56 protein-coding genes (2 of these 56 cut by a window edge) are annotated in these 56,922 nt (G+C 75.0%); 46 read left to right on the forward strand and 10 right to left on the reverse strand.

The window, feature by feature from the left end; translation table 11 throughout:
* Positions 1–552 carry the 5' portion of a valine--tRNA ligase gene (gene valS, locus BJP59_RS05760; RefSeq protein WP_194522451.1) on the reverse strand. Its footprint begins 2,256 nt before the window's first position, so 552 of the gene's 2,808 nt are visible here — the first part of the coding sequence; the start codon lies at positions 550–552; its stop codon lies beyond the left edge, outside the window.
* 206 nt (positions 553–758) lie between these two features.
* On the opposite strand from valS, the gene BJP59_RS05765 reads away from it, so the two are divergent.
* The 4 genes from BJP59_RS05765 to BJP59_RS05780 all read left to right on the forward strand — a co-directional run bounded on the left by BJP59_RS05765 (position 759) and on the right by BJP59_RS05780 (position 5,160).
* Positions 759–2,687: a DUF4914 family protein gene (locus tag BJP59_RS05765; RefSeq protein WP_194522452.1), complete on the forward strand. Its 1,929-nt coding sequence runs from the start codon at positions 759–761 to the stop codon at positions 2,685–2,687.
* Positions 2,688–2,788: 101 nt separating this feature from the next.
* Complete coding sequence (locus BJP59_RS05770) at positions 2,789–3,787, forward strand: TIGR03557 family F420-dependent LLM class oxidoreductase (protein ID WP_085388145.1); 999 nt, start codon at positions 2,789–2,791, stop codon at positions 3,785–3,787.
* On the forward strand, positions 3,784–4,704 hold the full coding sequence (gene cofE / locus BJP59_RS05775) for a coenzyme F420-0:L-glutamate ligase (protein WP_194522453.1): 921 nt from the start codon (positions 3,784–3,786) through the stop codon (positions 4,702–4,704). The genes BJP59_RS05770 and cofE overlap by 4 nt, the downstream gene beginning before the upstream one ends.
* 66 nt (positions 4,705–4,770) lie before the next feature.
* Positions 4,771–5,160, forward strand: a complete 390-nt coding sequence (locus BJP59_RS05780) for a hypothetical protein (RefSeq protein ID WP_085388143.1) — start codon at positions 4,771–4,773, stop codon at positions 5,158–5,160.
* 28 nt (positions 5,161–5,188) lie between these two features.
* On the opposite strand, the gene BJP59_RS05785 is transcribed toward BJP59_RS05780, so the two are convergent.
* The 4 genes from BJP59_RS05785 to BJP59_RS05800 all read right to left on the reverse strand — a co-directional run bounded on the left by BJP59_RS05785 (position 5,189) and on the right by BJP59_RS05800 (position 7,953).
* Complete coding sequence (locus tag BJP59_RS05785; protein ID WP_086151368.1) at positions 5,189–5,554, reverse strand: VOC family protein; 366 nt, start codon at positions 5,552–5,554, stop codon at positions 5,189–5,191.
* A gap of 102 nt (positions 5,555–5,656) precedes the next feature.
* A complete protein-coding gene (locus BJP59_RS05790; protein ID WP_194522454.1) occupies positions 5,657–6,868 on the reverse strand; it encodes an AI-2E family transporter in 1,212 nt (403 codons plus the stop codon).
* 60 nt (positions 6,869–6,928) lie between these two features.
* Positions 6,929–7,522 (reverse strand): HhH-GPD-type base excision DNA repair protein, encoded by a 594-nt coding sequence (locus BJP59_RS05795; protein ID WP_137280287.1) that lies wholly within the window; start codon positions 7,520–7,522, stop codon positions 6,929–6,931.
* Positions 7,519–7,953 carry a nitroreductase family deazaflavin-dependent oxidoreductase gene (locus BJP59_RS05800; protein WP_194522455.1) on the reverse strand — a complete coding sequence of 145 codons (435 nt, stop codon included), beginning with the start codon at positions 7,951–7,953 and terminating at the stop codon, positions 7,519–7,521. Before BJP59_RS05800 ends, BJP59_RS05795 begins: the two co-directional genes overlap by 4 nt.
* Positions 7,954–8,003: 50 nt before the next feature.
* On the opposite strand from BJP59_RS05800, the gene BJP59_RS05805 reads away from it, so the two are divergent.
* Positions 8,004–8,507, forward strand: a complete 504-nt coding sequence (locus BJP59_RS05805) for a metallophosphoesterase family protein (protein WP_194522456.1) — start codon at positions 8,004–8,006, stop codon at positions 8,505–8,507.
* A gap of 4 nt (positions 8,508–8,511) precedes the next feature.
* Here the strand turns inward: BJP59_RS05805 and BJP59_RS05810 are convergent, their stop codons facing one another.
* Complete coding sequence (locus BJP59_RS05810) at positions 8,512–9,462, reverse strand: AraC family transcriptional regulator (RefSeq protein ID WP_194522457.1); 951 nt, start codon at positions 9,460–9,462, stop codon at positions 8,512–8,514.
* A 130-nt stretch (positions 9,463–9,592) separates the two neighbouring features.
* Here BJP59_RS05810 and BJP59_RS05815 point away from each other — a divergent pair, with 130 nt between their 5' ends.
* The 4 genes from BJP59_RS05815 to BJP59_RS05830 all read left to right on the forward strand — a co-directional run bounded on the left by BJP59_RS05815 (position 9,593) and on the right by BJP59_RS05830 (position 11,928).
* Positions 9,593–10,525, forward strand: coding sequence for an SDR family oxidoreductase (locus tag BJP59_RS05815; RefSeq protein WP_228485293.1), 933 nt, complete (start codon positions 9,593–9,595; stop codon positions 10,523–10,525).
* Positions 10,522–10,989, forward strand: a complete 468-nt coding sequence (locus tag BJP59_RS05820) for an anthrone oxygenase family protein (RefSeq protein WP_194522458.1) — start codon at positions 10,522–10,524, stop codon at positions 10,987–10,989. The genes BJP59_RS05815 and BJP59_RS05820 overlap by 4 nt, the downstream gene beginning before the upstream one ends.
* A 67-nt stretch (positions 10,990–11,056) precedes the next feature.
* Positions 11,057–11,500: a CoA-binding protein gene (locus BJP59_RS05825; RefSeq protein WP_021483339.1), complete on the forward strand. Its 444-nt coding sequence runs from the start codon at positions 11,057–11,059 to the stop codon at positions 11,498–11,500.
* Between the two features lie 2 nt (positions 11,501–11,502).
* The gene (locus tag BJP59_RS05830) at positions 11,503–11,928 is read left to right on the forward strand and encodes a TIGR03667 family PPOX class F420-dependent oxidoreductase (RefSeq protein WP_076406409.1); all 426 of its coding nucleotides are present in this window, start codon (positions 11,503–11,505) and stop codon (positions 11,926–11,928) included.
* Positions 11,929–11,935: 7 nt separating this feature from the next.
* On the opposite strand, the gene BJP59_RS05835 is transcribed toward BJP59_RS05830, so the two are convergent.
* From BJP59_RS05835 to BJP59_RS05845, 3 genes are read right to left on the reverse strand one after another with little or no spacing between them, the layout of a single operon-like run.
* On the reverse strand, positions 11,936–12,778 hold the full coding sequence (locus BJP59_RS05835; protein WP_442861532.1) for a putative F420-0 ABC transporter ATP-binding protein: 843 nt from the start codon (positions 12,776–12,778) through the stop codon (positions 11,936–11,938).
* Complete coding sequence (locus BJP59_RS05840) at positions 12,754–13,848, reverse strand: putative F420-0 ABC transporter permease subunit (protein WP_194226808.1); 1,095 nt, start codon at positions 13,846–13,848, stop codon at positions 12,754–12,756. The genes BJP59_RS05835 and BJP59_RS05840 overlap by 25 nt, the downstream gene beginning before the upstream one ends.
* Positions 13,845–14,900, reverse strand: a complete 1,056-nt coding sequence (locus tag BJP59_RS05845) for a putative F420-0 ABC transporter substrate-binding protein (RefSeq protein ID WP_194522459.1) — start codon at positions 14,898–14,900, stop codon at positions 13,845–13,847. Before BJP59_RS05845 ends, BJP59_RS05840 begins: the two co-directional genes overlap by 4 nt.
* Before the next feature lie 196 nt (positions 14,901–15,096).
* Between BJP59_RS05845 and BJP59_RS05850 the strand changes: the two genes are divergently transcribed.
* The 32 genes from BJP59_RS05850 to BJP59_RS06005 all read left to right on the forward strand — a co-directional run bounded on the left by BJP59_RS05850 (position 15,097) and on the right by BJP59_RS06005 (position 51,436).
* The gene (locus tag BJP59_RS05850; RefSeq protein ID WP_194522460.1) at positions 15,097–15,936 is read left to right on the forward strand and encodes an SDR family oxidoreductase; all 840 of its coding nucleotides are present in this window, start codon (positions 15,097–15,099) and stop codon (positions 15,934–15,936) included.
* Between the two features lie 88 nt (positions 15,937–16,024).
* A complete protein-coding gene (locus BJP59_RS05855; RefSeq protein WP_194522461.1) occupies positions 16,025–17,593 on the forward strand; it encodes a molybdopterin-dependent oxidoreductase in 1,569 nt (522 codons plus the stop codon).
* Between the two features lie 359 nt (positions 17,594–17,952).
* A complete protein-coding gene (locus BJP59_RS05860) occupies positions 17,953–18,192 on the forward strand; it encodes a hypothetical protein (protein WP_194522462.1) in 240 nt (79 codons plus the stop codon).
* A gap of 245 nt (positions 18,193–18,437) precedes the next feature.
* Entirely contained in the window at positions 18,438–21,887 is a 3,450-nt protein-coding gene (ileS, locus tag BJP59_RS05865) for an isoleucine--tRNA ligase (RefSeq protein WP_194522950.1), read from the forward strand.
* Positions 21,884–23,305 carry a bifunctional folylpolyglutamate synthase/dihydrofolate synthase gene (locus BJP59_RS05870; protein ID WP_194522463.1) on the forward strand — a complete coding sequence of 474 codons (1,422 nt, stop codon included), beginning with the start codon at positions 21,884–21,886 and terminating at the stop codon, positions 23,303–23,305. Before ileS ends, BJP59_RS05870 begins: the two co-directional genes overlap by 4 nt.
* Before the next feature lie 144 nt (positions 23,306–23,449).
* Positions 23,450–24,445 carry a dihydroxyacetone kinase subunit DhaK gene (dhaK, locus tag BJP59_RS05875; protein WP_043658407.1) on the forward strand — a complete coding sequence of 332 codons (996 nt, stop codon included), beginning with the start codon at positions 23,450–23,452 and terminating at the stop codon, positions 24,443–24,445.
* 69 nt (positions 24,446–24,514) lie between these two features.
* Positions 24,515–25,159: a dihydroxyacetone kinase subunit DhaL gene (gene dhaL / locus BJP59_RS05880; protein WP_061269007.1), complete on the forward strand. Its 645-nt coding sequence runs from the start codon at positions 24,515–24,517 to the stop codon at positions 25,157–25,159.
* Complete coding sequence (dhaM, locus tag BJP59_RS05885) at positions 25,156–25,893, forward strand: dihydroxyacetone kinase phosphoryl donor subunit DhaM (RefSeq protein ID WP_194522464.1); 738 nt, start codon at positions 25,156–25,158, stop codon at positions 25,891–25,893. Before dhaL ends, dhaM begins: the two co-directional genes overlap by 4 nt.
* A 75-nt stretch (positions 25,894–25,968) precedes the next feature.
* Positions 25,969–26,658: a TetR/AcrR family transcriptional regulator gene (locus BJP59_RS05890; protein ID WP_228485295.1), complete on the forward strand. Its 690-nt coding sequence runs from the start codon at positions 25,969–25,971 to the stop codon at positions 26,656–26,658.
* Between the two features lie 134 nt (positions 26,659–26,792).
* Positions 26,793–28,514 (forward strand): MDR family MFS transporter, encoded by a 1,722-nt coding sequence (locus BJP59_RS05895; protein ID WP_194522466.1) that lies wholly within the window; start codon positions 26,793–26,795, stop codon positions 28,512–28,514.
* Between the two features lie 4 nt (positions 28,515–28,518).
* Entirely contained in the window at positions 28,519–29,013 is a 495-nt protein-coding gene (locus BJP59_RS05900; protein ID WP_306303334.1) for a DUF4233 domain-containing protein, read from the forward strand.
* 77 nt (positions 29,014–29,090) lie between these two features.
* A complete protein-coding gene (ndk, locus tag BJP59_RS05905) occupies positions 29,091–29,543 on the forward strand; it encodes a nucleoside-diphosphate kinase (RefSeq protein WP_194522467.1) in 453 nt (150 codons plus the stop codon).
* A 135-nt stretch (positions 29,544–29,678) separates the two neighbouring features.
* Positions 29,679–33,233, forward strand: a complete 3,555-nt coding sequence (smc, locus tag BJP59_RS05910) for a chromosome segregation protein SMC (protein WP_194522468.1) — start codon at positions 29,679–29,681, stop codon at positions 33,231–33,233.
* Positions 33,234–33,384: 151 nt separating this feature from the next.
* Positions 33,385–33,768: a hypothetical protein gene (locus BJP59_RS05915; RefSeq protein ID WP_055725692.1), complete on the forward strand. Its 384-nt coding sequence runs from the start codon at positions 33,385–33,387 to the stop codon at positions 33,766–33,768.
* A gap of 29 nt (positions 33,769–33,797) precedes the next feature.
* Positions 33,798–34,979: a signal recognition particle-docking protein FtsY gene (ftsY, locus tag BJP59_RS05920; RefSeq protein ID WP_144722805.1), complete on the forward strand. Its 1,182-nt coding sequence runs from the start codon at positions 33,798–33,800 to the stop codon at positions 34,977–34,979.
* A 282-nt stretch (positions 34,980–35,261) separates the two neighbouring features.
* Complete coding sequence (locus BJP59_RS05925; RefSeq protein ID WP_085388128.1) at positions 35,262–36,575, forward strand: ammonium transporter; 1,314 nt, start codon at positions 35,262–35,264, stop codon at positions 36,573–36,575.
* Positions 36,572–36,910 (forward strand): P-II family nitrogen regulator, encoded by a 339-nt coding sequence (locus BJP59_RS05930; RefSeq protein ID WP_021483028.1) that lies wholly within the window; start codon positions 36,572–36,574, stop codon positions 36,908–36,910. The genes BJP59_RS05925 and BJP59_RS05930 overlap by 4 nt, the downstream gene beginning before the upstream one ends.
* Before the next feature lie 16 nt (positions 36,911–36,926).
* Positions 36,927–38,774, forward strand: coding sequence for a [protein-PII] uridylyltransferase (locus tag BJP59_RS05935; protein ID WP_194522469.1), 1,848 nt, complete (start codon positions 36,927–36,929; stop codon positions 38,772–38,774).
* 111 nt (positions 38,775–38,885) lie between these two features.
* Positions 38,886–40,499: a signal recognition particle protein gene (gene ffh / locus BJP59_RS05940; RefSeq protein ID WP_034652454.1), complete on the forward strand. Its 1,614-nt coding sequence runs from the start codon at positions 38,886–38,888 to the stop codon at positions 40,497–40,499.
* 149 nt (positions 40,500–40,648) lie between these two features.
* On the forward strand, positions 40,649–41,770 hold the full coding sequence (locus BJP59_RS05945; protein ID WP_144683099.1) for an amidohydrolase family protein: 1,122 nt from the start codon (positions 40,649–40,651) through the stop codon (positions 41,768–41,770).
* A 179-nt stretch (positions 41,771–41,949) separates the two neighbouring features.
* Entirely contained in the window at positions 41,950–42,387 is a 438-nt protein-coding gene (gene rpsP / locus BJP59_RS05950; RefSeq protein ID WP_021482888.1) for a 30S ribosomal protein S16, read from the forward strand.
* Entirely contained in the window at positions 42,387–42,626 is a 240-nt protein-coding gene (locus tag BJP59_RS05955) for an RNA-binding protein (protein WP_021482889.1), read from the forward strand. The genes rpsP and BJP59_RS05955 overlap by 1 nt, the downstream gene beginning before the upstream one ends.
* 136 nt (positions 42,627–42,762) lie before the next feature.
* The gene (gene rimM, locus BJP59_RS05960; RefSeq protein ID WP_085388125.1) at positions 42,763–43,353 is read left to right on the forward strand and encodes a ribosome maturation factor RimM; all 591 of its coding nucleotides are present in this window, start codon (positions 42,763–42,765) and stop codon (positions 43,351–43,353) included.
* A 1-nt stretch (position 43,354) separates the two neighbouring features.
* A complete protein-coding gene (trmD, locus tag BJP59_RS05965) occupies positions 43,355–44,173 on the forward strand; it encodes a tRNA (guanosine(37)-N1)-methyltransferase TrmD (protein ID WP_021483308.1) in 819 nt (272 codons plus the stop codon).
* Between the two features lie 273 nt (positions 44,174–44,446).
* Entirely contained in the window at positions 44,447–44,806 is a 360-nt protein-coding gene (rplS, locus tag BJP59_RS05970) for a 50S ribosomal protein L19 (RefSeq protein ID WP_021483307.1), read from the forward strand.
* Positions 44,807–44,949: 143 nt separating this feature from the next.
* Complete coding sequence (gene lepB / locus BJP59_RS05975) at positions 44,950–45,765, forward strand: signal peptidase I (protein ID WP_114553592.1); 816 nt, start codon at positions 44,950–44,952, stop codon at positions 45,763–45,765.
* Positions 45,762–46,592 (forward strand): ribonuclease HII, encoded by an 831-nt coding sequence (locus BJP59_RS05980; RefSeq protein ID WP_369824901.1) that lies wholly within the window; start codon positions 45,762–45,764, stop codon positions 46,590–46,592. Before lepB ends, BJP59_RS05980 begins: the two co-directional genes overlap by 4 nt.
* Before the next feature lie 50 nt (positions 46,593–46,642).
* Positions 46,643–46,942 carry a DUF2469 domain-containing protein gene (locus tag BJP59_RS05985; RefSeq protein WP_024840525.1) on the forward strand — a complete coding sequence of 100 codons (300 nt, stop codon included), beginning with the start codon at positions 46,643–46,645 and terminating at the stop codon, positions 46,940–46,942.
* Between the two features lie 113 nt (positions 46,943–47,055).
* Complete coding sequence (locus tag BJP59_RS05990) at positions 47,056–47,415, forward strand: YraN family protein (RefSeq protein ID WP_021483325.1); 360 nt, start codon at positions 47,056–47,058, stop codon at positions 47,413–47,415.
* Positions 47,415–48,953 carry a YifB family Mg chelatase-like AAA ATPase gene (locus BJP59_RS05995; protein ID WP_194522470.1) on the forward strand — a complete coding sequence of 513 codons (1,539 nt, stop codon included), beginning with the start codon at positions 47,415–47,417 and terminating at the stop codon, positions 48,951–48,953. Before BJP59_RS05990 ends, BJP59_RS05995 begins: the two co-directional genes overlap by 1 nt.
* Positions 48,954–48,978: 25 nt before the next feature.
* Positions 48,979–50,358 carry a DNA-processing protein DprA gene (gene dprA, locus BJP59_RS06000; protein ID WP_194522471.1) on the forward strand — a complete coding sequence of 460 codons (1,380 nt, stop codon included), beginning with the start codon at positions 48,979–48,981 and terminating at the stop codon, positions 50,356–50,358.
* A 181-nt stretch (positions 50,359–50,539) separates the two neighbouring features.
* Positions 50,540–51,436: a tyrosine recombinase XerC gene (locus BJP59_RS06005; protein ID WP_061268943.1), complete on the forward strand. Its 897-nt coding sequence runs from the start codon at positions 50,540–50,542 to the stop codon at positions 51,434–51,436.
* Positions 51,437–51,497: 61 nt separating this feature from the next.
* Here the strand turns inward: BJP59_RS06005 and BJP59_RS06010 are convergent, their stop codons facing one another.
* Positions 51,498–52,154 (reverse strand): murein hydrolase activator EnvC family protein, encoded by a 657-nt coding sequence (locus BJP59_RS06010; protein ID WP_228485296.1) that lies wholly within the window; start codon positions 52,152–52,154, stop codon positions 51,498–51,500.
* A gap of 431 nt (positions 52,155–52,585) precedes the next feature.
* On the opposite strand from BJP59_RS06010, the gene rpsB reads away from it, so the two are divergent.
* From rpsB to BJP59_RS06035, 5 genes are all read left to right on the forward strand, one after another.
* Entirely contained in the window at positions 52,586–53,569 is a 984-nt protein-coding gene (gene rpsB, locus BJP59_RS06015) for a 30S ribosomal protein S2 (protein ID WP_034652460.1), read from the forward strand.
* A 133-nt stretch (positions 53,570–53,702) separates the two neighbouring features.
* Complete coding sequence (tsf, locus tag BJP59_RS06020; protein WP_034652463.1) at positions 53,703–54,542, forward strand: translation elongation factor Ts; 840 nt, start codon at positions 53,703–53,705, stop codon at positions 54,540–54,542.
* A 163-nt stretch (positions 54,543–54,705) separates the two neighbouring features.
* Positions 54,706–55,461, forward strand: coding sequence for a UMP kinase (gene pyrH, locus BJP59_RS06025; RefSeq protein WP_228485297.1), 756 nt, complete (start codon positions 54,706–54,708; stop codon positions 55,459–55,461).
* A 75-nt stretch (positions 55,462–55,536) separates the two neighbouring features.
* Entirely contained in the window at positions 55,537–56,094 is a 558-nt protein-coding gene (frr, locus tag BJP59_RS06030; protein WP_021482015.1) for a ribosome recycling factor, read from the forward strand.
* Positions 56,095–56,126: 32 nt separating this feature from the next.
* Positions 56,127–56,922 carry the 5' portion of a phosphatidate cytidylyltransferase gene (locus tag BJP59_RS06035; protein ID WP_194522472.1) on the forward strand. The gene runs 62 nt beyond the window's last position, so only the first 796 of its 858 coding nucleotides appear in the window; it begins with the start codon at positions 56,127–56,129; its stop codon lies beyond the right edge, outside the window.

Below are 56,922 nucleotides of genomic sequence, written 5' to 3' on the forward strand. Positions count from 1 at the left end.
CTTCTCGTCCTCGGCCGTGAGCCGCTCGCACAGCTCGATGAAGTTGCGGCGGCTCACCGGTACCTGGTCGGCGGCCTTGACGGACTTGCCCTCGCCGCCCTCGTGCGGGGGCTCGAAGCCCTCGACGTAGGGGAGCGTGGGGTCGCAGCGGACGCCGTAGTAGTTCTGGACGCGCCGCTCGGTGGGCAGGCCGTTGTCGTCCCAGCCCATCGGGTAGAACACCTCGAGGCCGCGCATGCGCTGGAACCGCGCGACGACGTCGGTGTGCGTGTAGGAGAACACGTGGCCCACGTGCAGCGAGCCCGAGACGGTCGGCGGCGGGGTGTCGATGGAGAAGACCTGCTCGCGGGTCTTCGAGCGGTCGAACGCGTACGTCCCCTGCTCGGCCCAGCGCGCGTCGTAGGTGTCCTCGAGCCCGTCGAGGCTCACCCGGTCGGGTACTCCCGCGACCACCGCGCGGACGACGTCACCGGCTACGTGCCCGGCGGAGGAGGTCGTTGCTGCAGCGGGTTCGGCCGCGCCCGTCGGCGCGTTCGTCGGGAAGTCGCTCATGGTCGCCCATTCTCCCAGATCCCGGGGCCGTGCCGGACGCCGTCTCGGGGTTCGGCGGCGTCGGCGAGGGCCGTCCGCGGCGTGCGGACCGAGACGGGCCGAAGGTCCCTGGGTCGAATGGTCATCGAGTCGTAATCTGCACGCAAAGCGACAGGTGCTCGTGGGCGCACCTCGACCCGATCCCCGCGCCGACCCCTGGAGCACCCATGACCGCCACGACCACCGACCGCACGCGCGCCGACGGGGCGATCCCGCCCGGCGTCGTCCTGCCGCCCGCCCTCGCCGCCGCGCTCGCGGCGTGCCCGCGCCTCGTCGTCCCCGCCTCGCGCGAGGAGCTGTACCGCCTCGCGCTCGGGCCCGACGGCGGCCCGCGGTTCGCCGTCGAGTACGACGCCGGGGGCGAGCGCGTCGTCGAGGCGGAGGTCGTGCGGTGCCGCAACGGGATCGCGGTGAACTACCCCGAGGACTACATGCGCCGCCGGGACCCGGACTGCATGCGGATCGCCGACGACCTGCCGACCGACAAGCCGCGCTACCGGGACGTCTTCGGTGCGGAGTTCGGCCCGGTCAAGGACGAGACGCTCGCGTGGCTCGCGGCGCAGGAGCTCGTCGTCGTGCCGTTCCGCGCCGGCGGGCGCACGCACGGCTACCCGTCGCTCGCCGTCTGCCCCGTCAACGCGGCGTTCTTCGCGCTCGCCCTCGTCGACCTCCAGGGCTGGGCCACGTTCGACGAGCTCGGCCCGTTCGCGCCGCGCTCGATCCTCTACGTCGCGCCGCCGCTGCGCCACACCCGGTTCGGCGGGCGCCAGGTCGTCGTGCACGACCGCTCCGAGACGCTCCACGAGGTGTTCGCCTACAACCTCTACCCCGGGCCGAGCGCCAAGAAGGGCGTGTTCTCGGTCCTGCTCGACGTCGGCGAGCAGGAGGGCTGGGTCACGGCGCACGCGTCGTCGGTCCGGGTCACCACGCCGTACGAGAACGAGACCGTGATCATGCACGAGGGCGCCTCGGGCGGCGGCAAGTCGGAGATGTGCCAGGACCTGCGCCGCCAGGAGGACGGCAGGATCCTGCTCGGCACGAACGTCGTCACGCGCGAGCCGTACGTCATCACGCTGGGGGAGACGAGCGCGCTCGCCCCGGTCACCGACGACATGACCCTGTGCCACGCCGCGCTCCAGACCGGCGACGGCCGCCTCGTGGTGACCGACGCCGAGGAGGGCTGGTTCGTGCGCGTCGACAACCTCACCGGGTACGGGCAGGACGCGCACCTCGAGCGCGCGTGCATCCACCCCGACGTGCCGCTCGTGTTCTTCAACATCGACGGCGTCCCCGACGCGACCGTGCTGCCCTGGGAGCACTCGCTCGACGCCGACGGCCGGCGGTGCCCCAACCCGCGCGTCGTGGTGCCGCGGCACCTGCTCACCGACGTCGCCGGGCCGGCCGAGGTCGACGTGCGCACGTTCGGCGCCCGGATGCCCGCCTGCACGCGCGACCACCCCACCTACGGGATCATGGGCATGACCCACGTGGTGCCCGCGGCGCTCGCCTGGATCTGGCGGCTCGTCGCGCCGCGCGGCGACAAGAACCCGTCGATCGGCGAGTCCCGCACGGCGACGGAGGCGCTCGCCCACGGCGGCATGGTCGCCGAGGGCGTCGGGTCGTACTGGCCGTTCGCGACGGGGACGAAGGTCGCGGCGGCGAACCTCCTGCTGCGCCAGCTCGTGGAGACGGACCGGACGCGCTACGTGCTCACCCCCAACCAGCACATCGGCGCCTACCGCGTGGACTTCGCGGCCGAGTGGCTCACGCGCGAGTACCTCGCGCGCCGCGGCGGGGGCCGGCTGCGGCCGGACGAGCTCACGCCCGCCCGCTGCCCCCTGTTCGGCTACACGCTCACGGAGATGAAGATCGACGGCCAGCTCGTGCGCCCGACCTTCCTGCGGCCCGAGCTGCAGTCCCAGGTGGGGGTCGAGGCCTACGACGCCGGGGCGCGGATCATCACCGACTTCTTCGCGAGCGAGCTCCGGCAGTTCCTCAGCGACGACCTCGACCCGCTGGGTCGCCGGATCATCGAGGTCTGCCTGCGCGGCGGCTCGGTCGAGGAGTACGCGGACCTGACGCCGCTGTACGTCTGACGCGCCCGGTCCGGTCCTCGCCCGGCGAGGACCGGACCGGTGCGGGACGGGCGCCGGCGTCCGCTCGCCCAGGACGGTCCGCGGAGGGTTAAGGTCGGCCCATGGGTCTGACGATCGGCTACGCCGCCATGCTCGAGCAGTTCCACCCGACCGAGGCCGTCGCGCTCTCGGCCTACGCGGAGGAGCACGGCTTCTCCGGGACCATGGCGGCCGACCACTTCCAGCCGTGGGTCCCGGCGCAGGGCGAGTCGTCGTTCGTGTGGAACGTGCTCACGGCGCTCGGCGAGCGGACCCGGGGCGACCTGGGCCCCGGGGTCACCGCGCCGACGTTCCGCTGGCACCCCGCGATGGTCGCCCAGGCGTCGGCGACGCTCGCCGCGATGTACCCCGGCCGGCACTGGCTCGGGCTCGGCTCGGGCGAGGCGCTCAACGAGCACGTCGTCGCGGGCTACTGGCCAGAGGCGCCCGAGCGCATCAACCGCATGTTCGAGGCGATCGACGTCATCAAGAAGCTGTTCCAGTCCGGGCTCGACAACAAGGACGTCAAGCACTCCGGGCAGTTCTACAAGATGGAGTCCACGCGGCTGTGGACCATGCCCGAGGTCGCGCCCGAGATCCTCGTCGCGACCGCCGGCCCCGTGACCGCGAAGCGCGCGGGCCGCCACGCCGACGGACTCATCACCGTGGGGGCGCCGCTCGAGAAGATCTCCATGCTGTTCGGCAAGTTCGACGACGGCGTGCGCGAGTCCGGCCGCGACCCCGAGGCGATGCCCAAGGTGCTCCAGCTCCACCTCTCCTGGGCCGCGACCGACGAGGAGGCGCTCGCGAACGCGATGACCGAGTGGCCCAACGGCGGCATGAAGTTCCCCAAGGCGGACATCCGCTCTCCGCACGACTTCGAGCAGATGGCCAAGCTCGTGCGCCCGGAGGACTTCGAGGGTCGCATGGTGATCTCCGCCGACCCGGACGAGCACCGCGCGTACATCCAGAAGTTCGTCGACCTCGGGTTCGACCGCATCTACCTGCACAACGTCGGCCGCAACCAGCGCGAGTGGATCGAGGTCTTCGGTCGCGAGGTGCTCCCGAAGCTCGCGCGATGAGCGAGCATGCCGCACCCGGCGGGCCCGACGGCGGCGCGGGCCCCGGCCGGTCCGCGCGCCTCACGGTGTGGGCGCCCGAGGGCCTCGGCGAGGTCCGGCCGGGCGACGACCTCGCCGCGCTCGTGGGCGACCTGCTGGCGGGGGAGGCGCTCGCGGACGGCGACGTCGTCGTAGTGACGAGCAAGATCGTCTCGAAGGCCGAGGGACGCGTCGTGGCCGCGGCGGACCGCGAGCAGGCGATCACGGACGAGACGGTGCGCGTCGTCGCGACGCGCGAGCGTCCCGGCCAGCCGCCGCTGCGCATCGTCGAGAACCGGCTCGGCCTCGTCATGGCCGCGGCGGGTGTCGACGCCTCGAACACCCCGGAGGGCACGGTCCTGCTGCTCCCGCTCGACCCCGACGCCTCCGCGCGGGCGCTGCGGGGCGCGCTCCGCGAGCGGTTCGGCCTCGACCGGCTGGGCGTCGTCGTGACGGACACCTCCGGCCGGGCGTGGCGCGACGGCCTCGTCGACATCGGCATCGGGGCAGCGGGGGTCGTCGTCGCGGAGGACCTGCGCGGCGGCGTGGACTCCCACGGGCGGCCGCTGTCGGTGACCGTGACCGCCGTCGTCGACGAGGTGGCGGCCGCGAGCGAGCTCGTGCGCGGCAAGGCGGCGGGGCGGCCCGTCGCCGTGGTGCGCGGGCTCGGCCGGTACGTCGGGAGCGAGGACGGTCCGGGCGCCCGCGTGCTCGTGCGCGGCTCGGGCGACGACCTGTTCCGCGAGGGCAGCGCCGAGGCGTACGCCCGCGGGCAGGCCGACGCGCGCCGCGAGCAGGGGGACGACGCCGCGCGGGAGGCCGCGTACGCCGACGGCTACCGCGCCGGGTTCGCCGAGGGGTACCGCGAGGGCTCCGGGAACGAGCCGGTCGAGGACTGAGGCGGGGCGCGCCCGCGGCGGCGAAACCCCTGGCGTGCGCCCCGTCGTCGCCGCTAGCCTGCCCGGATGCTCCCCTCCGACTGGATCGCGCACCGCCGCCCCGACGACCGCGAGCACGTGGGCTGGATCCGCCCCGAGGGCGACGCCTGGGTGGCCGTGTCGCTGCTCGGGCACGAGCTCACCGGCCCGGTCGACTGGCTCGAGGCGGAGGAGGCGCTCGACGCGAGCAGCCTCGCGTGGCTCGCCGACGTCTGGGTGCTCGAGCAGGACGACGCGCCGCCGCTGCGGGTCCGGCTCGTCGAGGTCACGCCGGACGGCGTCGTCGTGCAGACGGACGACTTCGGGGCGATCGACGTCCCCGTCGAGCGCTACGACCTCCCGTGGCCGCCCCCGCCCACGCTGCGGCCGCGCCGGCCCGACGACCCGGACGGCCGCGTGCTGTCGCCCCGACCCTGACGGCCGTGCGGCTGCGCGCCGCGCGCGGTCAGCCCGCGTCCGTCGTGCCCTCGTAGAGACCGATCTGGTTCCCGTCGGCGTCCTCGAACGCGGCCCACCACGAGGTGGGGCTGATCTGCGACTTCTCCAGCACGACGCGCCCGCCGAGCTCACGGACCTTGGCGAGCGTCTCCTCGATCGAGTCGACCTCGACGTAGCTGCGCGGGCTCGTGAACCCCTCGGACCGCGGGGCGAGGCCGCCGCCGCTGATCTTGTTCGGGGCCTGCCACATGGGGTAGCCCTCGAAGCCGGGCACCTCCGCGATCTCCCAGCCGAAGAGCTCGCCGTAGAACTGCGTGGCCCTGCCGTTGTCGCTCACCGGGATGTCGATGTGCGTGATGTCTCCGTGCGCCATGGTTCCTCCCCGTGCCGGTGACGGGCGGACACCCGCCGAGCACCAGCCTAGGGACGGCGGTGCCGCGCGCACCAGGGCCCTGGGCGGACCGTGCGACGGGGGTCAGCGCTCGTCCGGCGCGGGGGAGCGCTCGGCGGCGGAACCCTCAGGCTCCACCTGAGGGTCGGGTCCGGGGTCCGCGCGCTCCGCCGGGGCGGCGTCGTCCTTGTCCGGCACGGCGTCGGCGGCGGGAGGGGAGCCCGCGCCGCGCGGGTCCTCGGCGGGCCGCGGCGCGTCGTCGCCGGAGAGCCACCGCAGCCAGCCCGAGCCCGGGTCGGGCTCCAGCACGAGCGCCCGGACGAGCAGCGTGAGCGGGATCGCGAGGATCGCCCCGAGCGGCCCGATGACGAACGTCCAGAAGACGACGGAGACGAAGCTCAACGTGAGGCTGAGGTTCACCGCGTCGGCGACGAACTTCGGCTGGACGAGGACCTGGAGCACGACGTTCACCACGCAGTAGACCGCGACGACGGCGAGCGCGAGCTGCCAGCCCCCGACCACGAACGCCATGACGACGGGCGGCACGAGCCCCAGGACGAAGCCGATGTTCGGGATGAAGTTCGTGACGAACGCGAGGATCGCCCACACGGTCGGGGCCGGGACCGACAGGAGCCACAGGGCGACGCCGTCGATCACGGCGACGACGGCGCCGAACGACGCGTTGACCACGAAGTAGCGGCGCACCCCGCCGCTGAACCGGGTCGCCCGGTCGACCGTCGCGGCGCGCTCGGCGCCGAACACCGAGCCGGCGGTGGAGTACCGCGCGGCGTCGGCGGCCATGAAGATCGCGTAGGCGAGCACGAAGAAGAACGCGGTCGCGATGCCCAGGGCCATGCCGGACACGTTGCCCGCGAGGCTGACGACGCGTCCCGGGTCGAGCCACGACGTGGCCGCCTCGGCGATGTCCGTGTCGATGCCGACCGCGGCGAGCTGGTCCACGACGTCGTCGACCGCGCGCACGAGGGCCGGGAGGTACTCGCGGACGAGGTCCACGAACCGGACGCCCGCGAACGCGAGCATCGCGACGAGCGCCGCGAGGATGAGGTACGCGACCGTGACGACGGCGGACGTCGCGGCCCACCGCGGCCAGCCCCGGCGCTCCAGGGGGAAGCGCACGGGGTGGCAGATGATGACGATGACCGCCGCGAGGAACATCGGGGCGAGGACCTCGCGGGCGGCGTGGACACCGGCGAGAACCACGACGCCGGCGGCGAGGGCCAGGAGTGTGCGCGTGGCGGGAGGGAGCCCCGGGGCGGGAGGCGTCGTCGTGGTCACGCGCCGACGATAGCCGCCGGGGTGCGTCGCGCACCCGGGCGTCCGCGCGCGGCGCGGCGGTCAGCCCTTCGCGGCCTTGGCGGCGGCCTTCTGGGCCTTCTTGAACGTGCGGACCTCAGCGAGCGACTCGGGGCTCGTGACGTCGGCGATGGACCGGCGCGAGCCCTCGTCCCCGTAGTGGCCGGCGGCCTCGCGCCACCCCGCGGGCCGCACGCCCCGCTGCTTGCCCAGGAGCGCGAGGAAGATGCGCGCCTTCTGGTCGCCGAACCCGGGCAGCGCCCGCAGGCGCGCAAGCACCTCCGCGCCCGTCGGCTCGCCGTCCGCGCCCGGCGCGGTCCAGATCCGGGTCGCATCGCCGTCGTACTCGTCGACGACGACGCGCGCGAGCTCCTGCACCCGGCCCGCCATCGACCGCCCGTAGCGGTGGATCGCGGGCGGCGTCGTGGCGAGCGTGACGAACGCGTCGGGGTCGGTGTCCGCCACGGTGCGCGGGTCGATCGAGCCGAGGCGGTCGCGGATCTTGCGGGGCCCGGCGAACGCGTGCTCCATCGGGTACTGCTGGTCGAGCAGCATCCCCACGAGGAGCGCGAACGCGTCGTCGCTGAGCAGCGCGTCCGCGTCGGGGTCGCCGGTGATCCAGAGCTGGTCGGTCATGCCCCCATCATGGCAGCCGGCTGCCCGGGTGCCCGGCGCAGCCGTCCGGTCCGGAACTCGTCGACGCCCGCGCGCCGGAGGATCGCGCTCGTCCAGCCGGGCAGGAGCCGCAGGCCGTCCGCGCCGGTCACGCGACGCACGTCGTCGACGACGTACCCCACGCCGCGCCGCTCGAGGACGAACTCCCCGGCCGCCTCGACGTTGCGGACCCAGTCCACGTCGGGGCCGTACGTGAGGGCGAACGCGACGCGGACCGGACCGGTCGGGTCGTCGCGGTAGGCGAACGCGAAGACCGGGGTGCGGTACTCCCGCCCGCTGCGCCGCCCGACGTGGCGGACGACGGCCATCGGCCCGACGCCCGTCGCGACGCGGAGCATGACGGGGTTGAGGAAGCGCCTGTTGCTGCGGGTCACCCAGCGCGGGATCGGCATGGGCCCATCGTCACCCGGCGTGCCCCCGGACCGCGACCTATCGTGGCGGCGTGCCCACCCGACTCCTCCTGCTCAGCGACACGCACGTCCCGGTCCGCGCCCGGGCGCTCCCGGACCAGGTGTGGCGCGCGGTCGACGACGCGGACGTCGTCGTGCACGCGGGCGACTGGGTGAGCGCCGACCTGCTCGACGCGCTCGAGGCCCGCGCGGCACGCCTCGTCGGGGTCGCGGGGAACAACGACGGCCCCGACCTGCACGCACGCCTGCCCGAGGTGGCGCGCACCACGGTCGAGGGGCTGCGGCTCGCCGTCGTGCACGAGACGGGCGGGAAGGACGGGCGTGAGCGTCGCGCCGACGCCGCGTTCCCCGACGTGGACGTGCTCGTGTTCGGGCACAGCCACATCCCCTGGGACACGACGTCGCCGGGCGGCCTGCGCCTGCTCAACCCCGGATCGCCGACGGACCGCCGTCGGCAGCCGGTCGGGACGTTCCTCACGGCTGTCGTCGACGACGGCGCGCTGCGGGACGTCGAGCTCGTGCCCGTCCCGCGCTGAGTGCTCACGCCGCGCCGGCGCGCGCCCGGTGCTCCGCCGGGCTCACGCCGCGCACGCGCTTGAACGCGGCGCTCAGCGCGAACGGCGTCGCGTACCCGACGGCGCGCGCGACCGCGGAGAGCGTCGCGTCCGGCTCGAGGAGGAGGTCGGCGGCCAGGTCGAGCCGCCAGCCGGTGAGGTAGCCCATCGGCGGCTCGCCGACGAGCGCCGTGAAGCGGCGCGAGAACGCCGCGCGCGACAGCCCCACCTCCCGCGCGAGCGCGTCGAGGGTCCAGGCACGCGCCGGGTCGTGGTGGATGAGCCGCAGCGCGGCCCCTACGACGGGGTCGGCATCGGCGCGGTACCAGCCGGGCGCGTCGTCGCGCGAGAGCCACGTGCGCAGGCACGAGATGAGGAGGAGGTCGAGGAGGCGGTCGAGCACCGCCTCCTGGCCGGGGAGGTCCTGCACGACCTCCCGGGCGAGCATCTCGACGAGCGTCCCGTCCACGTCCCCGCGGCGCAGGATCACGCGCTGGGGCAGCACGCGCAGCACCCGGCGCCCGACCTCGCCGTCGAGCGGGTACGTGCCCGTGACGATGACGGTCTCGCCGTCCGGGTCGTTGCCCCACGACCGCACACCGAGCACGGTCATGGGGGAGGGGCCGCCGTCGACCGCCCGGCACATGTCGGACGCCGGGCCGACGACGACCTGGGGTGCCGTGGACGGCGCGTCGGCGACGACGTAGTGGTCCGGGCCGCGCAGGAGCACGACGTCGCCCGCGGCGACGTGCTCGCCCGGGTCGGACGACGTGCCGCCGGCCCCGGGGCCGACCCACCCGGACCCCCGCAGGACGGGCACGATCGTCAGCGGTGCCTCGTCCTCGATGCGCATGCCCCACGGCGCACGCAGGTGGCTCCGCAGGAGGAAGGCGCCGCGGGCGCGCGGCCCGTCGAGCAGCCCGGCGACGACGTCCATCGCGCCAGCGTACGCCGCGCGCGGCGAGACGATCGCGTATGCGCGCGAGCCGGTCGGCCATGGAACGTCTCGCGGCGCGGGGGTTGGGTGGGACCCGTACCGCTCCACCCGCCGCACCTCGGGAGACACCATGCCTGCCTCGACCCCGCCCACCGCCGCCGCCCCGTCGGCGGCACCCGCCCGCACGTCGGCACCCACGGCGGTACCGGCACCTGCGCCCGGCACCGTGCTGGTGCTCGGCGCGACCGGCAAGACCGGCCGCCGCGTCGCCGACCGGCTCGACGCGGCCGGCGTCCCCGTGCGCCGGGCGTCGCGCTCCGGCGACGTGCGCTTCGACTGGGACGACGACGCCACCTGGGGGCCCGCGCTCGCGGGCGCCACGGCCGTGTACGTCGCGTACGCGCCCGACCTCGCGGTCCCCGGCGCCCCGGAGACCGTGGCCCGGCTCGCGGCCCGCGCGCACGACGCCGGTGCGCGCCGCCTCGTGCTGCTCTCGGGGCGCGGCGAGGACGAGGCGCAGCGCGCGGAGGAGCTCGTCGGCGCGGCGTTCCCGGCGCGCACGGTCGTGCGGTGCGCGTTCTTCGACCAGAACTTCAGCGAGAGCTTCCTCCTCGAGCCCGTGCTCGACGGCGTCCTCGCGCTCCCGGTCGACGACGTCGCGGAGCCGTTCGTCGACCTCGAGGACGTGGCCGACGTCGCGGTCGCGGCCCTCACGGACGATGCCCTCGCGGGACGCGTCCTCGAGCTCACCGGGCCGCGCGCGCTGACGTTCCACGAAGCGGTCGCGGAGATCGCCGCCGCGAGCGGGCGCGACGTCCGCTACGAGCCCGTCGCCATGGAGGCGTTCGTCGCGGGCCTCGCCGCGGCCGGGCTGACCGACGACGTCGTCGACCTCATGCGGTACCTCTTCACCGAGGTGCTCGACGGGCGGGGGACCCCCGTGGCCGACGGCGTCCGCGTCGCGCTCGGCCGCGAGCCGCGGGACTTCCGCGAGTACGCGGCGCGCGAGGCGGGCGCGTGGGCCGCCGGTGCCGGCACCCGCACGGTGGAGACCACGCCATGACCGCGTTCGCGACCCTCGTCGTGGCGGCCACCGTCGCGACGGGGCTCGCGGGCGGCGTGCTCTTCGCGTTCTCGACGTTCGTGATGGGCGGGCTGCGCCGCCTCCCGCCGGGCGAGGGCGGAGCCGCGATGGTCGCGATCAACCGCGACGCGCTCCGGCCGCCGCTGATGCTCCTGCTCGCCGCGAGCGTCCTGCTCCCCGCGGCGGCGGCCGTCGTCGGGCTCGTCGCCGGCGCGGCCGGGGCGGGGTGGGCGCTCGCGGGCGCGGTGGTGGCGGTCGTCGGGGTGCTCGGCGTGACGGCCGTGGGCAACGTCCCGCTCAACGAGCGGCTCGACGCCGCGGCGCGCGAGGGCGACCTGGCGGCGGCGTGGACGGCGTTCCTGCCGCGCTGGCTCGCGTGGAACCACGTGCGGACGGTGGCCGGCGCGGCGTCGAGCGTGCTGCTCGCCCTCGCGCTGGTCTGAGGTGCGCGGGTGCCCGCGCCGGGTCCCGCCGCGGAATAGCCGCGGCCGGGACCCGGTTGCGCACGACATGAGCGACGTCACAGCGGCCGTGCCGGCCGACGAGCAGGACACCGTCCGTCGGGTCCTGGAGGGCACCGAGACCTGGGCCGTCGTCGGCCTGTCGAACAACACCGCGCGCGCCGCGTACGGGGTCGCGCGCGTGCTGCAGCAGCACGGCAAGCGGGTCGTGCCCGTGCACCCGTCGGCGGAGACCGTCCACGGCGAGCAGGGGTACGCGAGCCTCGCGGACGTCCCGTTCCCCGTCGACGTCGTCGACGTGTTCGTGCGGTCCGAGCTCGCGGGCGACGTGGCCGACCAGGCGATCGCGATCGGCGCGAAGGCGGTGTGGTTCCAGCTCGACGTGATCGACGAGGACGCCGCGCGGCGCGTGCGCGACGCGGGCCTCGACATGGTCATGGACCGCTGCCCCGCGATCGAGCTGCCGCGCCTCGCCGCGGCCGAGGAGGCCTGACCGTGCCCGCGGTCGACACCACGACGCGCCTCGGCTCACGCGCTGCGGCGCGGCTCGCCGACGAGCAGGTCGTGTGGCTCGTCACCGTGGACCCGCACGGCACGCCGCAGCCGACGCCGGTCTGGTTCCGCTGGGACGGTGCCGACGAGATCGTCGTGAAGTCCCAGCCGCGCACGGCCAAGCTGCGCAACGTCCGCGCGAACCCGCGTGTCGCGGTGCACCTCAACAGCACCCCGTCGGGCGGCGACGTCGTCGTGCTCACCGGCACGGCGTCGGTCGACGACGACGGTCTCTCGGCCGCGGAGCGCGCGGCGTACGACGCGAAGTACGACGACGGCATCCGCGGCCTCGGCACGACGCCCGACGGCTTCCACGACGACTACGCCGTGACGTTGCGCGTGCGCCTCGAACGGCTGCGCGGCTTTTGAGCGTTCCTCAGGCCGGGGGCTCGAACGTCAGCACCGGCCTGCCGGTGCGCGGGTGCCTGAGGACCTCGCACCGCACGCCGTAGACGGGGTCCAGCACGTCGGGCACGAGCACGTCGTGGACGTCGCCCGCCGCCACGACGCGGCCGTCCGCCAGCACGACGACGTGGTCGCACGTCTGGGCCGCGAGGTTGAGGTCGTGGAGCGCGGCGAGCACGGTGACGCCGTCGTCCGCGAGGTCGCGCAGGACGCGCATCGTGTCGAGCTGCGCGGCGATGTCGAGGTGGTTGGTCGGCTCGTCGAGCAGCAGGAGCGCGGGCTCCTGCGCGAGGGCGCGCGCGAGGTGCACGCGCTGGCGCTCGCCGCCGGAGAGCGTCGCGACCTCACGGTCCGCGAACCCCGCCATCCCGACGCGGGCGAGCGCTGCGCGGGCGAGGTCGCGGTCGGTCGCGGAGTCACACGCGAGGAGCGAGCGGTGCGGGATGCGGCCGAGCAGCACGGCGTCGAGCACGGAGAGCGGGAGGTCGGTCGTCGCGTCCTGCTCGACGAGCGCGAGCACCCGCGCCCGCTGCCGGCGCGGCAGCGCGAGCAGGTCGGCGCCGTCGAACCGCACGCGGGCGCCGTCCCGGCCCGGGTCCGCCGACGGCGCCCGGACGCCCGCGAGCACGCGCAGGAGCGTGGACTTCCCGGAGCCGTTCGGGCCGAGCAGCCCGCTCACCGCCCCCGCGGGCGCGGTGCAGTCGACGCCGTCGAGGACGAGGCGACCGTCGACCGACCACGACACGCGCTCCGCGTCGAGCCCGGTCGTGCCCACGACGGCGGGGGCGCTCACGCGGTCCTCCGTCCGCGCCACAGCAGCAGGGCGAACACCGGAGCGCCGATCGCGGCGGTGACGATGCCGACGGGCAGCTCGCGCGGCGCGAAGACCGTGCGCGCGAGCGTGTCGGCCCAGACGAGGAACGTCGCGCCGAACAGCGCGGAGAGCGGGAGGAGCAGCCGGTGGCGCGCGCCGGTGAGGAGCCGGACCGCGTGCGGCAGGATCAGGCCGACGAACCCGATGGACCCCGACTGGGACACGAGCGCGCCGGTGAGCAGCGCGACGCCCACGAGGAGCGTCCAGCGCACGCGCGCGACGTCGACCCCGAGCGCGGAGGCCGCCGTGTCGCCGAAGGTGAAGGCGTCGAGCACCGAGCCGGTCGACGCGAGCAACGTCCCGAGCACGAGCGTCGCGCCGCCCGCGACCGCGACGGAGGTCCACGTCGCGCCCGCGACGGACCCCATGAGCCACGACAGGATCTCGCGGTACGAGTCGCCGGTCGCGGACCAGAAGATGACGAAGCTCGTCGCGGCCGCCGCGAGCTGGCTCACCGCGAGCCCGGCGAGCACCGTCCGCGTGGGCGTGAGCGCCCCGAGCGCGCCCGCGAGCCCGAGCGCGGCGACGAGTGCGAGCACCGCGCCGCCGAAGGCCGCGACGGGGAGCAGGACCGTCCAGCCCGCGACCAGCACGAGCACGGCGCCGAGCGACGCGCCGGACGACAGCCCGAGCAGGTACGGGTCGGCGAGCGGGTTGCGCGTGAGCGACTGCATGACGACGCCGCACACGGCGAGACCGGCCCCCACGGCCGCGGCGGTGAGCACGCGGGGGAGCCGCAGCTGCCACACCATGCCGTCCTGCAGGGCGCCGAGCGGCTCCAGGCCCAGCAGCCCGCCGAGCCCGAGGTGCGTCGCGACCGAGCGCCAGACCTCGCCGACGGCGAGGTCGGCCGGCCCGATCGTCACCGTGACGAGCACCGTCGCGACGAGCGCGACGACGCCGGCCGGCACCCACCAGGCCGCGCCGCGCCGCGCGCGACCGGCCGGGCCGGTGCCGTCCGGGCGACGGTCGGCCGCGGCGGGCGCGGGCCGGGTGCGCAGGGTCGTCACAGGTCGAGCGCCTCCAGCTGCGCGGCGAGGTCGACGACGGCGTCGACGTTGCGCACGCCCGCCTCGGTCGCCGGGAACGGGATCGTCAGGTAGCGGCCCTCGCGGACGGCCGTCATCTCGGCCGTGGCCGGGTTGGACTCGAGCCGCTCGATCTTCGCCTCGGCGGTGTTCCAGGCGGCGTCGACGAGGACGAGCACGTCCGGGTCGGCGGCGACCGCCTCCTCCCACGCGTACGACGTCCAGGTGTCGTGCACGTCGCCCGCGACGTTCTCGAGCCCGACGGCGTCCATGATCATCTGCGGCGCGCCGATGCCCGCCCCGACGTACGGGATGTCGTCGCCCGACGAGTACCACAGGGCGGTCAGGCCGCGGTCGTCGCGGACGACGCCGTCGAGCGTCGCGCGCTGCTCCGCGACGAGGTCCGCCGCGGCGTCCTGCGCGTCGAAGATCGTGCCCACCTCGGTGATCTCGGCGAACACGTCGTCGAACGTCAGCGGGTCCGGCATGTACTCCGGCGCCTTGCACGCGGCGGGGGAGACGTAGGTCGCGACGCCGAGCTGCGCGAGCGTCTCGCGGTCGCCGGCGCCGTCGGCCGTGAGGTTGGACTCCCAGCCCGCGTAGACGAGGTCGGGCTCGGTCTCCAGGACCGCCTCGGCACCCGGGACCTGGTCCGAGAGCGGCTCCACGACGGCGGGGACGTCCGCGGCGGCGTCGGCCAGCGACTCGGGCACCGGCCCGTCGGCGAACGCGCTCGCGACGATCCGGTCGCCGAGCCCGAGGGCCAGGAGCATCTCCGTGGTGCTCGACTTGATCGTCACGACGCGCTCGGGCGCAGCGTCGAACGTCACCTCGAACCCGCAGTCGTCGAGCGTGAGCGGGTACGCGGTGCTCCCGGGCGTGCTCGACGACGTCGCGCCGCCCGCAGAGGTCGGGTCGCCCCCGGGCGTCGTGCCGGACGAGCAGGCGGCGAGCACGAGGGCGAGCGCCGACGCGCCGACGGCGGTGCGGACGGGTCGGCGGGAGACGAGGGACGGCGTGAGGCGCGAGGGCACGGAGCTGCTCCGGGTGCGAGGCGGGGAGAGAGCCGGACGGCGGTCCCCGGGCGGGGACGCGGGCTCTCCAGGGTCGGACGCGCCATCTCGCGTCGGGCGGACCCGCGACCCAAGGACGAGGTCGCTCCGGCGAACGATCGAGGGGTTCGCGGTCCGTCGTCCAGCCTACACACGCGACCGTGACAGAGTGTGCGTCGTGACCGAGACGTCGAACCCGCCCGCCCCCGCTCCTGCGACCCCGCCCCTGCGCGCCGTGGTGACCGGTGCGTCGTCGGGCATCGGGGAGGCGTGCGTGCGGTTCCTGCGGGCCCGCGGCTGGGACGTCGTGGCGTTCGCGCGCCGTGCGGACCGGCTCGCCGAGGTCGCGGAGCGCACGGGCGCCCACCCCGTGGTGGGCGACGTGACCTCCGACGACGACGTCGCGCGCCTCGTCGCCGAGGCGGGCGCCCGCGGGCCCGTGCACGCGCTGCTCAACATCGCGGGCTTCGGCCTCGGCGTCGACCCGGTCGACGAGGCCAAGATCGACGAGTGGCGCGCGATGTACGAGACGAACGTGCTCGGCACCGTGCGCGTGACCCAGGCGTTCCTGCCGCTCCTGCGCGCGTCGCGCCGCGGCGACATCGTGCTCATGACGTCGACCGCGGGCCACGACACGTACGTCGGCGGCTCCGGCTACGTCGCGTCCAAGCACGCGCTGCTCGGCGTCGCGAAGACGCTCCGCCTCGAGCTCGTGGGCGAGCCGATCCGCGTCATCGAGATCGCGCCGGGCCTCGTGCACACGCCCGAGTTCTCGCTCAACCGCTACCACGGGGACCAGGCCGGGGCCGACGCCGTCTACGAGGGTGTCGTGGACCCGCTCACCGCCGACGACGTCGCCGACGTCGTGACGTTCGCCGTCACGCGCCCGCACCACGTGAACATCGACTCGCTGATCCTGCGGCCCGTCGCGCAGGCCTCCACCTACTCCCTGTGGCGCGCGCCGCTCGTCCCGAAGGGCGTGGAGCCCACGCCCGACGCCGACGCGTCCGCCCGCTGACCCCGACCCGTCCGGGAGCGGCGCCGCTCCGAACCGAGGATGGCGCCCGGGGCCGGCCCGGCGTCTACTGGACCACGGGAGGACGCGCATGACGGGGCAGCGGCAGGCAGCCGGGCAGGCGGGCGGACGGGCGGCGCTCGCGGGCGTCGTCGCGGCGGCCGTCGGGTTCGCCGTCGCCGAGCTCGTCGCGGCCGTCGTCGCGCCCGGGTCGAGCCCGTTGTTCGCCGCCGGGGCGGGCGTCGTCGACGCGGTGCCGGGGCCCCTCAAGGACTGGGCCGTCGCGACCTTCGGCACCGCGGACAAGGCGGTGCTGCTCGGCGTCATGGGCGTCGTGCTCGCCGCGGGCGCGGCCCTCAGCGGCTGGCTCGAGCTCCGCCGCCCGCCGTCCGGCGCGCTGCTCCTCGCCGCCGTCGGGGTGGTCGGGGCGGTCGTCGCCGCCACCCGGCCGGGCGGGGACGTGGCCTGGGCGCTGCCCAGCCTGGTCGGCGTGGGGGTCGCCGTGCTGCTGCTGCGCGCGACGCTCCGGACGCTGCGCGGCCCTGCCGCGCCCTCCGGCTCCGACGACGCGACGACGACGTCCGGCGGCCTCGACCGCCGCCGGTTCCTCCTCGTCACGGGCCTGGCGGCGGCGGCGGGCGTCGTCGCGCTCGCGACGTCGCGCGCGGTGTCCGCCGGCTCGCGAGCCGTGACGGCCGCGCGCGACGCGCTGCGGCTGCCCGCCCCCGCGACCCCGGCCCCCGCCGTGCCCGCCGGGGCGGACCTGCGCGTCCCCGGGCTCGCGCCGTACGTCACCCCGAACGCGGACTTCTACCGCATCGACACGGCGCTGCGCGTGCCGCAGGTGGACCCGGCGTCGTGGACGCTGCGCGTCTCGGGACTCGTCGACGACCCGTTCGAGATCACGCTCGACGAGCTGCTCGCGCTCCCGCTCGTCGAGCACCACCTCACGCTCACGTGCGTGTCCAACGAGGTCGGCGGGGACCTCGTGGGCAACGCGCGGTGGCTCGGGTACCCGGTGCGCGAGCTGCTCGCGCGCGCGGGAGTGCAGGACGGCGCCGACATGGTGCTCTCGACGAGCGCCGACGGGTGGACGGCGAGCACGCCGCTCGACGCCCTCACCGACCCCGACCGGGCGAGCCTGCTCGCCGTCGGGATGAACGGCGAGGCGCTGCCGGCCGAGCACGGGTTCCCCGCCCGGCTCGTCGTGCCCGGGCTGTACGGCTACGTGTCCGCGACGAAGTGGGTCACCGAGCTCAAGGTCACGACCTTCGCCGACGACGTCGCCTACTGGTCCACGCGCGGGTGGTCGGAGCGGGGACCGATCAAGCTCGCGTCGCGCGTCGACACCCCGCGCGACGGCGCGGCCGTGGAGGCGGGGGAGGTCGTCGTCGCGGGCGTGGCGTGGGCCCAGCACACGGGCGTCGAGGGCGTCGAGGTGCGCGTGGACGACGGCCCGTGGCGCGCCGCGACGCTCGCCGCCACGGTCGGCCCGGACACGTGGCGGCAGTGGTCGTACGCGTGGGACGCGACGCCGGGGGAGCACCGGCTGACGGTCCGCGCGACCGACGCGGACGGGCGCACCCAGACGGCCGACGTCGCCCCGCCCGCGCCCGACGGCGCATCGGGCTGGCACGAGGTCGCCGTCCGCGTCCGGTGACCGGCCCGGCCCGTGCCTGGAACAGGGGAGCAGGCGAGGGGCAGGCGAGAGGCCCGGGTCCTGGACCGGAGGTTGTCCCGCGACGGGCGTGCTGGCACCATGTGCGGGTGACCTCCGCGCGCCCCACGAGCAGCACGCTCGTCCTCGCGCGCCCGCTGGTCCTCACCGCCACCTGTTGTTGAGGGCTCGCGGCGCCCTGCGCAGCCTCGACCTGGTGTCCGCGAGCAGCCTCCCGCCCCTCCCTCCCTGCGACGGGGCGTGACGGTCGCCGGTCCCGCGCCACGGCTCAGCGATGAGTCCGACGCCACGACCGGGTCTGCACCCACGGACGCCAGCCGAGCACAGGACGCGAGACCACCATGTACGTTCCCCCGCACTTCCCCCGCTACCGCCCGACCACGGTGCCGTCCCCGGCGCCCGTCCTCGCCGCGCCGCCCGCGGACGCGCCGCCGCTCACGCTCGAGTGGCTCGTCGCGCGCGACATCGACGCCTACACCGCGCGCCGCCGGGCGGCGGCTACCATGGAGGCACAGGCGTCGACCCGGCCATCACCGGCGAGCCTCCGGAAGAACGGGAACCCCGCCGCGGGGCAGGCCTGACGGCCCGCGGCAGGTCCTCACTAGACCCGGACGGGTGGGCCCGTCACAGCCTGCGACGAGCGGTCGGCGACCGCCCGTGGTGCCCGACGGCGTCGGGCGCCTGCGGGCACGGCGCCGGCAAGCGAGGTGGTACCGCGGCGAGCCCGCCCCAGGTGGGGGAGTCGTCCTCGCAGGAGAGCACGACCGACCCGTACCACCACGGCGGACACCCCGCCGACCGCTACCTCACCGGAGTCCTCGAGACCATGGCCTACCCGCTGCACCGCGCACCCTCGTCCGCCGCCGCCGCGCACCCCGGAGCCGCGTTCGGCGTCCCCGCCTCCCCGGACCTGCCCGCGATCGAGCGCGAGGTCCTCGCCTACTGGGAGGCGGACGACACGTTCCGCGCCTCGGTCGAGCGCAACCCCGCCGGGGAGAACGGCAGCAACGAGTTCGTCTTCTACGACGGCCCGCCGTTCGCCAACGGCCTGCCCCACTACGGGCACCTGCTCACGGGCTACGCGAAGGACGTCGTGCCGCGCTACCAGACGATGCGCGGCAAGCACGTCGAGCGTCGCTTCGGCTGGGACACGCACGGCCTGCCCGCCGAGCTCGAGGCGATGGACCAGCTCGGGATCAAGACCAAGGAGGAGATCCTCGAGCTGGGGATCGAGCGGTTCAACGACGCGTGCCGCGCGTCGGTGCTCAAGTACACGAGCGAGTGGCAGGACTACGTGACCCGCCAGGCGCGCTGGGTCGACTTCGAGCACGACTACAAGACGCTCGACCCGACGTTCATGGAGTCGGTCCTGTGGGCGTTCAAGCAGCTCTACGACAAGGGCCTCGTCTACGAGGGCTTCCGCGTGCTGCCCTACTGCTGGAACGACCAGACGCCGCTGTCGAACCACGAGCTGCGCATGGACGAGGACGTGTACCAGGTCCGCCAGGACCCGGCGGTCACCGTCGGCTTCCGGCTCGAGACGGGCGAGCTCGCGCTCATCTGGACGACGACGCCCTGGACGCTGCCGTCCAACCTGTTCGTCATGGCTGGCCCCGACGTCGAGTACGTCGTCGTGGAGTCGTCGTTCACGGGCGTCAAGGAGCGCTACGTGATCGCCGCGGAGCGCCTCGAGGCGTACGCGCGCGAGCTCGCCGACGAGGGCGTCGAGGACGTGACGACGCAGGTCGTCGAGCGGCTCACGGGCGCCGACCTCGTCGGGCGGTCGTACACGCCGCCGTTCTCGTACTTCGCCGGGCACGCCGGTGCGCACCGGGTCGTCGAGGCCGACTTCGTCACGACCACGGACGGCACCGGGCTCGTGCACAACGCCGGCGCGTTCGGCGAGGAGGACAAGGTCGTCTCCGACCGCGAGGGCGTCGAGCCGGTGCTGCCGGTCGCGTCCGACGGCAAGTTCGTCTTCCCCGTCGTCGACTACGAGAGCCTCCAGGTCTTCGACGCGAACGCGCTCATCATCGACCACCTCAAGGGCCGCACGCGCCACGACGCCGCGGCCGCACAGGGGGAGGAGACGCCGGACCTCCCGCTCGGCGCGACGAGCCCCGGCACGGTGCTGCTGCGCCGCGAGTCGTACGCGCACTCCTACCCGCACTGCTGGCGCTGCCGCAAGCCGCTCATCTACATGGGCGTGTCGTCGTGGTTCGTCGCGGTGTCGAAGTTCAAGGACCGCATGGTCGAGCTCAACGAGCAGATCTCCTGGACCCCCGACCACATCCAGCACGGCCAGTTCGGCAAGTGGCTGGAGAACGCGCGCGACTGGTCGATCACGCGCAACCGGTTCTGGGGGAGCCCAGTGCCGGTGTGGCGCTCGGACGACCCGCAGTACCCGCGCGTCGACGTGTACGGCTCGTTCGCCGAGATCGAGCGGGACTTCGGCACCCTCCCGCGCAACGAGAAGGGAGAGCCGGACCTGCACCGGCCGTTCGTCGACCGCCTCACGCGCCCCAACCCGGACGACCCGACGGGCCGCTCGACCATGCGCCGCGTCGAGGACGTCATGGACGTCTGGTTCGACTCGGGCTCCATGCCCTACGCGCAGGTGCACTACCCGTTCGAGAACACCGACTGGTTCGAGCACCACAACCCCGGCGACTTCATCGTCGAGTACATCGGCCAGACGCGCGGCTGGTTCTACACGCTGCACGTGCTCGCGACCGCGCTGTTCGACCGTCCGGCGTTCCGCTCGGCGGTCTCGCACGGCATAGTGCTGGGCTCCGACGGCCGCAAGATGAGCAAGTCGCTGCGCAACTACCCGGACGTCAACGAGGTCTTCGACCGCGACGGCTCCGACGCGATGCGCTGGTTCCTCATGAGCTCGCCCATCCTGCGCGGCGGCAACCTCGTCGTCACCGAGGACGGGATCCGCGACGCGGTGCGCCAGGTGCTGCTCCCGCTGTGGAGCACGTACTACTTCTTCACGCTGTACGCCAACACGTCGAAGGCGCAGGCGCGCGCGGGCGAGCCCGTCGAGCCCGCCGGGTACGTCGCGCAGAAGGTCGCGCCCGAGCGCGTGGCCGGGCTCCCGGCCCTCGACCGCTACCTGCTCGCCCGGACCCACGACCTCGTCGTGCGCGTCACGGGGCAGCTCGACGCGTACGACATCGCCGGCGCGTGCGAGACCGTGCGCGAGCACCTCGACGTCCTGACCAACTGGTACGTGCGCACCCAGCGCGACCGGTTCTGGGCGGAGGACGCCGACGCGTTCGACACGCTGTACACGGCGCTCGAGACGCTCACGCGCGTCATGGCGCCGCTCGCCCCGCTGCTCGCGGAGGAGGTGTGGCGCGGCCTGACCGGCGGGCGCTCGGTCCACCTCACCGACTGGCCGGCGTCCACCGAGGAGGTCGGCGAGCGGTTCGTCGGCGAGGACGGCTCGTCCGCCGTGGCCGTGCGTCACGTCCCGGACGCGTCCCTCGTCGCCGACCCGGCGCTCGTCGCCGCGATGGACGAGGTCCGCGCCGTCGCGTCGGCCGCGCTCGGCCTGCGCAAGGCGCACCAGCTCCGGGTGCGCCAGCCGCTCGCGCGGCTCACGGTCGTCGTGGACGACCCGGGGGCGCTCGCGCCGTACACGGACCTGCTGGCGCGCGAGCTCAACGTCAAGGCCGTCGAGCTCGAGTCGACCGACTCGGACGCCGCGGAGCGCTTCGGCATCACGCAGCGCCTCGCGGTCAACGCCCGCGCCGCGGGCCCGCGCCTGGGCCGCGGGGTCCAGGCCGTCATCAAGGCGGCGAAGGCCGGTGCGTGGCGCGTGGACGAGGCCGGGGAGGTCGTCGTGACGACGGACGACGGCGACGTCGCGCTCCTGCCCGCGGAGTACGAGCTGACGACCGTGGTCGCCGACCGCGGCGTCGCCGAGGGCGAGGCGCCGAGCGTCGCTGCCGCGGTGCTCGCGAGCGGCGGGTTCGCCGTCCTCGACCTCGCGCTCGACGACGCGCTGCTCGCCGAGGGCTACGCGCGCGACGTGATCCGCGACGTGCAGGACGCGCGCAAGGCCGCCGGGCTCGACGTCGCCGACCGCATCCGGCTCTCGCTCGACGTGCCGGGCGAGTGGCTCGTGGCGGTCGAGGAGCACCGCGACCTCGTCGCGCGCGAGACGCTCGCGGTCGAGGTCGTCGTCGAGACGTCGCCGACCGACGTGCGCTCCGTGCGCGTCGAGAAGGCCGACGGCACCGTCCCGGACACGGCGGTGATCCTGTGAGCGCCCCGCGCAAGGACCCCGGTGCCGCACGACGGCAGAGCGCGAAGGACGCCCGCGCGGCGGCGGAGGACGCCGCCGCGCAGGCGGACCTCGAGCGCGTCTACCAGCACATCGTGTCCCGTGCCCCCGAGCACGACTTCGACCCGACGATCGACCGGGTGCGGCGCCTGTTCGAGCTGCTGGGCGACCCGCAGCACGCGTTCCGGACGATCCACCTCACCGGGACCAACGGCAAGACGAGCACCGCGCGCGTCGCCGAGCGCCTCGTGCGCGAGCACGGCCTGCGCACCGGCCTGTTCACGAGCCCGCACCTGACGAGCGTCACCGAGCGGATCGTCGTCGACGGCGAGCCGCTCTCGCCGCGCCGGTTCGTCGAGGTGTGGGAGGACGTCTACCCCTACGTGCAGGTCGTCGACGCGGAGCTCGCGGAGACCGGGCAGTCGCAGCTCAGCTTCTTCGAGGTCCTCACGGGCGTGGCGTTCGCCGCGTTCGCGGACACGCCCGTCGACGTCGCGATCGTCGAGGTCGGCATGGGCGGCGAGTGGGACTCGACCAACGTGGTCGACGCGGAGGTCGCCGTCGTGACGCCCGTCGCGCTCGACCACGAGCGGTGGCTCGGGAGCACGCTCGAGGAGATCGCGACGGTCAAGTCGGGCATCGTCAAGGAGGGCGCGACCGCCGTCTCGGCGGCGCAGCGCCCCGAGGTCGAGGAGGTGCTGCGTGCCCGGGCGGAGCGCGTCGGCGCGCGCCTGCTGCGCGAGGGCGTCGACCTCGACGTCGCCGCGCGCCAGGTCGCGGTCGGCGGCCAGCTCCTCGACCTGCGCACGCCCGCGGCGCTCTACACCGAGGTGTTCCTCCCGCTGCACGGCGAGCACCAGGCGCACAACGCGCTGCTCGCGCTCGGCGCGGTGGAGGCGTTCCTCGGCGGCCGGGCGCTCGACGGCACGCTCGTCGAGGCGGCGTTCGCGGACGTCACGTCGCCGGGCCGGCTCGAGGTCGTGCGGTCCAGCCCGACCGTCCTCGTCGACGCGGCGCACAACGCCGCGGGGGCCGAGGCGCTCGCGACGGCGCTCGGCGAGGCGTTCGACCTGCGCCACCTCGTCGGCGTCGTCGCGATCATGGCCGACAAGGACGCCGAGCCGCTCCTCGCGGCGCTCGAGCCGGTGCTCGCGGAGATCGTCGTGACGCGCAACAGCTCGGAGCGCTCGGCCGACCCGACGGAGCTCGCCGAGCTCGCCGCCGACGTCTTCGGCGAGGACCGCGTGCACAGCACCGAGCGCCTCGACGAGGCGCTCCAGGTGGCGGTCGACCTCGTCGAGCGCGACGACGCCGTGGGCGTCGGCACGGGCACGGGCGTCCTGGTCACGGGCTCGGTCGTGACGGTGGCGGACGCGCGCGTCCTGCTCGGTCGCGGCTGACGCCCGGACGCCGCGCGGCGCGCGGCGGCCGGGTGTTTGATGGAGGCGACGACGGCGGCGGGCGCGCCGGGCGCGGCCTGCCGACGTCGCGGGGGCTGTCGGCGCCCGGAGCACCGGGCGCACGGACCGATGGAGGGATGACCGGTGAAGAAGCTGCTCAACGATCCCCAGGACGCGGTGACGGAGTCCCTCGAGGGCTTCGGCCAGGCGCACGCCGACCTCGTGCAGGTGCACCTCGCGCCCCCGTACGTGTCGCGCGCCGGCGGCGCGGTGGCCGGCAAGGTCGGGCTGGTCTCGGGCGGCGGCTCGGGCCACGAGCCGCTGCACGCGGGCTTCGTCGGGCCGGGGATGCTCGACGCCGCGGTGCCGGGCGCCGTGTTCACCTCGCCGACGCCCGACCAGATCGTCCCGGCGATCCTCGGCGCCGACTCGGGCGCCGGCGTGCTCGCGATCGTCAAGAACTACACGGGCGACGTGCTGAACTTCGAGACGGCGGTCGAGCTCGTCGAGGCCGAGGGCACCCAGGTCACGAGCATCCTCGTCAACGACGACGTCGCGGTCGAGGACTCGCTCTACACCGCGGGCCGGCGCGGCGTGGCGGGGACGGTCGCGGTCGAGAAGATCGCGGGCGCGGCGGCCGAGCGCGGCGACGACCTCGGCACCGTGACGGAGATCGCCGGGCGCGTCGTGGCGAACGTGCGCTCGATGGGCGTCGCCCTCACGGCGTGCACCGTGCCGCACGTGGGCAGGCCGAGCTTCGACCTCGGCGACGACGAGGTCGAGATCGGCATCGGGATCCACGGCGAGCCCGGGCGGCACCGGATCCCGCTCGCGTCGGCGGACGAGATCACGCAGCGGCTGGTCGATCCCGTGGCCGACGACCTGGGCCTCGCCGACGGCGAGGACGTGTTGCTGTTCGTTAACGGAATGGGCGGTACCCCGCTGTCCGAGCTGTACGTCGTCTATCGTCAGGCGAGGAGGCTGCTCGAAGGGCGCGGCGTACGCGTGACGCGCTCGCTCGTCGGCAACTACGTCACGTCGCTGGAGATGCAGGGTGCGTCGGTCACCGTGCTGCGCCTGGACGACGAGCTCACCGCCCTGTGGGACGCTCCCGTCCACACGGCCGCGCTGCGCTGGTGAGCGGGTGCCCTTTCGTGCAGTCTCCGGGAGCCGGCGCACCGCCGGCTCGACGGCGAGGAGAGGTGGGGCATGACGCTGGACGTGGCCTGGGCCGAGCGATGGACCCGGCTGAGCGCGGAGCGGATCGCGGCGGCACGGGACGAGCTGACGGAGCTGGACCGCCAGATCGGTGACGGCGACCACGGCGAGAACCTCGACCGGGGTTTCCGCGCGGTGGTCGCCAAGCTCGACGGGGCGGCCGCCGGGGAGCAGCCGCCCGGTCAGATCGGCGACGTGCTCAAGCTCGTGGCCACGACGCTCATGTCGTCCGTCGGCGGCGCCTCGGGCCCGCTCTACGGGACCGCGTACCTGCGCGCCGCGAAGGTGACCGGCCTCGCGGAGCTCGACGCGCACGGTGTCGTCGCGCTGCTCGAGGGAGCGCTCGAGGGCATCTCCGCGCGCGGCAAGGCGCAGGTCGGCGAGAAGACGATGGTCGACGCCTGGCAGCCCGCGGTCGACGCGGCGGAGGCCGCGGCCGACGCGGGCGGCTCGACGGCCGACGTCCTCGCGGCCGCCGCCCGGGCCGCGCGCGAGGGCGCCGAGGCGACCGTGCCGCTCGTGGCGACGAAGGGCCGGGCGAGCTACCTCGGCGAGCGCAGCGCGGGCCACCAGGACCCGGGCGCGACGTCGACAGCGATCCTGCTCGAGGCCGCGCGCGACGCGGCGGCGGCGTGAGCGGCGTGGCCGGACCGGTCGGCACGCGGGCCCGGGTCGCGCTCGTCCTCGTCTCGCACTCGCAGCGCCTCGCGCAGGGGGCCGTCGAGCTGTCCGCGCAGATGGCGCCCGGCGTCCTGCTGCTCGCGGCGGGCGGGACGGACGACGGCGGTCTCGGCACGAGCTACGACCGCGTCTCCGGGGCGATCGAGGAGGCGCTGCGCGTCGCGGACGGTGTCGTCGTGCTCGCGGACCTGGGCTCGGCCGTGATGACGGTCGAGTCGGTGCTGGACCTGGAGGACGGCTTCGACGGGCGTGTGCTGCTCGCGGACGCGCCGTTCGTCGAGGGTGCCGTCGCGGCGGCCGTCACCGCGCACGGCGGCGGCGACGTGGCCGAGGTCCTCGCGTCCGCGGAGCACGCGGGCGGCACGTTCGCAGTCCCCGCCGCGGCACCGGAGGCGGGGGAGGAGAACCCTGCGGACGGCGCCCCGCCGGCGGGGGAGGCCCGCGCCGTCGTGACGCTGCGCAACCCGCTCGGCCTGCACGCCCGGCCCGCCGCGGTGCTCGCGCGCCTGGTCGCGGGGTTCGACGCGAGCGTCGCGATCGACGGCGTCAACGGGGCGAGCGTCCTCGAGCTCATGAAGCTCGGCGCGACCGGCGGGCAGGAGCTCACGGTCACGGGGGAGGGCCCGCAGGCCGCGGACGCGGTGCGCGCGGTGGTCGAGGCCGTGGAGGGCGGGTTCGGCGAGGTCTGACGCCGCGACGGTGTGACCTCCGTCACGCCGGCTTGCAGTTGATGCAAAATTGCAGAGGATGCAAGAATGGTCCTCGTGCCGACGACTCCGCCTGACGTGCCCGCTCGCCCCTCCGTGGCCGACCGGGCCGCGGCGTGCGTCGCGCCGTCGCCCGGCGGGCTGCGCGAGCGCAAGAAGCGCGCGCGCCGCGAGGCCCTCGTCGACGCCGCGCAGACCCTCGTCCTCGACCGCGGCCTCGACGCCGTGACGGTCGAGGACATCTGCGCGGCCGTCGGCGTCTCGCCCCGCACGTTCTTCAACTACTTCCCCGCGAAGGACGACGCCGTGCTCGGCCTCGAGGACTTCTCGGTCCGACCGGACGTCGTCGCGGCCTTCGTCGCCGGCGGCCCGACGGGCGCGCTCCTCGACGACCTCGAGGTCGTCGTGGCCGACGTGCTCGCGCACGAGGTCGTCACCCCCGAGCGCATGGCGCGCACGCTCGAGCTCGTGCAGCGCGAGCCGCACCTCGTCGCGCGTCACGTCGCGTGGGTCGAGGGCCACCGCGCGGAGCTCGTCGAGATGCTCGTCGCGCGTCGCGCGGTCCGGCCGTTCGTCCCGGACCCCGAGCTCCTGGCGCTCGTCGTCATGAGCCTCCTGCGGGCGAGCACGGTCGAGTGGCAGCAGCGGGGCCGCGAGGGCGAGCCGGTGGACCACCTGCCGGGCGTCGTCGACCAGCTCCGCGCGCTGCTCCGCGACACGCGCGCCCCCGATCCCGCGGCCACCTGACCGCACCCCTCGCCCCGCGCGAGGACTCCACCGGCTCGGGCCTCCCACCCGACCGGCCGCACCTCCAGCCCCCACCCGACGACGGGCCGCGCCCGTCGGCGCGCGCCCGCCCGTCCCGACCGAACCGGATCCTCATGGCCTCCTCCACCGCAGCACCGCCCGTCGACGGCGGCAAGCCGCTCGTCGTGCTCACCCCGCGCACCGTGTGGGTGATCTTCGGCGCGCTCATGGCGTCGATGTTCCTGTCCTCGCTCGACCAGTCGATCGTCGGCACCGCGATGCCGACGATCGTCGGCGAGCTCCACGGCGTCGAGCACCAGGGCTGGGTCATCACGGCCTACATCCTGGCGATCGCCATCGTCATGCCGCTCTACGGCAAGTTCGGCGACCTCTGGGGCCGCCGCTGGCCGTTCCTCGTCGCGATCGGCCTCTTCACGGTGGCGTCGGCCGGCGCCGGGTTCGCGCAGTCGTTCCCCGAGCTCGTCGCCTGGCGCGGCGTGCAGGGCCTCGGCGGCGGCGGCCTCATGATCCTGTCGCAGGCGATCATCGCCGACATCGTCCCCGCCAAGGACCGCGGCAAGTACATGGGCCCCATGGGCGCGCTCTTCGGCATCGCCGCGGTCATCGGGCCGCTCCTCGGCGGCTGGTTCACCGAGGGCCCGGGCTGGCGCTGGGCGTTCTGGATCAACGTGCCCATCGGCGTCGCCGCGTTCGTCGTGGCGTGGGTCGCGCTCAAGCTCCCCTCGCACCGCGCGGGCCGCAAGATCGACGTCGCGGGCATCTTCTTCCTCGTCGTCGCGACGTCCGGCATCGTCCTGGTCACGAGCTGGGAGTCGCTGACGACGTCGTCCGGCTACGACTGGTCCGACCCGTGGCTGCTCGGCCTCGTCGCGGCCGTCGTGGTGTCGGTCGTCGCGTTCGTCCTCGTCGAGAACCGCGCCGAGGAGCCGCTGCTCCCGCTGCACCTGTTCAAGAACCGGACCTTCACCATCGCGACGCTCATCGGCCTCGTGCTCGGCATGGGCATGTTCTCGGCGCTCGCGTTCCTGCCGACGTTCCTGCAGATGTCCACGGGTGCCGGGGTCACCGAGTCCGGGTTCCTCATGCTCCCGATGATGGTCGGCGTCATGATCACGGCCATCGGGTCCGGTCTCGCCATCACCAAGACCGGGCGGTACAAGATCTACCCGGTGGTGGGTCTCGCGATCACCGCGGCCGGGATGGTCTGGCTCACGCGGATCACGGGCGACATGTCGATGTGGCTCTTCGGCGCGATGATCTTCGTCATGGGCGCCGGGATGGGCCTCGTCATGCAGACGATCGTGCTCGCCGTGCAGAACTCGGTCGACCCGCACGAGATCGGGACGGCGACGAGCGCGAACAACTTCTTCCGCGAGATCGGCGCGGCCGTCGGGACGGCGCTGTTCAGCACCATCTTCACGTCGCGGCTCGCCGACAACCTCGAGGGCGTGTTCGCGGGCGTGCCCGGGGGTGCGGCCCCCGCCGGCGCGGAGGGCTCCTCGCTCACGCCCGAGATGGTGCAGCAGCTCCCGGAGCCGATCCACACGGGCGTCGTCGACGCGTTCACCGACGCGCTCGCCCCCGCGTTCTGGTACCTGGTCCCGCTCGTCCTCGTCGGGTTCGTGCTCGCGCTGTTCCTGCGCGAGGTCAAGCTCTCCGACGTCGCCGGGATGGTCGCGCGCGGCGAGGCCGTCGCCGACCACGGCGACCTGCGCGAGGACGCCCCCGTGACGGGCGAGGCCGACGGGGCCGCGGTCGTCGTGCCCGCGGGCGGCGGTGGACCGGACGACGAGCGCCCCGGGATCCGGGAGCGCGACGGCGCGCCGGTATCCTGACCGGGTGAGCACCTCGCCGTCGCAGCCCGCCGCGCAGCCGTCCCGCCACGGCCGCGCGGCGGGTCCGGTGCGCCCGTCCCCGGGCGACCGCATCAAGCCCAAGAAGCCCGCGAAGGTCCAGTTCGCGTCGACCACGCTCCTGCTCGAGGCGTTCCTCGTCGTGTTCGCGACGCTCGTGGCCTACGGCCTGCGCGACGTGCCCTACTCGCGCGGCCCGCTCGAGCTGCCCTCCGCGACGTCGATCTGGGTCGTGGGCGGGGTGCTCGCCGTCGTGCTCGTGGTGCTGTCGCGCATGGTGGGCACGCCCGGCGGGTACGTCGCCGGGTCCGTGGTCCAGGTGCCCGTGCTCGCGCTCGGGCTGGTGGTGCCGATGATGTTCCTCGTGGGCGGCCTCTTCGTCGTCCTGTGGATCGTCTCGATCCGCCTCGGCGGGCGCATCGACCGCGAGCGCGCGGCCTACGACGCCGAGCACCCCGAGACCGCGCCCAACGCCGGATGACGGCGCGGCGCGCACGCGGCCGGGCGGCCGCCCGCCGGGCGCGGCGCACGGCCCGACGGCCGGTAGGCTCGGCGACCATGACCGACGTCGCACCCGCACTGACCGAGACCATCGAGCGCACCCTCATCCTCGTCAAGCCCGACGGCGTCCGCCGCGGCCTGTCCGGCGAGATCCTCCGGCGCGTCGAGGCCAAGGGCTACACGCTCGCCGCCGTGCGCCTGCTCGACGCGACGCCCCAGCTGCTCGCCGCCCACTACGCCGAGCACGAGGGCAAGCCGTTCTTCCAGCCGCTCGTCGACTTCATGCTCTCGGGCAAGATCCTCGCGGTCGTGGCCGAGGGCCAGGGCGTCGTCCCCGGCTTCCGCTCGCTCGCCGGCGCGACCAACCCGACCGAGGCGCTGCCCGGCACGATCCGCGGCGACCTCGGCCGCGACTGGGGCCTCAAGGTCCAGCAGAACCTCGTGCACGGGTCGGACTCGCCCGAGTCCGCCGCGCGCGAGATCGCGCTCTGGTTCCCCGAGCTCGGCTGACCCGCACGCGCACGTCCGCCCCGTCCCGGGCCTCCGGGGCGGGGCGTTCGCGTGCCCGCCGCGGTGTGCGCGGTCCGCCACGGCCGGTCGCGGACGTCCGCAGGATCGTGGGAGCGCCGCACTAGGCTCGGGTCCGTGCACCTCAAGACCCTGACGCTGCGCGGCTTCAAGTCGTTCGCGTCCGCGACGACGCTGAGCTTCGAGCCCGGCGTGACGTGCGTCGTCGGGCCGAACGGCTCGGGCAAGTCGAACGTCGTCGACGCGCTCGCGTGGGTGATGGGGGAGCAGGGCGCCAAGACCCTGCGCGGCGGCAAGATGGAGGACGTCATCTTCGCCGGCACCTCCGGCCGGCCCCCGCTCGGGCGCGCCGAGGTGTCCCTGACGATCGACAACACCGACGGCGCGCTGCCGATCGACTACACCGAGGTGACGATCTCCCGCACGCTGTTCCGCAGCGGCGGGTCCGAGTACGCGATCAACGGCAGCGCGTGCCGCCTGCTCGACATCCAGGACCTCCTCTCCGACTCGGGCCTCGGCCGGGAGATGCACGTGATCGTCGGCCAGGGGCAGCTCGACGCCGTCCTGCGCGCGACGCCCGAGGACCGCCGCGGCTTCGTCGAGGAGGCCGCGGGCGTCCTCAAGCACCGGAAGCGCAAGGAGAAGGCGCTCCGCAAGCTCGACGCGATGCAGGCCAACCTCACGCGGCTCGCGGACCTCACGACGGAGATCCGGCGCCAGCTCGGCCCGCTGGGGCGGCAGGCGGAGATCGCGCGCAAGGCCGCCACGATCCAGGCCGACCTGCGCGACGCGCGGGCCCGGCTCCTCGCCGACGACCTCGCCCAGCTCACCGCGACGCTCGAGCAGGAGATGGCCGACGAGGCGGCCCTGCGCACGCAGCAGGCGGAGGTCGAGCGCGCGCTCGCGACGGCGCGCGACACGCTCGGCCGGCTCGAGCGCGAGGCCGCGGAGGCCGCGCCCGCCCTCGGGGCCGCGACCGACGTCTGGTTCCGGCTCTCGTCGCTGCGCGAGCGGCTGCGCGGCACGCGCACGCTCGCCGAGGAGCGCGTGCGCCTCCTCGGGCGCCCCGAGGCGGCATCCCGCGGGCAGGACCCGGACGAGCTCGAGGCGCAGGCCGAGCGCGTGCGCGCGACCGAGGCGGAGCTCGAGGCGGAGGTCGCCCGCGCGCGCGACGCGCTCGCCGCCGCGGTCACCGACCGGGAGGACGCCGAGCAGACCGCGGGGGAGGCGGAGCGGGCCGTCGCGACGCTGCTCCGCGGTGCCGCGGACCGCCGCGAGGGTCTCGCGCGGCTCGCCGGGCAGGTCGCGGCGCAGCGCACGCGCGTCGAGGCGGCGGAGGCCGAGATCGGACGGCTGCGCGAGTCGCTCGCGGAGGCCGAGCACCGGGGCACGCAGGCGCGCACCGAGTTCGCGGTGCTCGAGACCCAGGTGGTCGGCGCCGAGGAGGGCGAGGAAGGTCTCGACGCCGAGCACGAGGCCGCGGTGGACGCGGTCGAGCGCACGACCGCCGCCGTGACGGGCCTGGAGGCGGACGCGTCCGCCGCGGACCAGGAGCGCGCGACCTGGAGCGCGCGCATCGAGGCGCTCGAGCTGAGCCTCGACCGCAAGGACGGCGCGGGCGCGCTGCTCGCGGCGGACGGCGTCGGCGTCGTGGGGTCGCTCGCGGCCCTGCTCGGCGTCGAGGCGGGCTACGAGGACGCGGTGGCCGCGGCGCTGGGCCCGGCCGCCGACGCGGTCGCGGTCGAGTCGGTCGACGCCGCGGTCGACGCGCTGCGCTACCTGCGCACGGAGGACGCCGGGCGCGCGGGCCTCGTCGTGGCGACCGCGGAGCCCGGCCCGGGCCCCGCCGCCGTCGACCTGCCCGACGGCGCGCGCTGGGCCGTCGACGTCGTCACCGCCGCCGGGGGCGTCGGCCAGGCGGTGCGGTCCCTGCTGGCGGGCGTGGCCGTCGTCGACGACCTGGGCCAGGCGCGCGCGCTCGTGGCGCGGCATCCGGACGTCGCCGTCGTGACGCGGGGCGGTGACCTCCTCGCGACGACGCGCGCGTGGGGCGGGTCGGCGTCGGCGCCGAGCGTGCTGCACCTGCAGTCGGCGCTCGACGAGGCGCGCACCGCGCACGCCGACGCGACGGCCCGCGCCGAGCGGGCCCGGTTCGCGCTCGTGGGCGCGCGCGAGGCGGCGCAGGAGGCGCGCGCCCGGTACGAGGACACGCTCGACCGGCTCAACGAGTCCGACGCGCAGCTCGCCGCGGTCGCGGAGCAGCTCGGGCACCTGGGGGCGACCGCGCGCTCGGCCGCCGCGGAGGCCGAGCGCGTGCGCGCGTCGCTGGAGCGGGCGTCCCAGGGTCTCGACGACGCGCGCGAGACGCTCGCCGGGCTCGTCGAGCGGCTCGAGGTCGCGGAGGCGGCGCCGGAGCAGTCCGAGGACGCGGTGGCGGAGGCGAGCGCCGAGCGCGACCGCCTCCTCGCGCGCGCCTCGACCGCGCGCACGGCCGAGACCGAGGCACGGCTCGCCCTGCGCACGAGCGAGGAGCGCTCGCGGGCGGTCGCGGGCCGGGCCCAGTCGCTGGCCCGGGCGGCCGCCGCGGAGCGCGACGCGCGCGAGCGGGCCGCGCGGCGCGAGGCGGCGCGGGTGCGGCAGGCGGGCCGCGCGTCCGCGGTGCGCGACGGCGCGACGCTCGCCCTCGCCGCGATCGACCGGTCGCTGGCCCGGGCGGGCGCGGAGCGGGACGCCGCAGAGGCGGCACGGGCCGAGCGCGACACCGCGGTGACCGCCGCGCGCCGCGAGGTCGACGACCTGGCGGCGCGCCTGCGCGAGCTCACCGACGTCGCGCACCGCGACGAGGTGGCGCGCGCGCAGCAGCAGCTGCGCATCGAGCAGCTCCAGGCACGCAGCGTCGACGAGCTCGGGCTCGACCCGGCCGTCCTGGTCGAGGAGCTCGGCCCGCACCGCGAGGTCCCCGTCCCCTCCGACGACGGCGAGCCCCGCACGGTCCCGTACGACCGCGCCCAGCAGGAGAAGCGCCTGCGCGCCGCGGAGCGCGACCTCGGCCGCCTCGGCAAGGTGAACCCGCTCGCGCTCGAGGAGTTCGCCGCGCTCGAGGAGCGGCACAAGTTCCTCGCCGACCAGCTGGCCGACCTCAAGAAGTCGCGCGCCGACCTGCTGGAGATCGTCAAGGAGATCGACGAGCGCGTCGAGCGGGTGTTCTCGGACGCGTACCGCGACACCGCCGAGCAGTTCGAGCGCGTGTTCGCCCGCATGTTCCCGGGCGGCGAGGGGCGCCTGGTCCTCACCGACCCGGACGACATGCTGACCACGGGCATCGAGGTCGAGGCCCGTCCCGCGGGGAAGAAGGTCAAGCGCCTGTCCCTGCTGTCCGGCGGCGAGCGCTCGCTCACGGCGGTCGCGATCCTCGTCGCGATCTTCAAGGCGCGGCCCTCGCCGTTCTACGTCATGGACGAGGTCGAGGCCGCCCTGGACGACGTGAACCTCGGCCGCCTGCTCGAGATCTTCCGCGAGCTCCAGGAGGACTCGCAGCTCATCGTCATCACGCACCAGAAGCGCACCATGGAGATCGCCGACGCGCTCTACGGCGTGACGATGCGCGGCGACGGCGTCACGACGGTCATCAGCCAGCGCATGTCCGAGGCGCGCGAGGAGGTCCCCGCGTAAAGCGCGCGGGGCGGTCCGTCCGCCTCGTCCGGACCTGGGCGGAACCTCCAGGATCGTTGCAATTCCGGGCCTTGTGAAGATGTGGTGCTGATCGCCGAGCCCCGGCGTGGCTGCGGTCGCGACGCGTTCGGGCGCCCGGATACTGGAGGGCATGGTCTGGATGTTCGTGTGGCTGGGGCTCACGCTCGGCGTCGCCGCCGTCGTGTTCCTGTTCGCGAGCGTCGTCGCGCGCGCCGAGGCGCAGTCGACCGGTGCGGCGGGTGACCGACGGGACGGCGAGCAGGGGATGCGCGCCTTCTGGCGCGACTTCCGCTCGGGGCTGCGGCGGCGTCGCCGCCGCGGCGACAACCCGGGCCAGCACGTCGCGACCGTGCGCATGCCGCGGCCGGTGGACACGAGCATCGACGACTTCTTCACGGCCACGCAGGTGTCGTCCAACGCGTACGTCGACGCCGAGGAGCTCACCGACGTCCTGCACCGCGCGCGCGAGCGCGTGCGCCCGCTGCACCCGGGGGAGCGCCCTCCCGAGGCGTGAGCACCGCGTCGGTCTGAGAGACTTCCGGGGTGAACGACCTCCTCCCGCTCTGGATCGTCCTCGGCGTCCTCCTGGTCGTCGGCCTCGTCACCGCCGGGACCGTGTCGGTCCGTCGCCGCGGTCGCCGCGACCTCGTCGAACCCCCGCCCACGGCCCCTGCCGCGCCTCCCGCGACCGCGCCGGACGCCGTGGAGGCACCGCCCGGCACGGCGACCGTGGAGGCGCCGCCGGAGCCCGACGTCGCCGCCCCGCCCGCGCTCGAGCGCCCGGAGCCGGTCGGTGGTCGGCTCGTCCGGCTGCGCGAGCGCCTCGCGCGCTCCGGGTCGCCGCTCGGCGCCCGCCTGCTGTCCGTCCTCTCGCGGGACCACCTCACCGAGGACGACTGGGACGAGCTCGAGGAGACCCTCCTCCTCGCGGACGTCGGCGCCGGGCCGGCCGGCGAGCTCATCGACGCGCTGCGCACCAAGGTCCGCGTCCTCGGGGTGCGCGACGCCGCGAGCGTGCGCGACCTCCTGCGCACCGAGCTCGTCGCGCTCGTCGACCCGACGCTCGACCGCTCGCTCGCGACGTCCCCGCGCACCGCCGAGGACGGGTCCACGGTGCCCGCCGTCGTGCTGGTCGTCGGCGTGAACGGCACCGGCAAGACGACGACCGTCGGCAAACTCGCGCGCGTGCTCGTCGCCGAGGACCGCAGCGTCGTGCTGGGCGCTGCCGACACGTTCCGCGCCGCGGCCGCCGACCAGCTCGAGACCTGGGGCTCGCGCGTCGGGGTCCCGACCGTGCGGTCCGACCGCGACGGCGCCGACCCGGCGGCCGTCGCGTTCGACGCGGTGCGCCGCGGCCGCACCGAGGGCGCGGACGTCGTGCTCGTCGACACCGCCGGGCGCCTGCAGAACAAGCAGGGCCTCATGGACGAGCTGGGCAAGATCCGGCGCGTCATCACCAAGGAGGCCCCGCTGTCGGAGGTGCTCCTCGTGCTCGACGCGACGACGGGGCAGAACGGCCTCAACCAGGCACGCGTCTTCGGCGAGGTCGCGGGCGTCACGGGCATCGTCCTGACGAAGCTCGACGGCACCGCGCGCGGCGGCATCGTCGTCGCGGTCCAGCGCGAGCTGGGCGTGCCCGTCAAGCTCGTCGGCCTGGGAGAGGGGCCCGACGACCTCGCCCCGTTCGACCCGGAGCAGTTCGTCGACGGGCTCCTCGGCGCCTGAGGCGCGGGCGCGGCCGGGCGCGACGCCCGGCCTCAACGCCCGGCCATAGTGCCCGGCCGGGTGCCGGTCCGGGTCGCCCGGCGGGTCACGGTCGTGTCACGGCGCGATCACGGCCCGGTCGCGGCGCCGGGCTCCGGGCGCCCGCGCGGTGCGGCGAAACCGAACGTTTACGTCCGGGCCGCCCTTGTCACGCCGGCGTAACGCGGCGACACCGCCGGGGAAACCCGCCCGCACCACCGTAGTCCCCGACCGGCCGCCCGGCCGGCGAGGGGAGATGATCCGATGGAGTGGGACACCGGGGCGACCGCGTGGATGCTGACCTCAGCATCCCTCGTGCTCCTGATGACGCCCGGACTGGCGTTCTTCTACGGCGGCATGGTCCGCGCCAAGTCCGTGCTGAACATGATGATGATGTCCTTCGGCGCGATGGCCGTCGTGGGCGTCGTCTACGTGCTGTGGGGCTGGTCCATGTCCTACGGCGAGGCCGGCACGGGTGGCCTGTTCGCCAACCCGTTCGCGCAGTTCGGTCTCTCGGGGGCGATCACGGACGCCGACGGCAGCGCCGTCGCGAGCACGCTCGGCAACTACCCGAACGTGGTCGACATCGCGTTCCAGGTGACGTTCGCGATCATCACGGTCGCGCTCATCTCGGGTGCGCTCGCCGACCGCGTCAAGTTCGGCACGTGGCTGACGTTCACGGCGATCTGGGTCACGGTCACGTACTTCCCGCTCGCCCACATGGTGTGGGGCGGCGGCTTCCTCTCGGCCAACGAGAACGGTCTCGCCGCGAAGGTGTTCGGGGTGACCGACGGCGCCGCCACGGTCGCGCCGATCGACTTCGCGGGCGGCACCGTCGTCCACATCAACGCCGGTGTCGCGGCGCTCGTGCTCGCGCTCCTCATCGGCAAGCGCAAGGGCTTCGGCACCGAGCCGATGCGCCCGCACAACCTGCCGTTCGTCATGCTGGGCGCGGCGCTGCTGTGGTTCGGCTGGTTCGGCTTCAACGCGGGCTCCGCGTTCGGCGCGAACGAGACGGCCGGCCTCGCCTGGATCAACACCACGAGCGCCACGGCGGCCGGCATCATCGGCTGGCTCGTCACGGAGAAGATCCGCGACGGTCACGCCACGTCGCTCGGCGCCGCGTCCGGCGTCGTCGCGGGCCTCGTGGCGATCACGCCCGCCGCCGGCGCGCTCAACCCGGTCACGTCGATCGTCCTGGGCCTCGTCGCCGGCGCGCTCTCCGCGCTCGCGGTCGGCCTGAAGTACCGCTTCGGCTACGACGACTCGCTCGACGTCGTCGGCGTCCACCTCGTCTCCGGCCTCTGGGGTACCGTCGCGATCGGCTTCCTCGCGACCGACACGGGCCTCTTCTTCGGGGGCGGCGCGCAGCAGCTCGTCGTCCAGGTGCTCATCGCGCTGGTCGCGATCGTCTTCACCGCGATCACGACGACGGTCATCGGCCTGATCCTCAAGGTCACGATGGGCTGGCGCGTGAGCGAGGACGCGGAGGTCGGCGGCATCGACCTCGCGGTCCACGGCGAGACGGCGTACGAGTCCATCCAGCAGGGCAGCGTCATCAGGGAGGTGCGGGCATGAAGCTCGTCACGGGAATCATCCAGCCGCACCGGCTCGACGACGTGAAGTCGGCGCTCGAGGCCGCGGGCGTGCGGGGCATGACGGTCAGCGAGGCCAGCGGGTACGGCCGCCAGAAGGGCCACACCGAGGTCTACCGGGGCGCCGAGTACACGGTGGACCTGGTCCCCAAGGTCCGCATCGAGGTCCTCGTCGACGACGCCGACGCCACCGCGGTCACCGAGGTGATCGTCAAGGCGGCGCAGACCGGCAAGATCGGCGACGGCAAGGTCTGGACGGTGACCGTGGACGACGTCGCCCGGGTGCGCACGGGCGAGCACGGCCCCGGCGCCCTGTGAGGAGACGGACCCTCGGATGACCCACCACGCCGACACCCCGACCACGGGCGGGGTCGCAGGGGGATCGGCGGGGCGCCCGGCAGGGCCGGGAGAGCACGGCACGCAGGTCCCGCACCCCGACGGGGTGCGGGACCTGCGTGCGCGGATGCTCGACGTCGCGCGGTCCATGAGCGGACCGGGCCGCAGCGGGGTCGCGCGCCGCGCCGCCGTCGTCGACCTCGTCACCTCCTCGCTCGCGGGCCTCTGGCTCGACGCGACCGACGGCGTCGCGCCCGAGGGGCTCGCGCTCGCCGCCGTCGGCAGCCTCGGGCGGGGCGACATGGGCCCGGCGAGCGACCTCGACCTCGTCCTCGTCCACGACGGCCGCACCCACACCGCCGACGACGTCGCGCGCGTCGCCGAGCGGCTCTGGTACCCGCTGTGGGACGCGGGCGTCGACCTCGACCACGCGGTGCGCTCCCTGTCGCAGTGCCGCCAGGTGGCGTCGAAGGACGTCCCCGCCGCCGTCGGGTGGCTCGACGTGCGCGCGGTCGCGGGGGACGCGCTCGTCGTGCACCGCGCCTCCTCTGCGGTGCTCACCGACTGGCGCTCCGCGTCGCGCCGCCGCCTGCCCGACCTGCTCTCCTCGACGCGCGAGCGCGCCGAGCGGTCCGGCGAGCTCGCCTACCTCATCGAGCCCGACCTCAAGGAGTCGCGCGGCGGCATCCGGGACGCGGTCGTGCTCTCGGCGCTCGCGGCGACCTGGCTCACCGACCGCCCGCACGGGTCGGTCGACCGCGCGCACGCGCACCTGCTCGACGTCCGCGACACGCTCCAGGTCGTCACGGGCCGGCACACGAGCCGCCTCCTGCTCGCCGACCTCGACGAGGTCGCCGCGCTGTCCGGGTACGACGACCCCGACGAGCTGCTCGCGAGCCTCGCCGCGGCGGGCCGGGAGATCTCCTACGCGCTCGACACCACGGTCCGTCGGGCCCGCCAGGCGCTCCAGCGGCCGTCGGTCGCCCGGCGCCCGGTGCTCGTGCGGGGACGCCGCGCGGCGCCACGGCTGCGGCCGGTCGGCGACGGCCTCGTCGAGCACGACGGCGAGCTCGTGCTCGCCGTGGACGCCCACCCCGAGTCGGACCCGCTCCTGTCGCTGCGCGCCGCGGCGACCGCGGCGCGCACGGGCCTGACGCTCTCGCCCGTGTCCGTCGCCAGCCTCGCGCGCTGCCCCGCCCTGCCGGAGCCGTGGCCGCGCGCCGCGCGGGCCGCGTTCCTCGCCCTGCTCGGGTCCGGCCAGGCGCAGGTCGCGGTGTGGGAGGCGCTCGACCTCGCGGGCGTCGTCACGACGTGGATCCCCGAGTGGGCGGGCGTGCGCAACCGGCCGCAGCGCGCGGCCGTGCACCGGCACACCGTCGACCGGCACCTCGTCGAGGTCGTGGCGCGCGCCGCGCGCGCCCGCAAGGAGGTCGAGCGCAGCGACCTGCTGCTGCTCTCCGCGGTGCTGCACGACATCGGCAAGCGGGCCGGCGCCGCCGACCACTCCGTCGAGGGCGCACGGCTCGTGCCCGCGATCCTCGGCCGCATGGGCTTCGAGCCGGACGTCGTGGCCGACGTCGAGCGCCTCGTGCGCCACCACCTCACCCTCTCGCGCCTCGCCGTGAGCGAGGACCCCGACGACCCGGCGACGGTCGCGGAGCTCGCGGACGCCGTCGACCACCGCGCCGACCTGCTCGTGGTGCTGCGCGCGCTCACGGAGGCGGACGCGTCGTCGCTCGGCCCGAGCGCGTGGACGGCATGGCGCGCGCGCCTCGTGGACGACCTCGTGGGCGAGACGCTCCGTGCGCTGGGCGCCGTGCCGGGGGGACCGGGCGCCGCCGGGTAGGCTGGACCCTCGCGGACGGCCCGTCCCGTGCCCGCTCCACGTCTGCCGGGGAGCGGGGACGACGGAGGGCCGACGCGCACGAGACTTCCGACGACTGGTGAGGATGACGCGGTGTTCAACACGCTGTCGGACCGACTGACTTCGACCTTCAAGAACCTGCGTGCGAAGGGCCGGCTGTCCGAGGCGGACATCGACGCGACGATCCGGGAGATCCGGCGCGCGCTGCTCGACGCCGACGTCGCGGTGCCCGTCGTGCGCGAGTTCAGCGCGACCGTGCGCGAGCGCGCGCTCTCGGCCGAGGTCTCGGGGGCGCTCAACCCGGCGCAGCAGGTCGTCAAGATCGTCAACGAGGAGCTCGTCGGCATCCTCGGCGGCGAGAGCCGCGGGCTGCGCTTCTCCAAGACGCCCCCGACCGTCATCATGCTCGCGGGCCTCCAGGGCGCGGGCAAGACGACGCTCGCGGGCAAGCTCGCCCTGCACCTGCGCGAGCAGGGGCACACGCCGCTCCTCGTCGCCGCCGACCTCCAGCGCCCGAACGCCGTCACCCAGCTCTCGGTCGTCGCGGAGCGCGCCGGCGTCCCCGTGTTCGCGCCGCATCCCGGCAACCAGAGCGGCGTCGAGGTCGACGACGTGATCGGCGACCCGGTCGCCGTCGCGCGCGAGGGCGTGGAGACGGCGCGGCAGCGCCAGCACGACGTCGTCATCGTCGACACCGCGGGCCGCCTCGGCCTGGACGCCGTCCTCATGCAGCAGGCGTCGGACATCCGCGACGCCGTGCAGCCCGACGAGGTCCTGTTCGTCATCGACGCGATGATCGGTCAGGACGCCGTCGCGACCGCGAAGGCCTTCGAGGAGGGCGTCGACTTCACCGGCGTCGTGCTCACCAAGCTCGACGGCGACGCGCGCGGCGGTGCCGCGCTCTCCGTTCGCGGGGTCACCGGTCGCCCGATCCTCTTCGCGTCCACGGGCGAGAAGCTCACCGACTTCGAGGCGTTCCACCCGGACCGCATGGCGTCGCGCATCCTCGACATGGGTGACGTCCTCACGCTCATCGAGCAGGCCGAGAAGGCGTTCGACGCCGAGCAGGCCGCGAAGATGGCCGAGAAGGTCGCCACGGGGCAGGACTTCACGCTCGCGGACTTCCTGGTGCAGATGCAGCAGATGAAGAACATGGGCTCGATGAAGAAGATGCTCGGCATGCTGCCGGGCATGGGCCAGATGCGCGAGGCCATCGAGAACTTCGACGAGCGCGAGGTCGACCGCATCGAGGCGATCATCCGGTCGATGACCCCCGCGGAGCGGGACAACCCGAAGATCATCAACGGCTCGCGGCGTGCGCGCATCGCCCGCGGCTCCGGTGTGACGACGAGCGACGTGAACCAGCTCCTCGAGCGCTTCGCGGGCGCGCAGAAGATGATGCGGCAGATGAGCCGCGGCGGCGGCATGCCGGGGATGCCGGGCATGGGCAGCCTCCCGGGCATGGGCGGCAAGAAGGCGCGGGGCCGCCAGGCGCCCCAGCGCAAGGTCAAGGGCAAGTCGGGCAACCCGGCGAAGCGGGCCGCGCAGGAGCGCGCGGCCGCCGCGCGCGCGGCGGGGGAGCTCACCGGTCCCGCGGCGCCGTCGGGCTCCGCGTTCGGCGTGGGGGGCACGGACGCGCCGTCCACCCCGACGCCGGACGACCTCCAGCTCCCGCCCGGCTTCGAGAAGCTGCTCGGCGGCCGCTGAACCGCGGCCGTCCCGGACGGCCGTCCTCGAGCCCGGGTGCGACCCGCAGCCGCCCGGGCGCTAGGTTATGTCCGTGGCACCGCCCGGTGCCGCACCGCGCCCCCGACCGGGCCGTCTCCCCGTCCCGTCCGTCCTCACCCAGGAGCCGCATGTCCGCGCTGGAAGGCCCCACGCTGCACGTCCGCGGCCACGTCATCGTCGGCGACGACCGCGAGGTGGGCGACCTGTGGGTCAAGGACGGGCGGATCAGCCTCACCCGGCCGTCGGCGCAGGGCACCAACATGGTCGAGCTCGAGGGCTGGGCCCTGCCCGGCCTCGTCGACGTGCACTGTCACGTCGGGCTGGGCGCCCAGGGCGCCGTCGACGCGACGACCGCGCAGGAGCAGGCGCTGACGGACCGGGACAGCGGGGTGCTCCTGGTGCGCGACGCCGGCTCGCCGCTCGACACCCGGTGGGTGCACGGCCGTCGCGACCTGCCGCGCCTCGTCCGGGCGGGGCGCCACCTCGCCCGGCCCAAGCGCTACCTGCGCCACTACGGGCTCGAGCTCGACGACGTCGCCCAGCTCCCCGAGGCCGTGCGCCGCGAGGCGCGCCAGGGCGACGGGTGGGTCAAGATCGTGGGGGACTGGATCGACCGCGACCTCGGTGCCCAGGGCGACCTGCGGCCGCTGTGGCCCGACGACGTCCTCGCCGAGGCGGTCGCGGCCGCGCACGCCGAGGCCGCCCGTGTGACCGTTCACGCGTTCTCCGACGAGGTGATCCCGTCGCTGCTCGCCGCGGGCGTCGACGGCATCGAGCACGGGACGGGTATCCACCCCGACCTCATGTACGAGATCTCCGAGCGCGGCGTCGCGGTCACCCCGACGCTGCTGCAGATCGGGCAGTTCGAGAACATCGCGCGCCAGGCGGACGCCCGCTACCCGGTGTTCGCGGCGCGCATGCGGCGCCTGCACGAGCGCCGGTACGAGCAGGCCCGGGCGCTGTACGAGTCCGGCATCCAGATCCTCGTCGGCACCGACGCGGGCGGGACGATCGGGCACGGCCGCCTCGCCGACGAGTGCGCCGAGCTCGTCGCAGCGGGCATCCCCGACGCCGCCGTCGTCGCGGCCGCGAGCTGGCAGGGCCGCGAGTACCTCGGCTACACGTCGCTCGTCGAGGGCGCGTCGGCCGACTTCGTCGTCTACCCGCAGGACCCGCGCCAGGACGTCGGCGTCCTGCGCGCACCGACCGCCGTCGTGCTGCGCGGCGAGATCGTCGCGCCCGCCGCCTGACGCGGTCCGGCGCCGCCCGCAGGTTGGTCGATGCCCTCGCCGTCTGGCACAATGTCCCGGTACTCGGCGTGCCCCGGCCCCTCTCTCCGGCGCGTGCCGTGTCCTGAACCCCTTCCTCGTCCTGTCCCCACGGGACGATCGCGGGTTCGCCCGAAACAGAACCAGGAGAGACCACCACTGTGGCCGTCAAGATTCGTCTGAAGCGTCTCGGCAAGATCCGTGCGCCGTACTACCGTGTCGTCGTCGCCGACTCGCGCACCAAGCGCGACGGTCGTGTGATCGAGGAGATCGGCAAGTACCACCCCACCGAGGAGCCCTCGTTCATCGAGATCACCTCGGACCGCGCCCAGTACTGGCTCGGCGTCGGCGCGCAGCCGACGGAGCAGGTGCTCGCGCTCCTCAAGGTCACCGGCGACTGGCAGAAGTTCAAGGGCCTGCCCGGCGCCGAGGGCACGCTCAAGGTCAAGGGCGAGAAGGTCGACCCGACCGCCGCCATCGAGGCCGCCGCCGCCGACGCCGAGAAGGTCAAGGCCAAGGCTGCCGAGAAGAAGACCGAGGCTCCGGCCGAGGAGACCGCCGACGCGGCCGACGAGGCCGCTGCCGACGAGCAGGCCTGATGATCGCCGAGGCCCTCGAGCACCTCGTGCGCGGCATCGTGGACAACCCGGACGACGTCCGCGTGGCCACGAAGACGCTGCGTCGCGGTGACCTGCTCGAGGTCCGGGTGCACCCGGAGGACCTCGGCCGCGTCATCGGTCGCGGCGGGCGCACCGCCCGTGCTCTGCGCACGGTCGTCGGCGCGCTCGCGACCGACGGGCCGGTCCGTGTCGACGTCGTGGACGTCGACCGCCGCTGAGGCCCGCACCGACGACGCCCCGCCAGGGGCGACGGGCAAGGCCCGGCCCGCCACCGGCGGGCCGGGCCTTCCTGCGTCCGTCGCCGGAGGACCGGCGTGCACCGTCCCATCCAGCACCACACGAGGAGTCACGACGATGGAGCTGACCGTCGCGCGCGTCGGCAAGGCGCACGGGCTGCGGGGCGAGGTAGCCCTCGACCTGCGCACCGACGACCCCGAGGAACGCCTCGCGGTGGGTGAGCGTCTGGAGACGCGGCCCGCCGACGCCGGCCCCCTGACCGTCGCCACCGTGCGCGTCCACCAGGGCCGCTGGCTCGTCGGGTTCGAGGGCGTGCGCGACCGCACGGGCGCCGAGGCGCTGCGCGGCGTCGAGCTCGTCGTCGAGGCCGAGGCGTCCGACGAGGAGGACGCGTGGTACCCGCACGAGCTCGCCGGGCTGCGCGCCGAGGGGACGGACGGCCGCGTGCTGGGCCGCGTCGAGGGCCTCGAGCACCTGCCCGCGCACGACGTCCTCGTGCTGCGCGAGCCGGACGGCGCCCGCACGCTCGTGCCCTTCGTCCGGCAGATCGTGCCGGTCGTCGACGTGGCCGGCGGCCGGGTCGTGCTCGACCCGCCCGGCGGGCTGCTCGCGTCGGACGCGGAGCACCTGGAGGTCGCGGCGCCGAGCGCCGGCGACGCGGCGGGCGGGCCCGGGCTGCAGGACGCCTCCACCGACGGCGAGGCCTGACGTGCGGATCGACGTCGTCACGATCTTCCCCGACTACCTCGCCGCGCTGGACCTGTCGCTCGTCGGCAAGGCCCGCACGGCCGGGATCCTCGACCTGCGCGTCCACGACCTGCGCGACTGGACGACGGACCGGCACCGCACGGTCGACGACACGCCGTTCGGCGGCGGCGCGGGCATGGTCATGCGCCCCGACGTGTGGGGGCGGGCGATCGACGACGTGTCCGGTCTGTCGACCGACGCGGTCGCGGGAGAGGCGAGCGCGGTGCACCTGGTCGTGCCGACGCCGTCGGGCGCGACCTTCACCCAGCGCACCGCCGAGGAGCTCGCGACGGAGGAGCACCTCGTCGTCGCCTGCGGACGCTACGAGGGCATCGACGCGCGCGTGGCCGAGCACTACCGTGCCGCCGGGATGCGCGTCAGCGAGCTCTCGATCGGCGACTACGTGCTCAACGGCGGCGAGGTCGCGGCACTGGTGATGATCGAGGCCGTCGGGCGGCTGCTGCCGGGCGTCGTGGGCAACCCGGAGTCGCTGGTCGAGGAGTCGCACGGGGCCGCGGGGCTCCTGGAGTACCCGGTCTACACGAAGCCGCCCGTGTGGGACGGCCTCGAGGTGCCCGACGTCCTGCTGTCCGGGCACCACGCCCGGATCCGGCGCTGGCGCAGGGACCAGGCCCTGCGTCGTACCGCCCGCCGCCGCCCGGACATGGTGCGCGCGCTCGACGTCGCCGCCCTCGACCGGTACGACCTGGAGGTCCTCGCGGGGGCCGGCTGGGGCGTCGTCGACGGCCACCTGGAGCGCACCGCCCCTGCCGACGGCTGAGCGGGTACCCTCCCGGCGCGCGCCCGTGACCCGCGAGGACTGCCGCCCGGGCCGACGGGTGTGGCAGAATGGTCGATCGGTGTGTGCCGCCCCGGACCTCTGCCACAGGGGAGCCCGCGCCCGATCCTCGGGCGGACTGGCACGACGGACCCGACGACCGCGAGGTCGACGACCGTCCACGCGCAGCACGGCACACCCCACCGATACGACGACGGCCCGGTCTGCCCGGGCCACGAGCACGCGTCCGACCTGTGGCGGGCGAGGAGAAGCACCATGCACACGCTGGACAGCGTCGACGCAGCATCGCTGCGCAGCGACGTCCCGGAGTTCCGCCCCGGTGACACGCTCAAGGTCAACGTCAAGGTCGTCGAGGGCACCCGCTCCCGCGTCCAGGCGTTCCAGGGTGTCGTCATCGCCCGTCAGGGCAGCGGCGTCCGCGAGACGTTCACGGTCCGCAAGATCAGCTTCGGCGTGGGTGTCGAGCGCACGTTCCCCGTGCACTCGCCCTCCATCGAGTCCGTCGAGGTCGTGACGCGCGGTGACGTGCGTCGCGCCAAGCTGTACTACCTGCGCGCGCTGCGCGGCAAGAAGGCGAAGATCAAGGAGAAGCGCGAGACCGCGCCCAACCGCTGATCGGCTGTCGGCGACACCGCCGCTCCGCTCGTTCCGACGGCGGCCGTCCCTCCCGGGGCGGCCGCCGTCGGCGTACCCCGGGGCCGCTGTCCGCGGGCCGGTTCCGTTTCCCGGATCGCCTCCCGAGGTGGCATTGTGAACGCGTGACCGACAGCGCCCCGCCCCGCGGCCCGCACCCCGACGCCGGCACCGAGCGCGCGGCGCTCGGCCCCGAGGACGACGGGCGCCCCCCGCACGGCCAGCACCTCGCGGCCGAAGGGGACGAGGTCGCTCCGCGCGAGCGCCCGCGCAGGTCGTCGCTCCTGCGCGAGACCGCGATCATCGTGGTCAGCGCGCTCGTGCTGTCCCTGCTCATCAAGACGTTCCTCGTCCAGGCGTTCTTCATCCCGAGCGCCTCGATGGAGGACACGCTCGTCGAAGGCGACCGCGTGATGGTGTCCCGTCTCGTGCCCGGCGCGTTCGACGTGCACCGGGGCGACATCGTCGTGTTCAAGGACCCGGGCGGCTGGCTGCCGCCGCAGGAGCCCCAGGACGAGAGCCCGGTGTCCGAGGCCGTCCGTGCGGCGCTGACGTTCGTCGGCCTGCTGCCGCAGGACACGGGGGAGCACCTCATCAAGCGCGTCATCGGCGTGCCGGGCGACCACGTCGTGTGCTGCGACGCGGAGGGCCGCGTGAGCGTCAACGGCGTGCCGATCGACGAGACGTACATCAAGCCGGGGTCGATCCCCAGCCAGGACGCGTTCGACCGCACGGTCCCCGCCGACATGCTGTTCGTCATGGGCGACAACCGGCAGAACTCCGCGGACTCTCGCTACAACCAGGGCAAGCCCGGAGGCGGGTTCGTGCCGATGAGCAACGTCGTGGGGACGGCGTTCGTCAAGGTGTGGCCGCTGTCGCACGTCGGTCTGCTGCGCAACCCCGGCGACGTGTTCGCCGACGTCCCCGAGGTGGAGCCGTGACGCTCGACGCCGTCGCGCGTCCGGAGCCCGCGCGGGCACCGGCGCGCCGGGCACCCGCACGTCGTCGGCCCGACCTGCGCCAGGAGCGCGCCATGCTGCGCGACGGCGCCCGGCTCGTCGCCGGGATGGACGAGGTCGGTCGCGGCGCGCTCGCCGGGCCGGTGTCGGTCGGGGTCGTGGTCGTCGACCTCGCGACGAAGCCGTGCCCGCCCGGGCTCACGGACTCCAAGCTCCTCACCGCGGCGGCGCGCGAGGCGCTCGTGCCCCTCGCGCGCTCGTGGTGCGTCGCGTGGGCGGTGGGCCACGCCGGCCCGGCCGAGATCGACGCGCACGGGATCGTGGGCGCGCTGCGGCTCGCGGGCCGCCGTGCGCTCGCCCAGGTGCGCCGGACGGTCGGCGACGTCGACGCGGTCCTGCTCGACGGCAAGCACGACTGGCTGAGCCGCCCCTCGGCGGTGGACCTCTTCGAGGCGTTCGACCTCGACCCGCACGACGACGTCCGGCTCGTCGACCCGCGCGTGCGCACGCTCGTCAAGGCGGACCTGCAGTGCGCGTCGGTCGCCGCCGCGAGCGTGCTCGCGAAGACGGAGCGCGACGGCCTCATGACGAGCCTGGCGCGCCAGTACCCCGCCTTCGGGTGGGACCAGAACAAGGGCTACGGGGCGGCGGCGCACGTCGAGGCCCTGCGCGAGCACGGCCCGACGCCGCAGCACCGGCGGTCGTGGCGCCTGCCCGAGCGCGGTGACGAGGGCATCGGCGTCCCGGCGTACGGCGACCCGGTCGACGTGCTCGAGCTCGACCCCGAGGCCGGTCTGCCGACGAGCTGACCGGGGTCCCCCGTCCGGTCCGGCGGCCGCCGATGGTCCATGATGGAGCCGTGAGCGCCGAAGACCTGGAGAACTACGAGACCGAGATGGAGCTCGCGCTGTACCGCGAGTACCGCGACGTGGTGGGCCTGTTCTCGTACGTGGTGGAGACCGAACGCCGCTTCTACCTGGCGAACCAGGTCGACCTGCAGGTGCGTTCCGCCGCGGGTGAGGTCTACTTCGAGCTGCGGCTCGCCGACGCGTGGGTATGGGACGTGTACCGCTCCGCGCGGTTCGTGAAGTCGGTGCGCGTCGTGACGTTCAAGGACGTCAACGTCGAGGAGCTCGCGAAGGCCGAGCTCCAGCTCTGACGCCCTTCGTGGCCGTGCACAGGACCACTGTCTGACGGCGGTCCCACAGGCCCCCCGGCGCACCTGGCGCCGCTCCCGCGCCGTGCCCCACGGTGGGCCGCGGAGGTGAGCCCATGGGAGCGAACGACGCCGTCGGGCGGTACGGGGAGAAGGTGGCCGCGGCCCACCTGGTCGAGGCGGGCTGGACGCTCCTCGACCGCAACTGGCGCGGGACGCGCGGCGAGCTCGACGTCGTCGCGCTCGACGGCGACGTGCTCGTGGCCGTCGAGGTCAAGACCCGGCGCGGCACGGGGTTCGGGCACCCGGCGCAGGCCGTCACGCCCGCGAAGCTCGGCCGTCTGCGCCGGCTCACGGGGGAGTGGCTCGCGACGCACGACGTCCGCGCCCGGTCGGTCCGGATCGACGTCGTCGCGGTCCTCGTGGCGCGCGCCGGCGCGGCACGGGTCGAGCATCTCGTCGGGGTGAGCGCCTGATGGGGCTCGGGACCACGCGCGCGGTCGCGCTCGTCGGGCTCTCCGGTCACGTCGTCGAGGTGCAGGCCCACCTCGCGGCGTCCGTCCCCGGCTTCGTCCTCGTCGGGCTGCCGGACACCGCGCTCAGCGAGTCGCGCGACCGCGTGCGCGCGGCCGTGACGTCGTCGGGCATCGCGTGGCCCCAGCGCAAGGTCACGATCAACCTCTCGCCGGCGGCGCTGCCGAAGTCCGGGACGGGCTTCGACGTCGCGATCGCCGTCGCGCTGCTCGCCGGTGCCCAGGTGCTGCCCGCGGGCGCGGCGGACGGCGTCGTACACCTGGGCGAGCTGGGCCTCGACGGTCGGCTCCAGCCCGTGCGCGGCGTCCTGCCCGCCGTGGCGGCCGCGGTCGCGGCCGGGTTCCCGGACGTCGTGGTGCCGGCGGCCGACGTGGCGGAGGCGCGCCTCGTGCCCGGGGCCCGGGTGGTCGGGGCGGCGAGCCTCGCGGACGTCGCGCGGCTCCACGGCGCGTCGCTCGAGGGCGCAGACGAGGCGGCCGCGCCGGTCGTGGTCCCGCGCCCCGTCGTGCCGGCGGCCCGTCCGGGAGACCTCTCGGAGGTCGTCGGCCAGGACGAGGCGCGGCACGCGCTCGAGGTGGCGGCCGCGGGCGGCCACCACCTGCTCCTCGTCGGGGCGCCGGGCGCAGGCAAGACGATGCTCGCGTCGCGGCTTCCCGGGATCCTGCCAGACCTCACGGAGAGCGAGGCGGTGGAGGTCACCGCCGTCCACTCCGTGGCCGGGGTGTTCGACCCGGGCGCGGGACTGGTCCACCGCCCGCCCTACGAGGACCCGCACCACACCGCGACGCCCGCCGCCATCGTCGGCGGGGGCAGCGGTCAGCCCCGACCCGGGGCCGCGTCGCGGGCGCACCGGGGCGTGCTCTTCCTCGACGAGGCGCCCGAGTTCGGCGCACGCGTGCTCCAGACGTTGCGCCAGCCGCTCGAGCACGGCGAGCTCGTCATCCACCGGGCGGGCGGGACGGCGCGCTACCCCGCCCGTTTCCAGCTCGTGCTCGCCGCCAACCCGTGCCCGTGCGGCCAGGGCGTCGGCAAGGGGCTCGAGTGCACGTGCTCGTCCGTGGCGCAGCGACGGTACTTCGGTCGGCTCTCCGGCCCGCTCCTCGACCGCGTGGACGTGCAGGTCGAGGTCCGGCCGGTGACGCGGGTCGAGCGCGCGCGAGCCGCCGCCCCGGAGCCGAGCGCGGTCGTCGCGGCGCGCGTGGCCGCGGCCCGGGAGGCGGCCGCGTCCCGGCTTGACGGCACGCCCTGGCGCACGAACGGTGAGGTGCCCGGCACGTGGCTGCGCGAGCAGCTCGGCGCCGACGCGGGCCTCCTGACCGACGTGGACCGCGCGCTCGACCGCGGCACGCTCAGCCTGCGCGGCGCGGACCGCGTCCTGCGCCTGGCCTGGACCGTCGCGGACCTCGCCGGGCGCGCCGCGCCCACCCGGGCGGACGTCGGGACCGGGCTCGCGCTGCGCACTCGGGGCTACCGTGCCTGACCGCGGGGCCGGGGACGGACGACCGGTGTTCGACGTCCTCGACGAGCGCCTCGCGCGCGCGGCGTGGTCGCGCGTCGCGGAACCGGGGGACCAGGTCGCGGTCGCGCTCGTCGACCAGCTCGGCGCCGGTCCGGCGCTCGAGTGGCTCCACGAGGCGGCTCGTGACCCGGCCGGCGCGCGCCGCGCGCTGGTCCGGCTCGCCGACGACGGCGCGCCGGGCGGTGCCTCTCCGGCATGCGAAGGGCCGACGGGCGTCCCCGTGCTCGGTCCCGCTCCCGGCGCCCGCGAGGACGCGCCCGACCCGGCGGCACGGTCGACCGGCCGGCGCGTGGCCGAGCGCGACGGGGCGGGACGGTCGACCGACGCACGCGTGACGGACCACGACCCGCGCGCCCGGTCGGTGGCGCGGCTCCTGCGGGCCGTCGGGCGCTGGGCTCCCCGCCTCGACGGGCTCGACCCGCGCCGTGAGCTGCGCGTGCTCGAGCGCCTCGGCGGCACGCTCGTCGTGCCGGGCGACGACCGGTGGCCGTCCGGCCTCGACGACCTCGGGCCCGTCCGCCCGCTCGCGCTGTGGGTGCGGGGGAGCGCAGCGGTGCAGGACCTCGCGGCGCGCTCGGTCGCGGTGGTCGGCGCCCGCGCCTGCACCGACTACGGCCGCCACGTGACGGGCGAGATCGCGGCGGGCCTCGCGGCGCGAGGGTTCACCGTCGTGTCCGGAGGCGCGTACGGGATCGACGCGGCGGCGCACCGGGCGGCGATCCTCTCGGGTGGACCGACGGTCGCGTTCCTCGCGGGGGGCGTGGACCGGTTCTACCCGGCCGGGAACGTCGAGCTGCTCCGCTCGGTCGTCGAGTCGGGCGGCGCGGTCGTCTCGGAGGTCCCGCCCGGGTCCGTCCCGAGCCGGGTGCGGTTCCTGCTGCGCAACCGGCTCATCGCGGCGTTCGCGCGGGCGACGGTCGTCGTGGAGGCGGCCTGGCGCTCGGGCTCGCTGAGCACGGCGTCGCGCGCCGCGGAGCTCTCCCGTCCGGTCGGTGCCGTGCCGGGCCCCGTGACGTCGATGGCGTCGACCGGGTGCCACCGGCTGCTGCGCGACGGCGTGGCGGTGTGCGTCACCGACGCGGACGAGGTCGTCGAGCTCGCGGGCGACCTCGCGCGCGACGCGGCGCCCGCCGCGCCCGCCGCGACCTCGTGGCGAGCACCCCACGACGCCCCGTACGACGACCTGGACCCCGTCGAGACGCGCACGTGGGACGCGCTCCCGCTGCGTGCGGGAGCCTCGACCGAGGCGATGGCCCGCGCCGCGGGTCTTGCCGTGGCGGACGTGGTCGGTGCGCTAGGGAGGCTCGAGGCCCGGGGGCTCGCCGAGCGGTCGCCCGTCGGCTGGCGGCGCGTGCGTGAGCCATGAGTCATGGGCCGTGCGAGGTGCGCTGAGCGTGCGTGGGCACTGAGCGGCGAGCAGAGCGGAGCGCCTCCCCGGGCCAGGGCTCGCCGCGCGCGAGACTGGGGGCGTGACACGAGCAGAAACCTCCGAGGAGCACCCCGCGGACGAGCGCGTCGCGGAACCCGCCGTCGCGCTGCCCGAGGCGATGCGTGCGGCGCTCGCGGACTTCGCGGTGCACCTCGAGGTGGCACAGGGGACGTCGGCGCACACGGTCCGCGCCTACACCGGCGACGTCGAGTCGTTGCTGCGGCACGCCGTCCGCCACGGCGCGGCGGCCCCGCGCGACGTCGACCTCGCCGCGCTGCGTGCGTGGCTCACGACGCAGTCGGAGCGCGGGCTGGCCCGGGCGACCCTCGCCCGACGCGGCGCGGCGGCGCGCGCGTTCTTCGACTGGGCGCGGCGCACGGGGCGTGTCGACTCCGACCCGGCGGCGCGGCTCGCGAGCCCGCGCGTGCCCCGCACCCTGCCGACCGTCCTCGCGGTCGACGCGGCGGCGCGCCTGCTCGACGACGCACGCGAGGCCGCCGTCGAGGGTGAGCCGGCCCGGTTGCGCGAGTGGGCCGCCGTCGAGCTCCTCTACGGGGCCGGGATCCGCGTCGGCGAGCTCGCTGGGGTCGACGTCGACGACGTGGACCTCGCGCAGCGCGTGGTCCGGGTGCTCGGGAAGGGCGACAAGGAGCGCGTCGTGCCGTTCGGCGTGCCGGCGGCGCGCGCGGTGACCCGCTGGCTCGACGTGGGCCGGCCCGCCCTCGTCACCGCGCGCTCGGGCCCCGCGCTCCTGCTGGGCGACCGCGGGGGACGCTGGGGGCAGCGGCAGGTCCGCGAGGCGGTGCACCGCCTCGCCGCGGCGGCGGGCGTCGACGACGTCGCCCCTCACGACCTGCGGCACAGCGCCGCGACGCACCTCCTCGCCGGGGGCTCGGACCTGCGCAGCGTGCAGGAGATCCTCGGGCACTCCTCGCTCGCGACGACGCAGCGCTACACGCACGTGACCGCGGAGCGGCTGCGCACCTCGTTCGAGCAGGCGTTCCCGCGCGCCTGACGCTGGCCGTGGTCCGCCGTGGTCCGCCGTGATCCGCCGTGACCCGCCGCGGCCCGCGCGGTCAGCCCTCCCCGAGGGGAAGCAGCACGATCGGCGGCCGGTCGCCGAGGAGAGCCAGCGGGTCGAGGTAGCGCTCGCCGCGCCGCACGCCCCAGTGCACGCACGTGGCGGCGCAGTGGCTCCCCGCGGCGCTCTCCGCGGCCTGCACCGTGCCGAGCACGGACCCGGACGTCACGCGCTCGCCGCGCTCGACCGACGCCGTCACCGGCTCGAGCGAGGTGCGCAGACCGTCGTCGTGCAGGACGACGACCACGCCGCGCCCCGCGACGGGCCCGGTGAACGACACCACGCCGGGGGCGGGGGAGCGGACGGTCTCCGCAGGGGCGGCCGCGAGGTCGACGCCCCGGTGCCCGGGCAGCCAGTCGTGCTCCGGCGGGTCGAACGGCGCCAGCACGCCCAGCCGGTCGAGGCTCCGGTCGAGCGGGGGGACCCACCCGCCCGTCGCGGCTCCCTGCCCGGCGTCGGGGGGCGTCGCCGCCCCGGCCACGGGCGCGCCGAGCACGACGACCGCGCCGAGCACCAGGGCGGCGCCGCGGAGCCGGGCACGTCGCGAGACCGCGCGGCCGCGCGTGCGGTCGGCGGGGCGGACCGCCCGGCGGCCGGACGGGCAGGCGGACGGGAGGCGGGCGGACGGGAGGCGGGCGCGGTGCGAGGTCACGGCGCCAGCGTGCCGGAGGGGCGCGAGCGGGCGCGTCCGCGGCAGGCCCGGCTGTGGACGAGCGGTCCGCGCGACGGCGCACGACGGCGGCTGTGGTCGGCCCTGCCGTCGGGTAGACTTGCCGCTGCGACCGGCGCGTTCGCCGTGCCCGGCCCGAGGGACCACCTCGGCCGAGGACGGAGCCGGTCGACTTCGCGCGTCACGTCCTCGCCCTCGTCTCCCGGTCCGTCCGGGTCGGGGTGGGGCCGCGTCCGGCGTCGGTCCTGCTCGCACCGTCCACGGTGCGTCGCAGGCGTCGGCACGGGTGGCGCCAGGGGTGCGACCACCAGGGTCGTCACCGACAACCGCACCGCGGTCCGTCCCACGGGAGGGGCCGCCAGAAGCGTGCGCGCACCGGGTGGATCCCGGGCCGCACGGCGAAAGGACGTGTCATGGCCGTCGTGACCATGCGCCAGCTCCTCGAGAGCGGTGTCCACTTCGGGCACCAGACCCGCCGTTGGAACCCGAAGATGAAGCGCTTCATCTTCACCGAGCGCAACGGCATCTACATCGTCGACCTCCAGCAGTCGCTGTCGTACATCGACCGCGCGTACGAGTTCGTCAAGGAGACCGTCGCGCACGGCGGCTCCATCCTCTTCGTCGGCACCAAGAAGCAGGCCCAGGAGCCCGTGGCCGAGCAGGCCGCGCGCGTCGGGATGCCCTACGTGAACCACCGCTGGCTCGGCGGCATGCTCACCAACTTCACCACGGTGCACAAGCGTCTCCAGCGCCTCAAGGAGCTCGAGGAGATCGACTTCGACGACGTCGCCGGCTCGGCGCTCACGAAGAAGGAGCTCCTCGTCCTGCGTCGCGAGAAGGACAAGCTCGCCCGCACGCTCGGCGGCATCCGCGACATGGCGAAGGTCCCCTCCGCCGTGTGGATCGTCGACACGAACAAGGAGCACCTCGCGGTCGACGAGGCGCGCAAGCTCCACATCCCGATCGTCGCGATCCTCGACACGAACTGCGACCCGGACGTCGTGGACTACAAGATCCCGGGCAACGACGACGCGATCCGCTCCGTGACGCTGCTCACGCGGGTCATCGCGGACGCCGTCGCCGAGGGTCTGCTCCAGCGTCACTCGGGCCGTTCGGGCGCCGAGGCCGAGGCGGGCGCCTCCGCCGAGCCGCTGGCCGAGTGGGAGCGCGAGCTCCTCGCCGGCGCCGAGCAGCAGCTCGAGGCGGACGAGAAGGCCGCCGAGGCGAACGTCGAGGCCGCCGCGGCCGAGGGCGTGGCCGAGGCTGCCGCCGAGGTCGCCGCCGAGGAGCCGGGTGACGCCACCGCCGAGGTCGTCGAGGAGGCCGCCGCCGAGGCTGCCGTCGTCGCGGACGCCGAGGCCGTGGTCGCCGACGCCGAGGCCGACGAGACCAAGTGACGTCCCGGGGTGCGCGACGGGCGACCGTCGCGCACCCCGTGCCGTACCACCGGCGTACCGGGCACCCACGCGGTGCCGCCAGCACGTCGCTTGTGACGAAGTACCCGTGACGAACCACGAGTGAGGAACCACCATGGCGAACTACACCGCCGCTGACATCAAGGCCCTGCGCGAGCGCACCGGCGCCGGCATGCTCGACGTCAAGAAGGCTCTCGACGAGGCGGGCGGCGACGCGGACAAGGCGCTCGAGATCATCCGTGTGAAGGGTCTGAAGGGCGTCGCCAAGCGCGAGGGCCGCTCGACCTCCGAGGGCCTCGTCGCCGTCGACATTCGCGACACCGAGGGTGGCCAGGTCGCGACCCTCATCGAGCTCAACTCCGAGACGGACTTCGTCGCGAAGAACGACACGTTCATCTCCCTCGCGGACCGCGTGCTCAAGGCCGCGGCCGAGGCCGGCGCGCGCGACGCGGACGCGGCGCTCGCCGCGGACGCGGACGGCGAGACCGTCCAGCAGGTCATCGACAACCAGGCCGCGACGCTCGGCGAGAAGATCGTCCTGCGCCGCGTGACCCGCGTCGCGGGCGAGCGCGTCACCGCGTACCTCCACCGCACCGCGCGCGACCTGCCGCCGTCGATCGGCGTCGTCGTCGCCACGGACGCCGCGGGCGAGGCCGTCGCGAAGGACGTCGCGCAGCACGTCGCCGCGATGTCCCCGACGTACCTCTCGCGCGACGAGGTCCCGGCCGAGACGGTCGAGAACGAGCGCCGTATCGCCGAGGAGACCTCGCGCAACGAGGGCAAGCCCGAGGCCGCGCTGCCGAAGATCGTCGAGGGTCGCCTCAACGGCTTCTTCAAGGACGTCGTCCTCGTCGACCAGCCGCTCGCGAAGGACCCGAAGAAGACGGTCGGCCAGGTCGTCTCCGAGGCCGGCGGCACCATCACGGAGTTCGTGCGCTACCGCGTCGGCGCCTGACGCCCCCGTCGGCCCGGCCCCGTCGTCTCGTGGACGGCGGGTCCGGGCCGACCGCGCACCCGGGCCCGGCCCGGGCGCGCGACGACCGCCGACGTGCCGCACCATCAGGTGGACGACGGCGGAGCAGGACCACCCCGCCCCACCGGGCCAGGACGAAGGACAGGTGTCGACAGTGACGGCAGGCGAGCAGACCGAGCCCCGGACGGGGACCGAGCACCGGCGGGTGCTCCTCAAGCTGTCGGGCGAGACGTTCGGCGGCGGGCAGATCGGCCTCGCGCCCGACGTCGTCCAGCGCGTCGCCCAGGAGATCGCGGCCGCTGTCGCGCAGGGCGTCCAGGTCGCCATCGTGGTCGGTGGCGGCAACTTCTTCCGCGGGGCGGAGCTCTCCCAGCGCGGGCTCGACCGCGCGCGTGCCGACTACATGGGCATGCTGGGCACGGTCATGAACTGCCTCGCGCTCCAGGACTTCCTCGAGCAGGCGGGGGTGAAGACGCGCGTGCAGACCGCCATCGCGATGGGCCAGGTCGCCGAGCCGTACATCCCGCTGCGCGCGATCCGGCACCTGGAGAAGGGCCGCGTCGTCATCTTCGGCGCCGGCGCCGGGATGCCGTACTTCTCGACCGACACGGTCTCCGTGCAGCGCGCCCTCGAGACGCACTGCCAGGAGGTCCTCATGGGCAAGAACGGCGTGGACGGCGTCTACACGGCGGACCCGCGCACGGACCCCTCGGCCACGAAGCTCGACCACCTCACGTACACCGACGCGCTCGTCAACGACCTCGGCGTCATGGACGCGACGGCGCTGAGCCTGTGCCGGGACAACGACGTGCGCATGCGCGTGTTCGGCATGAGCGAGCCGGGGAACGTCACGCGCGCCCTGGTCGGCGAGAATATTGGCACACTGGTCACGACCGACTGACACCGGTGCGACCAGGCCGGTGACCCCGGCCACGACCGCACGAACCGACCCACGACGAACGACGAAGGAGCACTGGTGATCGACGAGACCCTCCTCGAGGCCGAGGAGAAGATGGACAAGGCCGTCGAGGTGGCCAAGGAGGACTTCGCCGCGATCCGCACGGGCCGTGCGAACGCCGCGATGTTCAACAAGATCACGGTCGACTACTACGGCGCCCCGACCCCGCTGCAGCAGCTCGCGTCGTTCACGGTGACCGAGGCGCGCACGATCCTCGTCTCGCCGTTCGACAAGAGCTCGATGACCGCGGTCGAGAAGGCGCTGCGCGACTCCGACCTCGGGGTGAACCCCTCGAACGACGGCAACGTCGTCCGGGTCGTGCTGCCCGCCCTCACGGAAGAGCGCCGTCGTGACTTCGTGAAGCTCGCGAAGTCGAAGGCGGAGGACTCGCGCGTCGCGATCCGCAACGTCCGCCGTCGGGCGAAGGAGGAGCTGGACCGCATCGCGCGCGACGGCGAGGCCGGCGAGGACGAGGTCGCGCGCGCCGAGAAGGAGCTCGAGGTCCTCACGAAGGCGCACGTCGACCAGGTCGACGCGCTGCTCGCGGGCAAGGAGAGCGAGCTGCTCGAGGTCTGAGCACCTCGTCCGGCGAGCTCCTCCACGCACCGATGACCGATACCTCCTCGACGGCCGCAGGCGAAGGCACGACCGCGGCGCGCGCACCCCAGGCGGGCCGCAACCTCCCCGTGGCGATCGCGGTGGGCCTCGGCCTGCTCGCGCTCGTCGCGGTCAGCCTCGCCTTCCGGCCCGAGCTCTTCGTGCTGCTCGCAACCGTTGCGGTGGGCGCGGCGCTGTGGGAGCTCGCCCAGGCGTTCCGGCGCCGCGACCTGCACCTCCCGCTGCTCCCGCTCCTCGTGGGCACGGTCGGCATCCTCGTCTCCTCGTACTACTCGGGGCCCGAGGCGTTGCTGGTCTCCTTCATGCTCACCGTGGCGGGGGCGGTGGTGTGGCGCGTGATCGACGGGTCGGGCACGGCCGCCGTGCGCGACGCCGCCGCAGCGACCTTCGCGGCGGCGTACCTGCCGTTCATGGCGGGCTTCGTCATGCTCATGCTCGCCGCGCCGGACGGTCGGGTGCGGGTCCTGCTCTTCATCCTGCTCGCGGTGGCGAACGACGTCGGCGGGTACGTCGCGGGCGTCCTGTTCGGGCGGCACCCGCTCGCCCCGTCCGTCAGCCCCAAGAAGTCGTGGGAGGGGCTCGCCGGGTCGTTCGTCCTGGCGACCGCCGTCGGGGTCGTCGGCGCGGTGGTGGGCCTCGGCGCGAGCCCGCTGCTCGGCGTCGCGCTGGGCGTCCTGGCCCCGCTCACGGCGACGATCGGCGACCTCGCCGAGTCCATGATCAAGCGGGACCTAGAATTGAAGGACATGGGGTCGCTCCTGCCCGGCCACGGAGGCATCCTCGACC

Source organism: Cellulosimicrobium sp. JZ28 (assembly GCF_015327065.1).
Classification (GTDB): Bacteria; Actinomycetota; Actinomycetes; order Actinomycetales; family Cellulomonadaceae; genus Cellulosimicrobium; species Cellulosimicrobium funkei.

What these genes read in the sequence shown, in the direction of transcription:
- ileS (WP_194522950.1), top strand. Translation starts at nt 18,438, where the DNA reads ATGGCCTACCCGCTGCACCGCGCACCCTCGTCCGCCGCCGCCGCGCAC.
- BJP59_RS05955 (WP_021482889.1), top strand. Translation starts at nt 42,387, where the DNA reads ATGATCGCCGAGGCCCTCGAGCACCTCGTGCGCGGCATCGTGGACAAC.
- dhaL (WP_061269007.1), top strand. Translation starts at nt 24,515, where the DNA reads ATGACGCTGGACGTGGCCTGGGCCGAGCGATGGACCCGGCTGAGCGCG.
- BJP59_RS05825 (WP_021483339.1), top strand. Translation starts at nt 11,057, where the DNA reads ATGAGCGACGTCACAGCGGCCGTGCCGGCCGACGAGCAGGACACCGTC.
- BJP59_RS05810 (WP_194522457.1), bottom strand. Translation starts at nt 9,462, where the DNA reads ATGGACGTCGTCGCCGGGCTGCTCGACGGGCCGCGCGCCCGCGGCGCC.
- BJP59_RS06005 (WP_061268943.1), top strand. Translation starts at nt 50,540, where the DNA reads ATGCGTGCGGCGCTCGCGGACTTCGCGGTGCACCTCGAGGTGGCACAG.
- tsf (WP_034652463.1), top strand. Translation starts at nt 53,703, where the DNA reads ATGGCGAACTACACCGCCGCTGACATCAAGGCCCTGCGCGAGCGCACC.
- BJP59_RS05855 (WP_194522461.1), top strand. Translation starts at nt 16,025, where the DNA reads ATGACGGGGCAGCGGCAGGCAGCCGGGCAGGCGGGCGGACGGGCGGCG.
- BJP59_RS05815 (WP_228485293.1), top strand. Translation starts at nt 9,593, where the DNA reads ATGCCTGCCTCGACCCCGCCCACCGCCGCCGCCCCGTCGGCGGCACCC.
- BJP59_RS05935 (WP_194522469.1), top strand. Translation starts at nt 36,927, where the DNA reads ATGACCCACCACGCCGACACCCCGACCACGGGCGGGGTCGCAGGGGGA.
- BJP59_RS05785 (WP_086151368.1), bottom strand. Translation starts at nt 5,554, where the DNA reads ATGGCGCACGGAGACATCACGCACATCGACATCCCGGTGAGCGACAAC.
- cofE (WP_194522453.1), top strand. Translation starts at nt 3,784, where the DNA reads ATGAGCGAGCATGCCGCACCCGGCGGGCCCGACGGCGGCGCGGGCCCC.
- BJP59_RS05820 (WP_194522458.1), top strand. Translation starts at nt 10,522, where the DNA reads ATGACCGCGTTCGCGACCCTCGTCGTGGCGGCCACCGTCGCGACGGGG.
- BJP59_RS05770 (WP_085388145.1), top strand. Translation starts at nt 2,789, where the DNA reads ATGGGTCTGACGATCGGCTACGCCGCCATGCTCGAGCAGTTCCACCCG.
- BJP59_RS05945 (WP_144683099.1), top strand. Translation starts at nt 40,649, where the DNA reads ATGTCCGCGCTGGAAGGCCCCACGCTGCACGTCCGCGGCCACGTCATC.
- BJP59_RS05990 (WP_021483325.1), top strand. Translation starts at nt 47,056, where the DNA reads ATGGGAGCGAACGACGCCGTCGGGCGGTACGGGGAGAAGGTGGCCGCG.
- BJP59_RS05925 (WP_085388128.1), top strand. Translation starts at nt 35,262, where the DNA reads ATGGAGTGGGACACCGGGGCGACCGCGTGGATGCTGACCTCAGCATCC.
- BJP59_RS05780 (WP_085388143.1), top strand. Translation starts at nt 4,771, where the DNA reads ATGCTCCCCTCCGACTGGATCGCGCACCGCCGCCCCGACGACCGCGAG.
- rimM (WP_085388125.1), top strand. Translation starts at nt 42,763, where the DNA reads ATGGAGCTGACCGTCGCGCGCGTCGGCAAGGCGCACGGGCTGCGGGGC.
- BJP59_RS05930 (WP_021483028.1), top strand. Translation starts at nt 36,572, where the DNA reads ATGAAGCTCGTCACGGGAATCATCCAGCCGCACCGGCTCGACGACGTG.
- BJP59_RS05895 (WP_194522466.1), top strand. Translation starts at nt 26,793, where the DNA reads ATGGCCTCCTCCACCGCAGCACCGCCCGTCGACGGCGGCAAGCCGCTC.
- BJP59_RS05800 (WP_194522455.1), bottom strand. Translation starts at nt 7,953, where the DNA reads ATGCCGATCCCGCGCTGGGTGACCCGCAGCAACAGGCGCTTCCTCAAC.
- BJP59_RS05765 (WP_194522452.1), top strand. Translation starts at nt 759, where the DNA reads ATGACCGCCACGACCACCGACCGCACGCGCGCCGACGGGGCGATCCCG.
- BJP59_RS05915 (WP_055725692.1), top strand. Translation starts at nt 33,385, where the DNA reads ATGGTCTGGATGTTCGTGTGGCTGGGGCTCACGCTCGGCGTCGCCGCC.
- ndk (WP_194522467.1), top strand. Translation starts at nt 29,091, where the DNA reads ATGACCGACGTCGCACCCGCACTGACCGAGACCATCGAGCGCACCCTC.
- BJP59_RS05860 (WP_194522462.1), top strand. Translation starts at nt 17,953, where the DNA reads ATGTACGTTCCCCCGCACTTCCCCCGCTACCGCCCGACCACGGTGCCG.
- rplS (WP_021483307.1), top strand. Translation starts at nt 44,447, where the DNA reads ATGCACACGCTGGACAGCGTCGACGCAGCATCGCTGCGCAGCGACGTC.
- rpsB (WP_034652460.1), top strand. Translation starts at nt 52,586, where the DNA reads ATGGCCGTCGTGACCATGCGCCAGCTCCTCGAGAGCGGTGTCCACTTC.
- BJP59_RS05795 (WP_137280287.1), bottom strand. Translation starts at nt 7,522, where the DNA reads ATGACCGACCAGCTCTGGATCACCGGCGACCCCGACGCGGACGCGCTG.
- BJP59_RS05995 (WP_194522470.1), top strand. Translation starts at nt 47,415, where the DNA reads ATGGGGCTCGGGACCACGCGCGCGGTCGCGCTCGTCGGGCTCTCCGGT.